47 protein-coding genes and 2 rRNA genes (1 of these 49 running past the window's edge) are annotated in these 57,671 nt (G+C 72.5%); 34 read left to right on the forward strand and 15 right to left on the reverse strand.

Annotated elements, in window-relative coordinates:
- Positions 1-97 (forward strand): 23S ribosomal RNA (locus tag AB0947_RS14165); the annotation flags it as partial.
- 110 nt (positions 98-207) lie between these two features.
- A 5S ribosomal RNA gene (gene rrf, locus AB0947_RS14170) occupies positions 208-324 on the forward strand.
- A gap of 30 nt (positions 325-354) precedes the next feature.
- On the opposite strand, the gene AB0947_RS14175 is transcribed toward rrf, so the two are convergent.
- Positions 355-1,296 carry a hypothetical protein gene (locus AB0947_RS14175; protein ID WP_366750931.1) on the reverse strand — a complete coding sequence of 314 codons (942 nt, stop codon included), beginning with the start codon at positions 1,294-1,296 and terminating at the stop codon, positions 355-357.
- 303 nt (positions 1,297-1,599) lie between these two features.
- Here AB0947_RS14175 and AB0947_RS14180 point away from each other — a divergent pair, with 303 nt between their 5' ends.
- A complete protein-coding gene (locus tag AB0947_RS14180) occupies positions 1,600-2,388 on the forward strand; it encodes a hypothetical protein (RefSeq protein WP_366750916.1) in 789 nt (262 codons plus the stop codon).
- Between the two features lie 88 nt (positions 2,389-2,476).
- On the opposite strand, the gene AB0947_RS14185 is transcribed toward AB0947_RS14180, so the two are convergent.
- Positions 2,477-3,760: a DUF1015 domain-containing protein gene (locus AB0947_RS14185; protein WP_366750618.1), complete on the reverse strand. Its 1,284-nt coding sequence runs from the start codon at positions 3,758-3,760 to the stop codon at positions 2,477-2,479.
- A 74-nt stretch (positions 3,761-3,834) separates the two neighbouring features.
- On the opposite strand from AB0947_RS14185, the gene AB0947_RS14190 reads away from it, so the two are divergent.
- From AB0947_RS14190 to AB0947_RS14205, 4 genes are all read left to right on the forward strand, one after another.
- Complete coding sequence (locus tag AB0947_RS14190; RefSeq protein WP_366750619.1) at positions 3,835-4,863, forward strand: HAD hydrolase-like protein; 1,029 nt, start codon at positions 3,835-3,837, stop codon at positions 4,861-4,863.
- Positions 4,864-4,989: 126 nt separating this feature from the next.
- Positions 4,990-6,033 carry an iron chelate uptake ABC transporter family permease subunit gene (locus AB0947_RS14195; RefSeq protein WP_366750620.1) on the forward strand — a complete coding sequence of 348 codons (1,044 nt, stop codon included), beginning with the start codon at positions 4,990-4,992 and terminating at the stop codon, positions 6,031-6,033.
- On the forward strand, positions 6,030-7,076 hold the full coding sequence (locus AB0947_RS14200; protein ID WP_366750621.1) for an iron chelate uptake ABC transporter family permease subunit: 1,047 nt from the start codon (positions 6,030-6,032) through the stop codon (positions 7,074-7,076). The genes AB0947_RS14195 and AB0947_RS14200 overlap by 4 nt, the downstream gene beginning before the upstream one ends.
- Positions 7,073-7,945 (forward strand): ABC transporter ATP-binding protein, encoded by an 873-nt coding sequence (locus AB0947_RS14205; protein ID WP_366750622.1) that lies wholly within the window; start codon positions 7,073-7,075, stop codon positions 7,943-7,945. The genes AB0947_RS14200 and AB0947_RS14205 overlap by 4 nt, the downstream gene beginning before the upstream one ends.
- 63 nt (positions 7,946-8,008) lie before the next feature.
- On the opposite strand, the gene AB0947_RS14210 is transcribed toward AB0947_RS14205, so the two are convergent.
- The gene (locus tag AB0947_RS14210; protein ID WP_366750623.1) at positions 8,009-8,356 is read right to left on the reverse strand and encodes a sterol-binding protein; all 348 of its coding nucleotides are present in this window, start codon (positions 8,354-8,356) and stop codon (positions 8,009-8,011) included.
- 42 nt (positions 8,357-8,398) lie between these two features.
- Between AB0947_RS14210 and AB0947_RS14215 the strand changes: the two genes are divergently transcribed.
- The 5 genes from AB0947_RS14215 (at position 8,399) to AB0947_RS14235 (ending at position 13,973) form a co-directional block, all read left to right on the forward strand.
- The gene (locus AB0947_RS14215; RefSeq protein WP_366750624.1) at positions 8,399-8,677 is read left to right on the forward strand and encodes a hypothetical protein; all 279 of its coding nucleotides are present in this window, start codon (positions 8,399-8,401) and stop codon (positions 8,675-8,677) included.
- 7 nt (positions 8,678-8,684) lie between these two features.
- Complete coding sequence (locus AB0947_RS14220; protein WP_366750625.1) at positions 8,685-9,500, forward strand: TlyA family RNA methyltransferase; 816 nt, start codon at positions 8,685-8,687, stop codon at positions 9,498-9,500.
- Complete coding sequence (locus AB0947_RS14225; RefSeq protein WP_014671839.1) at positions 9,497-10,414, forward strand: NAD kinase; 918 nt, start codon at positions 9,497-9,499, stop codon at positions 10,412-10,414. Before AB0947_RS14220 ends, AB0947_RS14225 begins: the two co-directional genes overlap by 4 nt.
- A gap of 39 nt (positions 10,415-10,453) precedes the next feature.
- Positions 10,454-12,196 (forward strand): DNA repair protein RecN, encoded by a 1,743-nt coding sequence (gene recN / locus AB0947_RS14230; RefSeq protein ID WP_366750626.1) that lies wholly within the window; start codon positions 10,454-10,456, stop codon positions 12,194-12,196.
- Positions 12,197-12,779: 583 nt separating this feature from the next.
- The gene (locus tag AB0947_RS14235; protein ID WP_366750627.1) at positions 12,780-13,973 is read left to right on the forward strand and encodes a glycosyltransferase family 4 protein; all 1,194 of its coding nucleotides are present in this window, start codon (positions 12,780-12,782) and stop codon (positions 13,971-13,973) included.
- Positions 13,974-13,979: 6 nt separating this feature from the next.
- Here the strand turns inward: AB0947_RS14235 and AB0947_RS14240 are convergent, their stop codons facing one another.
- From AB0947_RS14240 to AB0947_RS14250, 3 genes are all read right to left on the reverse strand, one after another.
- On the reverse strand, positions 13,980-15,626 hold the full coding sequence (locus tag AB0947_RS14240; RefSeq protein ID WP_366750628.1) for a PucR family transcriptional regulator: 1,647 nt from the start codon (positions 15,624-15,626) through the stop codon (positions 13,980-13,982).
- A gap of 50 nt (positions 15,627-15,676) precedes the next feature.
- Entirely contained in the window at positions 15,677-17,059 is a 1,383-nt protein-coding gene (locus AB0947_RS14245; protein WP_366750629.1) for an FAD-binding oxidoreductase, read from the reverse strand.
- 146 nt (positions 17,060-17,205) lie between these two features.
- A complete protein-coding gene (locus tag AB0947_RS14250) occupies positions 17,206-19,008 on the reverse strand; it encodes a glycoside hydrolase family 15 protein (protein ID WP_366750917.1) in 1,803 nt (600 codons plus the stop codon).
- Positions 19,009-19,551: 543 nt separating this feature from the next.
- Here AB0947_RS14250 and AB0947_RS14255 point away from each other — a divergent pair.
- From AB0947_RS14255 to AB0947_RS14305, 11 genes are all read left to right on the forward strand, one after another.
- Positions 19,552-21,201, forward strand: a complete 1,650-nt coding sequence (locus AB0947_RS14255; protein WP_366750630.1) for a CTP synthase — start codon at positions 19,552-19,554, stop codon at positions 21,199-21,201.
- Positions 21,202-21,302: 101 nt separating this feature from the next.
- Entirely contained in the window at positions 21,303-21,929 is a 627-nt protein-coding gene (locus tag AB0947_RS14260; protein ID WP_366750631.1) for an NUDIX hydrolase, read from the forward strand.
- A 658-nt stretch (positions 21,930-22,587) separates the two neighbouring features.
- Positions 22,588-24,648, forward strand: coding sequence for a tetratricopeptide repeat protein (locus AB0947_RS14265; protein ID WP_366750632.1), 2,061 nt, complete (start codon positions 22,588-22,590; stop codon positions 24,646-24,648).
- A gap of 146 nt (positions 24,649-24,794) precedes the next feature.
- A complete protein-coding gene (gene ald / locus AB0947_RS14270) occupies positions 24,795-25,910 on the forward strand; it encodes an alanine dehydrogenase (protein ID WP_366750918.1) in 1,116 nt (371 codons plus the stop codon).
- A gap of 379 nt (positions 25,911-26,289) precedes the next feature.
- A complete protein-coding gene (locus tag AB0947_RS14275; RefSeq protein WP_366750633.1) occupies positions 26,290-27,423 on the forward strand; it encodes a ParA family protein in 1,134 nt (377 codons plus the stop codon).
- Positions 27,408-27,953, forward strand: a complete 546-nt coding sequence (locus tag AB0947_RS14280) for a hypothetical protein (protein WP_366750634.1) — start codon at positions 27,408-27,410, stop codon at positions 27,951-27,953. The genes AB0947_RS14275 and AB0947_RS14280 overlap by 16 nt, the downstream gene beginning before the upstream one ends.
- An 18-nt stretch (positions 27,954-27,971) precedes the next feature.
- The gene (locus tag AB0947_RS14285) at positions 27,972-29,069 is read left to right on the forward strand and encodes a segregation/condensation protein A (protein ID WP_366750635.1); all 1,098 of its coding nucleotides are present in this window, start codon (positions 27,972-27,974) and stop codon (positions 29,067-29,069) included.
- A complete protein-coding gene (gene scpB / locus AB0947_RS14290; RefSeq protein WP_366750636.1) occupies positions 29,066-29,716 on the forward strand; it encodes an SMC-Scp complex subunit ScpB in 651 nt (216 codons plus the stop codon). Before AB0947_RS14285 ends, scpB begins: the two co-directional genes overlap by 4 nt.
- Positions 29,717-29,729: 13 nt before the next feature.
- Positions 29,730-30,791 (forward strand): pseudouridine synthase, encoded by a 1,062-nt coding sequence (locus AB0947_RS14295; protein ID WP_366750637.1) that lies wholly within the window; start codon positions 29,730-29,732, stop codon positions 30,789-30,791.
- Positions 30,792-30,855: 64 nt separating this feature from the next.
- Positions 30,856-31,863 (forward strand): ADP-ribosylglycohydrolase family protein, encoded by a 1,008-nt coding sequence (locus tag AB0947_RS14300; protein ID WP_366750638.1) that lies wholly within the window; start codon positions 30,856-30,858, stop codon positions 31,861-31,863.
- A gap of 3 nt (positions 31,864-31,866) precedes the next feature.
- Positions 31,867-32,616, forward strand: a complete 750-nt coding sequence (locus AB0947_RS14305; protein WP_366750639.1) for a nucleotidyltransferase domain-containing protein — start codon at positions 31,867-31,869, stop codon at positions 32,614-32,616.
- On the opposite strand, the gene AB0947_RS14310 is transcribed toward AB0947_RS14305, so the two are convergent.
- Both AB0947_RS14310 and AB0947_RS14315 read right to left on the reverse strand, forming a co-directional pair.
- Positions 32,542-33,285, reverse strand: coding sequence for a nucleotidyltransferase domain-containing protein (locus AB0947_RS14310; protein ID WP_366750640.1), 744 nt, complete (start codon positions 33,283-33,285; stop codon positions 32,542-32,544). The genes AB0947_RS14305 and AB0947_RS14310 overlap by 75 nt on opposite strands.
- A gap of 23 nt (positions 33,286-33,308) precedes the next feature.
- Entirely contained in the window at positions 33,309-33,767 is a 459-nt protein-coding gene (locus tag AB0947_RS14315) for a Rieske (2Fe-2S) protein (protein ID WP_366750641.1), read from the reverse strand.
- A gap of 147 nt (positions 33,768-33,914) precedes the next feature.
- On the opposite strand from AB0947_RS14315, the gene aroH reads away from it, so the two are divergent.
- From aroH to der, 5 genes are all read left to right on the forward strand, one after another.
- A complete protein-coding gene (gene aroH, locus AB0947_RS14320; protein ID WP_366750642.1) occupies positions 33,915-34,277 on the forward strand; it encodes a chorismate mutase in 363 nt (120 codons plus the stop codon).
- Positions 34,274-35,359 carry a prephenate dehydrogenase gene (locus AB0947_RS14325; RefSeq protein WP_366750643.1) on the forward strand — a complete coding sequence of 362 codons (1,086 nt, stop codon included), beginning with the start codon at positions 34,274-34,276 and terminating at the stop codon, positions 35,357-35,359. Before aroH ends, AB0947_RS14325 begins: the two co-directional genes overlap by 4 nt.
- A gap of 99 nt (positions 35,360-35,458) precedes the next feature.
- Positions 35,459-36,154 carry a (d)CMP kinase gene (cmk, locus tag AB0947_RS14330; protein WP_366750644.1) on the forward strand — a complete coding sequence of 232 codons (696 nt, stop codon included), beginning with the start codon at positions 35,459-35,461 and terminating at the stop codon, positions 36,152-36,154.
- Positions 36,155-36,216: 62 nt separating this feature from the next.
- Positions 36,217-36,819 (forward strand): lysophospholipid acyltransferase family protein, encoded by a 603-nt coding sequence (locus tag AB0947_RS14335; RefSeq protein ID WP_366750919.1) that lies wholly within the window; start codon positions 36,217-36,219, stop codon positions 36,817-36,819.
- A gap of 59 nt (positions 36,820-36,878) precedes the next feature.
- A complete protein-coding gene (gene der / locus AB0947_RS14340; RefSeq protein WP_366750645.1) occupies positions 36,879-38,372 on the forward strand; it encodes a ribosome biogenesis GTPase Der in 1,494 nt (497 codons plus the stop codon).
- 63 nt (positions 38,373-38,435) lie between these two features.
- On the opposite strand, the gene AB0947_RS14345 is transcribed toward der, so the two are convergent.
- Positions 38,436-38,834, reverse strand: coding sequence for a hypothetical protein (locus tag AB0947_RS14345; RefSeq protein WP_366750646.1), 399 nt, complete (start codon positions 38,832-38,834; stop codon positions 38,436-38,438).
- A 55-nt stretch (positions 38,835-38,889) separates the two neighbouring features.
- Entirely contained in the window at positions 38,890-39,681 is a 792-nt protein-coding gene (locus tag AB0947_RS14350) for a hypothetical protein (RefSeq protein WP_366750647.1), read from the reverse strand.
- A gap of 544 nt (positions 39,682-40,225) precedes the next feature.
- Between AB0947_RS14350 and AB0947_RS14355 the strand changes: the two genes are divergently transcribed.
- Together AB0947_RS14355 and AB0947_RS14360 are read left to right on the forward strand one after the other, a co-directional pair.
- Positions 40,226-40,921, forward strand: coding sequence for a transglycosylase family protein (locus tag AB0947_RS14355; RefSeq protein ID WP_366750648.1), 696 nt, complete (start codon positions 40,226-40,228; stop codon positions 40,919-40,921).
- Positions 40,922-40,998: 77 nt separating this feature from the next.
- Entirely contained in the window at positions 40,999-42,039 is a 1,041-nt protein-coding gene (locus AB0947_RS14360) for a YafY family protein (RefSeq protein ID WP_366750649.1), read from the forward strand.
- Here the strand turns inward: AB0947_RS14360 and ctaD are convergent.
- Complete coding sequence (ctaD, locus tag AB0947_RS14365) at positions 41,921-43,612, reverse strand: cytochrome c oxidase subunit I (protein WP_366750650.1); 1,692 nt, start codon at positions 43,610-43,612, stop codon at positions 41,921-41,923. The genes AB0947_RS14360 and ctaD overlap by 119 nt on opposite strands.
- A 460-nt stretch (positions 43,613-44,072) precedes the next feature.
- Here ctaD and AB0947_RS14370 point away from each other — a divergent pair, with 460 nt between their 5' ends.
- Positions 44,073-44,288, forward strand: a complete 216-nt coding sequence (locus AB0947_RS14370) for an I78 family peptidase inhibitor (RefSeq protein WP_366750651.1) — start codon at positions 44,073-44,075, stop codon at positions 44,286-44,288.
- A gap of 110 nt (positions 44,289-44,398) precedes the next feature.
- Here the strand turns inward: AB0947_RS14370 and AB0947_RS14375 are convergent, their stop codons facing one another.
- Both AB0947_RS14375 and AB0947_RS14380 read right to left on the reverse strand, forming a co-directional pair.
- On the reverse strand, positions 44,399-45,424 hold the full coding sequence (locus tag AB0947_RS14375) for a phosphatase PAP2 family protein (RefSeq protein WP_366750652.1): 1,026 nt from the start codon (positions 45,422-45,424) through the stop codon (positions 44,399-44,401).
- Positions 45,425-45,661: 237 nt separating this feature from the next.
- Positions 45,662-46,915, reverse strand: a complete 1,254-nt coding sequence (locus AB0947_RS14380; RefSeq protein WP_366750653.1) for a glycosyltransferase family 39 protein — start codon at positions 46,913-46,915, stop codon at positions 45,662-45,664.
- Positions 46,916-47,176: 261 nt separating this feature from the next.
- Here AB0947_RS14380 and AB0947_RS14385 point away from each other — a divergent pair, with 261 nt between their 5' ends.
- Positions 47,177-48,817 (forward strand): MFS transporter, encoded by a 1,641-nt coding sequence (locus AB0947_RS14385; RefSeq protein ID WP_366750654.1) that lies wholly within the window; start codon positions 47,177-47,179, stop codon positions 48,815-48,817.
- Positions 48,818-48,929: 112 nt separating this feature from the next.
- Positions 48,930-50,120, forward strand: coding sequence for an acyl-CoA dehydrogenase family protein (locus AB0947_RS14390; protein WP_366750655.1), 1,191 nt, complete (start codon positions 48,930-48,932; stop codon positions 50,118-50,120).
- Positions 50,121-50,158: 38 nt separating this feature from the next.
- On the opposite strand, the gene AB0947_RS14395 is transcribed toward AB0947_RS14390, so the two are convergent.
- Positions 50,159-50,596, reverse strand: coding sequence for a cell division protein SepF (locus AB0947_RS14395; protein ID WP_366750656.1), 438 nt, complete (start codon positions 50,594-50,596; stop codon positions 50,159-50,161).
- Between the two features lie 266 nt (positions 50,597-50,862).
- Between AB0947_RS14395 and AB0947_RS14400 the strand changes: the two genes are divergently transcribed.
- Positions 50,863-52,083: a DUF5685 family protein gene (locus tag AB0947_RS14400; protein ID WP_366750657.1), complete on the forward strand. Its 1,221-nt coding sequence runs from the start codon at positions 50,863-50,865 to the stop codon at positions 52,081-52,083.
- A gap of 337 nt (positions 52,084-52,420) precedes the next feature.
- On the opposite strand, the gene AB0947_RS14405 is transcribed toward AB0947_RS14400, so the two are convergent.
- Positions 52,421-57,671, reverse strand: partial view of a polymorphic toxin-type HINT domain-containing protein gene (locus tag AB0947_RS14405; protein WP_366750658.1) — the 3' portion only. 1,601 nt of this gene lie beyond the right edge of the window; only the last 5,251 of its 6,852 coding nucleotides appear in the window; its start codon lies off the right edge, out of view — the gene reads right to left on this strand; the stop codon is at positions 52,421-52,423.

The following is a 57,671-nucleotide window of genomic DNA, read 5'->3' on the forward strand; positions in this document are numbered from 1 at the left end:
GTAAGGCTCCCAGTAGACGACTGGGTTGATAGGCCAGATATGGAAGCCTGGTAACAGGTGGAGTTGACTGGTACTAATAGGCCGAGGGCTTGTCCATTGATGCTCGCGTCCACTGTGTATGTTCTGAGGCAACGAACGGTTGCCGGTTCAGAGCCGAACTGTGAACACAAGTGAAAAGTGTGCTTGTTCGCTCGAAACCATTAGGGTTTCGGTGGTCATAGCGTGAGGGAAACGCCCGGTTACATTTCGAACCCGGAAGCTAAGCCTCACAGCGCCGATGGTACTGCAGGGGGGACCCTGTGGGAGAGTAGGACGCCGCCGAACAATCTTTGGAGGACCCCTGGTCACCAGCGTTCAGCTGGGACCAGGGGTCCTTTTGTTTTTACAATGCTTGTGGTACCGAAGACAGGAGTCACCATGTCCACCAACTCTCCCGACGACCGACCGGAGCGCGACCAGCGGCGACGGGACAGTGGTGACCGGGGTGACGACCGCCGTGGTGGCGGCTTCCGCCGCGACAACGACCGCCGCGACAACGACCGGCGTGGTGGTGACCGTGGTGGTGACCGTGGTGGCTACGGCCGGCGCGACGATCGCCGTGATGACCGCCGTGATGACCGGCGTGATGATCGCCGTGGTGGTGGCGGGTTCCGCCGTGAGGGCGACCGGGGCACGCGTCCGGGTTTCCAGCGCGACGACCGCGACCGGGGTGACCGTGGCGGGTTCCGGCGCGACGACCGGCGTGACGACCGCCGCGACGACCGTGGGGACCGCCCCTCGTTCCGCCGTGACGACCGCGGTGACCGTGGGGACCGTCCCTCTTTCCGCCGCGACGACGACCGCGGCGGCTACGGCCGGCGCGACGACAACCGCGGTGGCTTCGGTCGCCGTGACGACCGTCGGGATGACCGCCGCGATGACCGCCGTGACGACCGCGACCGTGGTGAGCGCGGCGGCTTCCGGCGCGATGACCGCCGCGATGACCGGCGTGACGACCGCAGGGACGACAGCCGTGGCGGCGGGTTCCGCCGTGAGGGCGACCGGGGCACGCGTCCGGGTTTCCAGCGCGACGACCGCGACCGGGGTGACCGTGGCGGGTTCCGGCGCGACGACCGGCGTGACGACCGCCGCGACGACCGTGGGGACCGCCCCTCGTTCCGCCGTGACGACCGCGGTGACCGTGGGGACCGCCCCTCCTTCCGCCGCGACGACCGCGGTGACCGTGGGGACCGTCCCTCTTTCCGCCGCGACGACGACCGCGGTGGCTTCCGGCGCGATGACCGGCGTGACGACCACCGAGGTGGCTTCCGGCGCGACGACCGCAGGGACGACCGCCGTGACGACCGTCGCGACGACCGCGACCGTGGCGACCGCGGTGGCTTCCGGCGGGACGACAGCCGTGGTGAGCGTGGCGGGTTCCGTCGCGACGACCGGCGCGACGACCGTGGGGGCCGTGGGCCCCGCAGGGACGACCGTGGTGACCGCGGTGGCCGTCCCGGTGGGTTCCGGGGCCGTGACGGCCGGGACGGCCGGGACGACCGTCGTGGCGGGGGCCGGTTCCGCGACGACCGGGACCGGGACCGGGAGCCGATCAAGCGGCTGCCGATCCCGGAGGACGTCACCGGCGACGAGATCGACAGGGATGTCCGGCAGGAGCTGCAGAGCCTGCCCAAGACGCTCGCGGAGGACGTCGCCAAGAACCTGGTGATGGTCGCCCGGCTCATCGACGAGGACCCCGAGGGCGCCTACGGCTACTCCAAGGTGGCCCTGCGCCTGGCGTCCCGCGTGGCCGCCGTGCGCGAGGCCGCGGGCTTCGCCGCGTACGCGAACCAGAAGTACGGCGAGGCGCTCGCCGAGTTCCGGGCCGCCCGGCGGATGACCGGCACCGTGGACCTGTGGCCGGTGATGGCCGACTGCGAGCGCGGGCTCGGCCGGCCGGAGAAGGCGCTGGACATGGCCGGCGCCCCGGAGGTGCACAAGCTGGACAAGGCCGGCCAGGTCGAGATGCGGCTCGTCGCCGCCGGTGCCCGGCGTGACATGGGCCAGCTGGACGCGGCCATCGTGACCCTGCAGAGCCCGGAGCTGGCGTCCAACTCGGTGCAGCCGTGGACCGCTCGCCTGCGCTACGCGTACGCGGACGCCCTGCTGGCCGCCGGCCGGGAGCGCGAGGCGCGGGAGTGGTTCGCGAAGGCCGTCGAGGCCGACCGGGACGGCAGCACGGACGCCTCCGACCGGCTCGCCGAGCTGGACGGCGTGGAGTTCGTCGACGCCCTGTCCGAGGAGGACGAGGACGGCCAGGACGTCGAGGACGGCCAGGACGTCAAGGACGGCGAGGACGTCACCGGCGAGTCCGCCGACGCCTCCCCGGAGGACGGCGACAAGGACTGACGTCGGTCACACGCAAGAGGGCGGGCTCCATCGGGAGCCCGCCCTCTTGCGTGTTCCGGCGGGCCGTGCGCCTACGGCCGCCGTCGGCTCAGATCTCCAGGGCCCGCAGGACGAGTCCGGAGGCCGGTTTGGGGCCGAAGGACGTTGATTTGCGGGGCATGGTCACGCCCTGGCGGGCCAGGTCGCGTACGACCTCCTCGCGCACGGGGTGCATCAGGACCGCGGTACTGCCGTCGCGTTCGGCCTTCTCCACCGTGGCGGCCGTGTCGTGGATGTAGGCGATGTGGGCCGGGGAGTCCTCGGGGATGTGCCAGACGTGCTCCAGGAGCGTGGCGTGCAGGACGGTGGCGTCCAGGGCGCGCCAGGCGGGCGGGCGGTCGGCGGGGACGGTCCGGGCCAGGAGGTCGGGGTCCGGGCGGTCGAGGAGGTGGAAGGCGCCGTCGCCGGCGAGCAGGAAGGCGTTGCCGGCGCAGGCCGCGTCCGCCAGTGTCTCCAGGGCCTGGGCGAGGGGCTTGTCCAGGTGCCGTACCCGGAACAGGCCGTCGACCGCGGCCAGCGCGTCCGCGACGGGCAGGCCGTGCAGCAGCCGGTGGATGGCGCGGACGCGCAGCGGGTAGCGGGCGGTGTCGACCAGGAGGACCAGGCCGTAGTCCCAGGGGCTGGGGGAGGGGTGTTCCAGGCGCAGCCGGCGGTAGGTGGCCCAGCGGTGGTGGCCGTCGGCGATGAGGGCCTGGCGGCCGGCGAGGTCGCGTTGGACGCGGGCCAGTTCGCCGGGGTCGGTCAGGGACCACAGGCGGTGCCGGAAGCCGTCCTCGGTGGTCGTGGCCAGCAGGGGCGGGCGGTGGGCCGTGCGCTCGACGACCTCGGCGGCCGTGCCGTCGCCGCGGTAGGTCAGCAGCAGTGGTTCCAGGTTCGCGCGTGTGGCCCGCATCAGGGCCGCGCGGTCGGCGACCACCGGCGGCATGACGTCCTCGTGCGGGAGCACCACGCCCTCCGCGGGCTCGGTGACCCGCAGGGTGCCGATGATGCCGCGCTGGAGGATGCCGTCGTCGTGCCGCTGCTCGTACACGTACAGGCCCGGCTCGGCATCGGCGGTCAGGACGCCCTCGTCCAGCCAGCGGCGCAGGGTGTCGGCGGCCTGCTCGGTGCGGGCGCTGGGGGTGCCGGCCTGGGGCAGGATCAGCCGGACGATGTTGTACGGGTCGGCCGACTGGAGGTGGTGCAGGCCGTCGGGGCGCACGACGACGTCGTAGGGCGGGGAGGTGACGGAGGCGAGGCTGCCGACCCGGTCGGGGTCGTAGCGAAGGCCCCGGAACGGGGTGAGTTCCAGGCCTCGACGCGGTGTCGCCTCCCAGTGACCTGCTGTGTTCATCCCGGCATCGTACGTGTGTCGGCGGCATGCGGGATGATCGGGGGAAAGGCGAGTGAACGAGGAGCGATGTGGACATGAGCCAGGACGTCAGGACGAGGCCCGAGAGCAGTGGGCGGTCCCTGAGCGAGGCGTACGACACGGCGCTGCTCGATCTGGACGGGGTGGTGTACGCGGGCGGGAGCGCGATCGCGCACGCGGTCGACTCGCTGGCGGCGGCCCGGTCGGGCGGGATGCGTCTCGCGTACGTCACCAACAACGCGCTGCGGACCCCGGACGCGGTGGCCGGTCACCTGACGGAGCTGGGCATACCCACGGGCGCGGACGACGTCATCACCTCCGCGCAGGCCGTGGCGCGGCTGATCAGCGAGCAGGTTCCGGCCGGGGCGCGGGTGCTGGTGATCGGTGGTGAGGGGCTGCGGGTGGCGCTGCGCGAGCGGGGTCTGACGCCGGTGGAGTCGGCGGACGACGACCCGGCGGCGGTGGTGCAGGGCTACGGCGGGCCGGAGCTGCCCTGGGGGCGGTTCGCGGAGGCGTCGTACGCCGTTCGGCGGGGCGTGCCGTGGTTCGCCTCCAACACGGACCTGACGATTCCGAGCGGGCGGGGCATCGCACCGGGCAACGGGGCGGCCGTGGAGGTCGTGCGGATCGCGACGGGCGCCGAGCCGCAGGTCGCGGGCAAGCCGCTGCCCCCGATGCACCGGGAGACGATCATCCGGACCGGTGCCGAGCGGCCGCTGGTGGTCGGGGACCGGCTGGACACGGACATCGAGGGCGCGTTCAACGGCAAGGTGGACTCGCTGCTGGTGCTGACGGGGGTCACCGACGGGGCGCAGTTGCTCGCCGCGCCGCCGCAGCACCGGCCGACGTATGTGGACGCCGATCTGCGCGGGCTGCTCACCGGGCAGCCGGACATCACCCGGGAAGGTGACGGTTTCCGGTGCGGCGGGTGGACGGCGGCGGCCGGGACGGACCGGTTGGAGCTGACGGGCGACGGCGAGCCGCTGGACGGGCTGCGGGCGCTGTGCGCGGCGGCCTGGACGGCGGCGGGGGAGGGCACCTGCGCGCTGGACGGGGAGAAGGCGCTGGCCAGGCTGGGACTCTGACGGCTCTTCGGGTAGAGCCCGGGGGGTCCTGGGGCAACGGGACGACACCGGGCCTCGAAGGACCTCGGCGGACCTCGCAGCGGCCAGGGATCGAGATCGTATGCGAGGGTAGGCTAACCTAACCTCGTGTTGGTCGACAGTCCTCCGGAACAGCGCGCGGAGACCGCCCCCGCGCCCCCAACCCGCCGGGCGGCGCGGGCCCTTGGGCTCCTGCTCTCGGTCGCGCTCCTGGTGTGCGTCGCCCTGGCGAGCATCGCGATCGGGGCGAAAGCGCTGTCGCTGGACCAGGTCTGGCACGGCCTGTTCCACGACACGGGGACGTACGGCGACGTGGTCGTCGACGAGCGGCTCTCGCGCACCGCCCTCGGTCTGCTGGCCGGTGCCGCGCTCGGGCTGTCCGGCGCGGTGCTCCAGGCGCTGACCCGCAACCCGCTGGCCGAGCCCGGTCTGCTCGGCATGAACGCGGGCGCGTCCGCCGCCGTCGTCACGGCCATGACCTACTGCGGCGTCACCAGCCTCAGCGGCTATGTGTGGTTCGCGTTCCTCGGCGCGGCCGCCGTCGGCGCGCTGGTGTGGTTCCTCGGCGGCAGCCGGGGCGCCACCCCGGTACGGCTCGCGCTCGCCGGCACGGCGATCAGCGCGGCCCTGTACGGCTACCTCCAGGCCGTGATGATCACGGACGGCGCGGCCCTCGGCAAGATGCGCTTCTGGACGGTGGGTTCGCTGGTCTCGGCCACGAACGCGACCATCGTGCAGGTCCTGCCGTTCCTCGCGGTCGGCACGGTCCTCGCGCTCGCCCTGGCCCGGCCGCTGAACGCCGTGGAGATGGGTGACGACACCGCGCGCGCCCTCGGCGCGAACCTCAACCGCACCCGGGCGCTGGCCATGCTGGCCGCCGTGGTGCTGTGCGGTGCCGCGACCGCCGCCTGCGGCCCGATCGTCTTCGTCGGCCTGATGGTCCCGCACGTCGTGCGCTCCTTCACCGGTCCCGACCTGCGCTGGATCCTGCCGTACGCCACGGTCCTGGCGCCCGTGCTGCTGCTCGGCGCCGATGTCGTCGGCCGGGTCGTGGCCCGCCCCGCCGAGCTCCAGGTCGGCATCGTCACCGCGGTCATCGGCGGCCCGCTCTTCATCTTTCTCGTACGACGGCGGAGGACGGCCCAGCTGTGAAGACACACTCCAGGAGCCGTGCCGTGCGCACCCCCGGCGGGCTCTCGCTGTGCCTGGACCCGCGTGCGCTGATCGTCGTCGTGCTGCTGCTCGGCGCCGCCTGCGCCGCCGGTGTGGCGCTGATCGGCACCGGCGAGGCGAGGATCCCGGCGGCCGACGTGCTGCGGACGCTCGCCGGCCACGGCACCGCCTACCAGGACTTCATCGTCAACGAGCTGCGGCTGCCGCGGGTCCTGGTCGGCCTGCTGGTCGGTGCCTCGCTCGGTCTCGGCGGGGCGCTGTTCCAGTCGGTCTCCCGCAACCCGCTGGGCAGTCCGGACGTGCTCGGCCTGTCGCAGGGTTCGACGGCCGGCGCGCTCGTCGTGATCGTGCTGATGTCCGGCAGCGCCTCCCAGGTGACCGTGGGCGCGCTGGCCGGCGGCCTGGCGACCGGTGTCGCCATCTACGCGCTCGCCTGGAAGCGGGGCGTGCACGGGTACCGGCTGGTGCTCGTGGGCATCGGCGTCAACGCCGTCATGACGGCGGTGAACGGCTATCTGCTGACCAAGGCCGACCTGGTCGACGCGACCCGCGCGGTGGTGTGGATGACCGGCTCCCTGAACGGCCGGGACTGGGACCAGGTGTGGCCGCTGCTCGGGCTGTGCGCCGTCCTCGTCCCGCTGGTCCTGGCGAACGCGCGCGGCCTGCGGATGATGGAGATGGGCGACGACATCTCGAACGCGCTCGGCGTGCGCGTGCAGCGCGTCCGGCTCGTGCTCATGGTCTGCGCCGTCCTGCTCGTCGCCGCCGCCACGGCCGCCGCAGGACCCGTCAGCTTCGTCGCGCTGACCGCGCCGCAGCTCGCCCGCCGCCTCACCCGCTCGCCGGGACCGAACCTGGTGCCCTCCCTGTGCATGGGGGCGACCCTGCTGGTCGCCGCCGACTGGGCCTCGCAGCGCGCCTTCGGCGCCGACCAGCTGCCCGTCGGCGTGGTCACCGGCGTCCTCGGCGGCGCCTACCTGCTGTGGCTGCTGGTCACCGAGCGCCGGGCGGGCCGGATATGAACCGCGCGCAGGGCCCGGACGGAAGCGCCGCGCACCCGAACACCCCTAGGAGCACCGTGAACCGCCTCTCCGCCGACAACGTCACCCTCGCCTACGACCAGCGGGTCATCGCCGAGCAGCTGTCGGTGGAGATCCCCGACCACTCCTTCACGGTGATCGTCGGACCGAACGCGTGCGGCAAGTCGACGCTGCTGCGGGCGCTGTCGCGGATGCTCAGGCCCAGCGAAGGCCGGGTGCTGCTGGACGGGCAGGCCATCCAGTCGCTGCCCGCCAAGAAGGTCGCGCGGACCCTCGGCCTGCTGCCGCAGTCGTCCGTCGCGCCCGACGGCATCACCGTCGCCGACCTCGTCGGCCGCGGCCGCTACCCGCACCAGGGCCTGCTGCGCCAGTGGTCGGCGGAGGACGAGCGGGTCGTGCGGGAGTCGATGCGGCAGACCGGGGTGGCGGAGCTGGCCGAGCGGTACGTGGACGAGCTGTCCGGCGGGCAGCGGCAACGGGTGTGGATCGCCATGGCGCTCGCCCAGCAGACCCCGCTGCTGCTCCTGGACGAGCCGACCACCTACCTGGACATCCAGCACCAGATCGACGTCCTCGACCTGTGCGCCGAGCTGCACGAGGAGCAGGGCCGGACACTGGTGGCGGTGCTGCACGACCTCAACCACGCCGCCCGCTACGCCACCCACCTGATCGCCCTGCGCGGCGGCACGGTGATCGCCGAGGGCGCCCCGAACGACATCGTCACGGCCGAGCTGGTCGAGGAGGTCTTCGGGCTGCGCTGCCAGGTCATCGAGGACCCGGAGACGGGCACCCCGCTGGTGGTGCCGGCGGCGCGGAAGGCGCGCGCGGAGAAGGCCACGGCCGCCTCCTGACGGGCACGCGTCGGGCAGGGCCACGGCGGCCCCCCTGACGGCGTGCACGACGACGTGAACGCCCTACAGCAGCTTCCGCAGCCGGAACAGGTCCAGCAGGCTCGCCTCCAGCTTCACCCGGCCCGAGCCCCAGGCGGTCGCGAAGTTCAGCTCGCCGCCCACCAGGGCCACCAGGTCGTCCCCGGCCATGGCGAGCCTGATCTGCGCCTTCTCGCGCGGCGGGCCCGGATGCGTCTCGTCGACCTCGATCCGGCCGCCGGTCATCCGGCCCGCGAAGGTGACGTCGAGATCGGTGATGTGGCAGCTCACCGAGCGGTCGAGCGCGGCGGCTGCGCGGACGTCGCCCCCGGCCCCCCGCATGTTGTCCGAAAGCTTCCCCAGTGCGGCGCGGCACTCCTCGATCGTGGCCATCGCCCACGACGGTACCCCAGCGGTTCGCGGTAGCGTCTGGGCATGAGCGAGTCCGTGTCCGAGGCCGACATCGACACCGAGGCGGCGCCCGCGTACGACCCTGCGGCGCCCGCCCCCCTGAACGTCCCGCGCACCCCCACCGGCAACGCCGAGGTCGACGCCCGGCTCGACCGGCTGGCCGACGCCGACCACCTCGCCACCGACGGTCATGTCGAGGTGTACGAGGATGTACACCGGGGGCTGCGCGACGCGCTCACCGCGCTCGACGCCCGCCCGGGATTTGCGGCCCCCGCACCGTCGTACCACCAGAGCAGGAGCTGAACCGAACGTGGCAGGAGTCGCACGCCGCCGTCTCGACGCGGAGCTGGTCCGCCGGAAGCTCGCCCGTTCACGCGAGCACGCCAGCCAGCTGATCGCCGCCGGGCGGGTCACCGTCGGCAAGACCGTGGCGACCAAGCCGGCCACGCAGGTGGAGACCGCGGCGGCGATCGTGGTCCAGGCCGACGACAGCGATCCCGACTACGTCTCCCGGGGCGGGCACAAGCTCGCCGGCGCGCTGGCGGCCTTCGTGCCGCAGGGGCTCGTCGTCGAGGGCCGGCGGGCGCTGGACGCCGGCGCGTCCACCGGCGGCTTCACCGACGTCCTGCTGCGCGCGGGCGCCGCCCACGTCGTCGCGGTGGACGTCGGCTACGGCCAACTCGCCTGGTCGCTCCAGAAGGATGAACGCGTCACCGTCAAGGACCGTACGAACGTACGCGAGTTGACGCTTGAGGCGATCGATGGGAAACCTGTGGATCTTGTCGTGGGCGATCTGTCCTTCATCCCGCTCGGGCTGGTGCTGCCCGCCCTGAAGCGGTGCGTGACGCCGGACGCCGACCTGGTGATGATGGTCAAGCCGCAGTTCGAGGTCGGGAAGGAACGGCTCGGCAGCGGGGGTGTCGTACGGAGTCCGCAGCTGCGGGCGGAGGCCGTGCGCGCGGTGGCCGGGAAGGCGTGGGAGCTGGGGCTCGGGGTGCGGGGGGTCACCGCGAGTCCGCTGCCCGGGCCCTCCGGGAACGTGGAGTACTTTCTCTGGCTGCGGACGGGGGCACCCCAGGTGGACCCGGCCGACGTCGACCGTGCAGTGGCGGAGGGGCCGCATTGACACAGAACCTGGCGCGTACTGTTTTCCTGCTCGCCCACACCGGGCGGCCCGCGGCGATCCGCAGCGCGGAACTCGTCGTCAAGGGCCTGCTGCGGCATGGCATCGGGGTGCGGGTGCTGGAGGAGGAGGCGCGCGACCTGCCGCTCCCGGACGAGGTGGCCCTCGTCAAGGAGGCGACCCCGCAGTGCCTGGACGGCTGCGAGCTGCTGATCGTGCTGGGCGGCGACGGCACGCTGCTGCGCGGCGCCGAGTTCGCGCGGGCCTCCGGGGTGCCGATGCTCGGCGTCAACCTCGGCCGCGTCGGGTTCCTCGCGGAGGCCGAGCGCGACGACCTCGACCGGGTCGTGGACCGGGTGGTGGCGCGGTCGTACGAGGTCGAGGAGCGGATGACCGTCGACGTCGTGGTGCACCGCAACGGCGACATCGTGCACACCGACTGGGCGCTGAACGAGGCCGCCGTGCAGAAGGCCGGCGCCGAGAAGCTGCTGGAAGTCGTCCTGGAGATCGACGGGCGGCCGGTGACGGGCTTCGGGTGCGACGGCGTCGTGCTGTCCACGCCGACCGGGTCCACGGCGTACGCCTTCTCCGCCGGCGGACCCGTGGTGTGGCCGGAGGTGGAGGCCCTGCTGATGGTGCCGATCAGCGCGCACGCGCTGTTCGCCAAGCCGCTGGTCACCTCGCCGGACTCCGTGCTGGCGGTGGAGGTGCTGCCGCACATCCCGCCGGGGGTCCTGTGGTGCGACGGGCGGCGGACCGTGGAGCTGCCGCCGGGGGCGCGGGTCGAGGTGCGGCGGGGCGCCGTGCCGGTACGGCTGGCCCGGCTGCACCACTCGTCCTTCACCGACCGGCTCGTGGCGAAGTTCGCGCTTCCCACCACGGGATGGCGGGGCGCGCCCCACCACCCCTCGGAGTGACACGGGCGGGCCATGTGCGTTCCAGGCCCCGGACCTCGTATGGTCTGTTCCGTGTTGGAGGAGATGCGGATACGGTCGCTCGGGGTCATCGACGATGCCGTCGTCGAGCTGTCGCCGGGGTTCACCGCCGTCACCGGTGAGACGGGTGCGGGCAAGACCATGGTGGTCACCAGCCTGGGACTGCTGCTCGGCGGACGGGCCGACCCGGCGCTCGTGCGGATCGGGGCCGAGAAGGCGGTGGTGGAGGGGCGGGTCGCCGTACCCCCCGGCGCCGCCGCCGTCGTGCGGGCCGAGGAGGCCGGGGCCGAGCTGGACGACGGGGCCCTGCTGATCAGCCGGACCGTCTCCGCCGAGGGCCGCTCCCGGGCGCACCTGGGCGGGCGCAGCGTGCCCGTCGGGCTGCTCGCCGAGCTGGCCGACGACTTGGTGGCCGTGCACGGGCAGACCGACCAGCAGGGGCTGCTGAAGCTGTCCCGGCAGCGGCAGGCGCTCGACCGGTACGCGGGCGACGCCGTGTCCGTGCCGCTCGCCAAGTACGGCGAGGCGTACAAGCGGCTGCGGGCCGTCTCCGCCGAGCTGGAGGAGATCACCACGCGCGCGCGTGAGCGGGCGCAGGAAGCCGACATGCTGCGCTACGGGCTCGACGAGATCGCCGCCGTGGAGCCCCGGCCCGGCGAGGACGTGGAGCTGTCCGAGGAGGCCGAGCGGCTGGGGCACGCCGAGGCGCTGTCGTCCGCCGCGACGGCCGCCCACGCCGCTCTCGCGGGCAATCCGGAGGACCCCGAGGGGATCGACGCCTCCACCCTCGTCGCGGGCGCCCACCGGGCGCTGGAGGCCGTGCGGTCGCACGATCCGGCACTGTCCGCGCTCGCCGACCGGATCGGGGAGATCGGCATCCTGCTGGGTGACGTGGCGGGTGAGCTGGCGGGGTACGCCGACGATCTCGACGCCGACCCGCTGCGGCTGGCGGCGGTGGAGGAGCGCCGGGCCGCCCTGAACGCCCTGACCCGCAAGTACGGGGACGACGTCGCCGGCGTCCTGGCCTGGGCCGAGCGGAGCGCCGCGCGGCTCACCGAGCTGGACGGCGACGACGAGCGGATCGAGGAGCTGACGGCCGAGCGGGACGCGCTGCGCACCGAGCTGGGCGGGCTCGCGCAGGCGCTGACGGACGCGCGGGCCGAGGCCGCCGAGCGGTTCGCCGCCGCCGTGACCGCCGAGCTGGCCTCGCTGGCGATGCCCCACGCGCGCGTGTCCTTCGACATCCGCCAGACCGAGGACGCGGACGGCGTCGAGGCCGGCGGGCGGACGGTCGCCTACGGCCCCTCGGGCGTGGACGAGGTCGAGCTGCTGCTCGCCCCGCACCCGGGCGCCCCGCCGCGGCCCATCGCCAAGGGCGCGTCCGGCGGTGAGCTGTCCCGCGTGATGCTCGCTGTGGAGGTGGTGTTCGCGGGCACCGACCCGGTGCCGACGTACCTCTTCGACGAGGTCGACGCCGGTGTCGGCGGCAAGGCGGCGGTCGAGATCGGGCGGCGCCTGGCCAAGCTCGCCAGGAACGCGCAGGTCGTCGTGGTCACCCACCTGCCCCAGGTCGCCGCGTTCGCCGACCGCCAGCTGCTGGTGGAGAAGACCAACGACGGCTCCGTCACCCGCTCCGGCGTGAAGGTCCTGGAGGGCGAGGAGCGCGTCCGCGAGCTGTCCCGCATGCTGGCGGGCCAGGAGGACTCCGAAACGGCCCGCGCCCACGCGGAGGAACTCCTGGCGACGGCCAGGGCGGACCTGTAGGGCCGGGCCCCCGGGGCGCCGGGGCTCGTGGGGAAGGGACCCGGGGTGTCCGGCCGGTCGCCGGGCCCCGGGTGCCGCCGTGGCCGTGCCGCCCGACGGCCCCGGTGCGTGCGGAGTGCCCGGGGGCACGGGGTGCGCGCCCCCGATGCCGCACCGAGGGGCGGCCGTGGTGGTGGGAAACCGGCGCGCGGGAGTGCTCGCGCGCGCCCTCGCTCCGGTGGCCGCCGCACGGTACGGGGGCCGGGCCGGTGTCCGGGAACGGGTCTGTGAGGGGCTGACCTCGTCGTATGCCCTCGTGCACCGTTCCGCCGCGGCCGGCGCTTCCTCACCCGTGTGGGTGATGTGCTCCGGCGCATTGCCCCGGCCCGCCGCACGGTGCGCCCTGCCGGATGTCCCTGAACGGCCGTACGTCCTGGCATGCTTGACGGGGAAAGCGGGGCGAGCAGGGGGTACGGACGGTCCGCCCGGGAGGCGCGCGGGGTGCGTCCTTCCGCCCCCCTGAGCCCGCTACCTTCTGTACGTTTCCTCGTGACCACCCCACGCCGACCCGTGCCCGTCCCCGTGAACCAGGAGCCCCGGCCCCGTGAGCCCCCTGAGCAGCAACGCACCGCACGGCCAGTCGCCGCTGCGCACCGTGCAGGTGCTCGGCGGAGGCAACGCCGGCAGCAGCGCGCACGTGCGCTCCCTGGCCGAGGGGCTGGTGGCAAGGGGCGTGCGGGTCACCGTGTGCGCCCCCGCCGAGGCCGAACACGCCTACGACTTCCTCGGGGTCGGCGCCGACCACGTGCACGTGCCGCGCAGCAGCGACCCCGTCGCCGTGGCCGCGCTCCGCACGGCCTGCGCGAACGCCGACCTGGTGCACGCGCACGGCCTGCACGCCTCCTTCCGGACCGTGCTCGCGCTCAGCGGGCGCACCACCCCGCTCGTGGTCACCTGGCACAACCGGGCCCACGCCGAGGGCCCGCGGGCCCATCTGCTGCGGCTGCTGGAGCGGCGCGTGATGAGGACCGCGGCCGTGGTCCTCGGCACCAGCCCCGACCTGGTCGACCGGGCCCGGCGCAGCGGCGCGCGCGACGCCCGGCTCGCGGCCGTCGGCCTGCCGGGCCGGCACCGCGCCGGCGGCCTCCTCGACGCCGACGCCCCCGCCCCCGAAGGCTCGGACGCCGTCGACGGCCCCGACCGCGACGACCCCGACCGGCGGCGGCCCAAGACCCGGGCCGAACTCGGCGCCACCGGACGCCCGTTGCTCATCGCGGTCGGCTCCCTGGACCGGCACCGCGGCTACGACGTCCTGCTCGACGCCGCCCGCGCCTGGCGCGACCTGGAACCGGTGCCGCTGGTGGTCGTCGCGGGGGAGGGGCCACTGCGTCCGGTGCTGCAACGGCGGATCGAGGACGAGGAACTGCCGGTGCGGCTCATCGGGCACCGCGAGGACGTGCCCGAGCTGCTCGCCGCCGCCGACCTGGCCCTGCTGACCAGCAGTTGGGAGTCGCGGTCCGTCCTCGCCCAGGAGGCGCTGCACGCGCGCGTGCCGCTCGTCGCCACCCGCGTCGGCGGCATCCCGGACCTCGTCGGCGACGCGGCCGAACTCGTCCCGTACGGCGACCCGGAAGCCCTCGCCGGCACCGTCGTACGGCTCCTCGCGGACCCGGATCGCCGCGCGGTGCTGCGCGAACGCGGGACGCGGCAGGCCGCCACCTGGCCGACCGAGGACGAGACCGTCGCCCAAGTGCTCAGCGTGTACGACGAGTTGACCCAGCCGCGACCGCTGGCCTGAGCGGCCTCAGGGCACGTGCCGGCGCGCCCGCAGGGCCAGGCTCAACGCCAGTACCGTCTGCGGGTCGTCCAGGTCGGTGCCCAGCAACTCCTCGATCCGGGCGAGCCGGTTGTACAGCGTCTGCCGGTTGAGGTGCAGTTCGCGGGCCGTCTCCGCCTTGCGGCCGGCGTGCGCCAGATAGGTCTCCAGGGTCGGCAGCAGCGGCGGCCTGGAGCGGTGGTCGTGGTCGCGCAGCGGGCCGATCGCCCGGTCCACGAAGGACGCGAGATCCGGGTGGTCGCGCAGCCGCCACAGCAGCAGGTCGATGTCCAGGCGCCGGGCGTCGTACCAGGGCAGGTCGGTCAGGCCCTGGGCCGCGGTCGCGGTCTCCGCCGCGTGCCGCAGCCCCGCCGAGGCCGCCGCCCAGCCGCCCGCCACCCCGACCACCACCACCGGCGCCGGCGAGCCCGGCCGGCGCATCCCGGCCCGCTCCACCCCCGCCCGCAGCGCCGCCGCCACCCGGTCCGCGACCGCGGCCCGCTCCGACTCCGAGCGCAGCCCCAGCAGCACCAGCACCCGGCCCTCCACCGGCCGCACCCCCAGCAGCACCGGCACCCCCACCGCGGCCAGCTCCTCGGAGACCGCGCGGGCCAGCACCGCCCAGCCGCCGCCGGGGGAGAGAGTGTCCCCGATCCGCATCACCACGGGCAGCAGCGGGCTGTCGCCGGGCTTGAAGCCGAGCACCCGGGCCTGTGCCGGGGCGTCCTCCGCCGCGATCCGGCCCTCGGCGAGATCGGTGAGGAAGTCACCCCGCCCGCGCGCCGCCAGCTCCTCCTCCTGCCGCGCCTGCATCAGCACCACGGCCAGGAGCCCCGCGGCCCGCTCGGCGGCGATCCGGTGCACCGGGGCCAGCGGTGAGCGGACCGGCAGCAGCACCAGGCGGGCGCGCACGGCACCGGCGGTCCCGGGCCCGCCGCCGGGCACGTCCACCAGCACCGACCCGGCGGGCGGCGGGGCCTGCTTGTGCGGGCCGCGCAGCCCCTCCCACACCTGGAGCGGGTCCGCGCCCTCCGGCCCGGCACCGGCGGCGTACAGCAACCGGCCGTCGGCGGTCTCCAGGAACACCGGGTTGCCGCCGAAGCCGGCCAGGATGTCCAGCACCTGCGGCACCCCGCCCCCGCCCAGCAGGGCCTCGGTGCAGCGCCGGTGCACCTCCTCGGCACGCTGGAGCAGCGCGTAGTGGCCGTTGACGATCTCCGTGTGGATCTCCTCGGTCACCGCCACGAACGGCACCTCGCGGTGCAGCTGGACCAGCGGCAGCCCGGCCGCCCGCGCCGTGTCCACCAGGGCGGCGGGCAGCCGGGCGAAGCGCGGGCCCAGCTCCACCACGAGGGCGGCGATCCCGCGCTCGGCGAGGGTGCGCACGAACGCCCGCTGCTCGGCCGGCCGGGTGCCGAGGCCGTAGCCGGTGGTCAGCAGCAGCTCGCCGCCCTTGAGCAGCGACGCGATGTTCGGGACCTCCCCCGCGTGCACCCAGCGCACGGTGCGGCCGAGCCGGTCGGCGCCCGCCAGCACCTCCGGCAGCCCGCTGCGCAGCCCGGGCAGCTCCAGCGCCCGCTGCACGGTGATCCCGGCGCCCTGGTTGTCGGATCGATGGTCCGTACGGCTGTGCATGCGGCGACGCTACCTGCGAAAACGCCCTCAGGACAGCTCCCGCCCAGACCCTAGACCGGACGGATGTTGTGGTTGAAGCGGAAGACGTTGTCGGGGTCGTAGCGGCGCTTCACCTTCGCCAGGCGGAGGGTGTTCCCGGCGCCCAGGCCCGCGCGGACCCGTTCGGGGCCCTCGTCGCCGATGAGGTTGAGGTGCACCGCCCCCGTGCTCCACCGCCGCAGGCCGGCCCGCACGTCCCGCACCCAGCCGATCGCCCGCTCGTCGTCGGCCGGGTCCGGCCAGATCGCGAGCGGGTGCGCCGCCCAGGGCGCGTCCCGGCAGGGCACCGGGTACTCGTGCGGACCGGCCGCGACGGCCCCGCCCTGCGGGAAGAGCAGGTGCTGGGTGGGCGTCGGCACCGGCATGCCCTCCGCGCGGGCGCAGAAGGCGTCCACGGCCTCGTCCGGCAGCCCGGCCAGACACTCCGCCGACCAGTGGTCGCGCAGCCCCGCCGGCCGGTCGAGCATGCACTGCGCGTCGGCGTACGGCATGTCACCGGCCAGCTCCACCTCGTGCGGCAGCGCGAGCAGCGGCTCGGCGAGCTTGCGCAGTGCGTCCTCGCCGCCGGCGTAGGTCAGCAGGGCCGCGCACAGCGGCGCGCCCACCAGCTCCGGCGGTGTGAACCGGGCGGGCGGGCCGGTGAGGTACAGCACCGCGCCGCCCACCTCGTCCGGCCCGGTGCGGAAGACCTCGCGGAAGGTGCGGAGCACGTCCGGTCCGGCGTCCGGCAGGAACAGCAGCAGGACGACCGAGAACTCCGGCAGTTCGTGCAGCCGCAGGGTGAGCGCGGTGGCGACGCCGAAGTTGCCGCCCCCGCCGTGCAGCGCCCAGAACAGCTCGGGGTTCTCGTCGGCGCTCGCGTGCACCCGCTCGGCGTCGGCGGTCACCAGCTCCACGGCGATGAGGTTGTCCACGGCGAGGCCGAAGGCGCGGTCGAGCCAGCCGGTGCCCCCGCCGAGGACGTAACCGCCGACGCCGGTGGTGGAGGCCCGCCCGCCGGTGGTCGCGAGACCGTACGGCTGGGTGGCGCGGTCCAGATGGCTCATCGTGGCGCCGCCCTCGACCCGGACCGCCTCGGCCGCCGGATCGACGGTCACCCGGTGCATCCGGCGCAGGTCCACCACGAGCGCGCCGTCGCCCAGCGCCGTACCGGCCACGCCGTGGCCGCCGCCGCGCACCGCGATGTGCAGATCGAGGTCCCTGCCGAAGCGCACGGCCCGCACCACGTCGGTCGCGTCCGCGCACTGCGCGATCACCGCGGGCCGCCGGTCGACCATCGCGTTGAAGACCGCACGCGCCTCCTCGTAGCCCGGGTCCCCGGGGACGAGCACATCGCCGACCAGATCCTCGCGGAGCGCGGTGAGGGCCGCGCCCGCCTTCGAGAGGGAAGCCATGGCCGCCCCCTTCCGGAAGGGGCATCTGTCCGGTTCCAGGGTAGGCGGAGCGCACCCCCGAACGGGCACGGGGAACCGCGCGACCAGCCACGACGGGACCGCGGACGCGGGCGGGAAGCCCGCAGCCGCGTACCGCGAGGAACGTACTAGCCCCCGTAGGCGCCCGACGCCGTCAGCCGCAGGGCCGTGTCGATCAGCGGGACGTGGCTGAACGCCTGCGGGAAGTTGCCCACCTGACGCTTCAGGCGCGGGTCCCACTCCTCGGCGAGCAGACCGAGGTCGTTGCGCAGCGAGAGGAGCTTCTCGAACAGCTTGCGGGCCTCGTCCACCCGGCCGATCATCGCCAGGTCGTCCGCCATCCAGAACGAGCAGGCCAGGAACGCGCCCTCGTCACCCGGCAGGCCGTCGACGCCCTCGCGGTCGCCCTCCGTCGGGTAGCGCAGGATGAACCCGTCCGGGGTGGACAGCTCGCGCTGGATCGCCTCGATGGTGCCGATCACCCGCTTGTCGTCCGGCGGCAGGAAGCCCATCTGCGGGATGAGCAGCAGCGAGGCGTCCAGCTCCTGGGAGCCGTAGGACTGGGTGAAGGTGTTGCGCTCCTTGTCGTAGCCCTTCTCGCACACGTCCCGGTGAATGTCGTCGCGCAGTTCCTTCCAGCGCTCCAGCGGGCCGTCCGCGTCGCCGGACTCGATCAGCTTGATCGTGCGGTCGACGGCGACCCAGGCCATCACCTTGGAGTGCACGAAGTGCCGGCGCGGGCCGCGCACCTCCCAGATGCCCTCGTCCGGCTCCTGCCAGTGGTCCTCCAGGTAGCGGATCAGCTTCAGCTGGAGCAGGGAGGCGTAGTCGTTGCGGGCGAGACCGGTCATGTGACCCAGGTGCAGGGCCTCGGTGACCTCGCCGTACACGTCCAGCTGGAGCTGGTGCGCGGCGCCGTTGCCGACCCGGACCGGAGCGGACTTCTCGTAGCCCGGCAGCCAGTCCAGCTCCGCCTCGCCCAGCTCACGCTCACCGGCGATGCCGTACATGATCTGCAGGTTCTCCGGGTCGCCGGCGACCGCGCGCAGCAGCCACTCGCGCCAGGCGCGGGCCTCCTCGCGGTAGCCCGTGCGCAGCAGCGAGGACAGGGTGATCGCCGCGTCCCGCAGCCAGGTGTAGCGGTAGTCCCAGTTGCGCACGCCCCCGATGTCCTCGGGCAGGGAGGTCGTGGGGGCGGCGACGATGCCGCCCGTGGGGGCGTAGGTCAGCGCCTTGAGGGTGATCAGCGAGCGGATCACCGCCTCCCGGTACGGCCCGTGGTACGTACAGTGCTCGACCCACTCGCGCCAGAAGTCCTCCGTCGCCTCCAGCGAGGTCTCCGGCTCGGGCAGCGGCGGCGGCTGCTTGTGCGAGGGCTGCCAGGAGATGGTGAACGCGATCCGGTCACCGGGGGCGACCGTGAAGTCGGCGTACGTCGTGAGCGCCTTGCCGTAGGTCTCGGCCTCGGTGTCGAACCACACCGAGTCCGGTCCGGCGACGGCCACCGTGCGCCCCTCGTGCTTGTGCACCCACGGCACCACGCGGCCGTAGGAGAACCGCATCCGCAGGGCGGAGCGCATCGGGACCCGGCCGGTGACGCCCTCCACGATCCGGATCAGCTGCGGGGCGCCGTCACGCGGGGGCATGAAATCGGTCACACGGACCGTGCCGCGCGGGGTGTCCCACTCGGATTCCAGGATCAGCGAGTCGCCGCGGTAGCCGCGCCGGGCGGCCGTGGGCGGCTTGGCGTCGGCGGCGTGCGCCGGTCCGAGCCGCCAGAAACCGTGTTCCTCGGTGCCCAGCAGGCCGGCGAAGATGGCATGCGAGTCGAAGCGGGGCAGGCACAGCCAGTCCACCGTGCCATCCCGGCAGACCAGCGCCGCTGTCTGCATGTCTCCGATGAGTGCGTAGTCTTCGATGCGCCCGGCCACGTGCAACTCCAGTCGAACGGCCACGTCACACCCCCGCGCAGGGGGGCTGTCGCTAGTGCGGTCAAGGGATCGTTGTTAAGCGTCGTTGAGCGGTGAAGCAAAGCAGCCCGCCGAGCCCTGAGGCAACACGACAGTCTTTGCTCAACGAACTGCCGCGCTCTCGTTGTTCCGGGTGATGTTGGCGGGGGTGTGCCGTCGTTCCGGCCGGGCTCGGCAGCCAATGTCCGAGCAGGATACGACGCACGTAGATGATCTGCGTGCCGCTCCGGGCAACCTGTGTGGGCCGAACGAGTGAGCGCCGGGTGAGGACGGTGTGTCCGCGGTCGGTCCAGAGTGACACAGGTGACCTGTGTGGCGGCTGGCTGTGTCCGGGCGGGTACGAACGGTCGCCGGAAGCCATCCCGCCCAGGCGCTGATACGCTGGTAGCCCGTGGACCGGTGGGAGAAAACCCCCGAACCGCAGCGACGGCACCCCCGGAGAATCCCGGGAGGGTCGCCGTATCGCACCCCCCAGACCGCGACCACGGGAGCCCCCTCTTGGCCATGCCGCCCAACACCACGACGACCAAGCACATCTTCGTGACCGGGGGTGTCGCCTCCTCGCTCGGCAAGGGTCTGACCGCCTCCAGCCTGGGCATGCTGCTCAAGGCGCGGGGCCTGCGTGTCGTGATGCAGAAGCTCGACCCGTACCTGAACGTCGACCCGGGCACGATGAACCCCTTCCAGCACGGTGAGGTGTTCGTCACCAACGACGGCGCCGAGACCGACCTGGACATCGGCCACTACGAGCGGTTCCTCGACCGCGACCTGGACGGCAGCGCCAACGTCACCACCGGCCAGGTCTACTCCACGGTGATCGCCAAGGAGCGCCGCGGCGAGTACCTGGGCGACACGGTGCAGGTCATCCCGCATATCACCAACGAGATCAAGCACCGCATCCGGCGCATGGCCACCGACGCGGTCGACGTCGTGATCACCGAGGTCGGCGGCACGGTCGGCGACATCGAGTCGCTGCCGTTCCTGGAGACCGTCCGCCAGGTCCGCCACGAGGTCGGCCGGGACAACGTCTTCGTGGTGCACATCTCGCTGCTGCCCTACATCGGCCCGTCCGGTGAGCTGAAGACCAAGCCGACCCAGCACTCGGTGGCCGCGCTCAGGAACATCGGCATCCAGCCGGACGCGATCGTGCTGCGCTGCGACCGGGAGGTGCCGACCGCGATCAAGCGGAAGATCTCCCTGATGTGCGACGTCGACGAGGCCGCCGTCGTCGCCTGCCCCGACGCCCGCTCGATCTACGACATCCCGAAGGTCGTGCACTCCGAGGGCCTGGACGCCTACGTCGTCCGCAAGCTCGACCTGCCCTTCCGGGACGTGGACTGGACGACCTGGGACGACCTGCTCGACCGCGTCCACAACCCCGACCACGAGGTCACCCTGGCGCTGGTCGGCAAGTACATCGACCTGCCGGACGCCTACCTGTCGGTCACCGAGGCGCTGCGCGCGGGCGGCTTCGCCAACAAGGCCCGCGTGAAGATCAAGTGGGTGACCTCGGACGACTGCAAGACCCCGGCCGGCGCCAAGGCCCAGCTGGAGGACGTGGACGGCGTCTGCATCCCCGGCGGCTTCGGCGACCGCGGTGTGCTCGGCAAGGTCGGCGCGATCCGCTACGCCCGGGAGAACAAGATCCCGCTGCTCGGCCTCTGCCTGGGCCTGCAGTGCATCGTGATCGAGGCCGCCCGCAACCTGGCCGACATCCCGGACGCCAACTCCACCGAGTTCGACCCGGCCACCGCCCACCCGGTCATCTCCACCATGGCCGAGCAGCTCGACATCGTCGCCGGCGAGGGCGACATGGGCGGCACGATGCGGCTGGGCATGTACCCGGCCAAGCTGGCCGAGGGCTCGATCGTGCGCGAGGTCTACGACGGCAAGGAGTACGTCGAGGAGCGCCACCGGCACCGCTACGAGGTCAACAACGCCTACCGCGCGGAACTGGAGAAGAAGGCCGGCATCGTCTTCTCCGGGACCTCCCCCGACGGCAAGCTCGTGGAGTACGTGGAGTACCCGCGCGACGTCCACCCGTACCTGGTCGCCACGCAGGCGCACCCCGAGCTGCGCTCGCGGCCGACCCGCGCGAACCCGCTCTTCGCCGGCCTGGTGAAGGCCGCGGTCGAGCGGAAGAACTCGAAGTAACACACCGGTTGTACGGTGGCCGGGGTGCGAACCTTCACAGGTGAGCACCCCGGCTTTCTTTGTCGGCCGGTCGTCTCGCACAGCACGTGGAAGGACAGGGCATGACGATCAAGGACACCGCCGAGGAATGGGAGATCCGCGCCACGGAGACCCCCTTCGTGGGCAACAAGACCTCCGTCCGCACGGACGACGTGGTCATGCCCGACGGGTCGGTGGCCCGCCGCGACTACCAGGTCCACCCCGGCTCCGTCGCGGTCCTCGCCCTGGACGAGGAGGACCGGGTGCTGCTGATCAACCAGTACCGGCACCCGGTGCGGCACAAGCTGTGGGAGATCCCGGCGGGGCTGCTGGACGTGCCCGGCGAGAACCCGCTGCACGCCGCGCAGCGGGAGCTGTACGAGGAGGCGCACGTCAAGGCCGAGGACTGGCGGGTGCTGACCGACGTGTACACCACCCCGGGCGGCTGCGACGAGGCCGTGCGGATCTTCCTGGCCCGCGGCCTGTCCGACGCCGAGGGCGAGCGCTTCGCGGCGGAGCACGAGGAGACCGACATGCAGCACGCGCGCGTGCCGGTCGGGGAGCTGGTGCGCCGCGTGCTGGCCGGGGACCTGCACAACAACTGCCTCGTGGTGGGGGTGCTCTCCCTGGTCGCCGCCCGCGGCGGGGACGGCCTGGACGCCCTGCGCCCCGCCGACGCGCCCTGGCCGGCCCGCCCCTTCGAAAACTGACCCGACGTCCGGGGCACGGCTGGGCTCGTCTGGGGCCTGGCCCGGTTCCGTCCGGGGTGCGGCTCGGGTCGTCTGGGGCCCGGCTTGGCTCGTCTTGGGCCTGGCCCGGCTTGTCTGGGTGGGGTGTGGCCTGTTTGCGGGCCTGGCTTGGCTCGTCCGGGGTCTGGTCCGGCCTGTCCGGGGCCTGACCCCCGTCTGGGGCGCGGTCCGGTCTGTCTAGGACCTGCCCCGGCTTGTCCAGGGTGGCCCGGTCTGTCTGGGTTCCGACTCCGCCCGCCCCAGGGCCCGGCCCGCCCCCATCGGGACCTGACCCGGCCCGTCCGGGACCCGACCCGCCCCCGACCCGCCCCGGCTCCTACGGAACCCGACCCGTCCCCTGCGGAACCCGACGCGCCTCCCGACCCGGTCCCTACGGAACCCGACCCGCCTCCCGACCCGTCCCCTCCGGGACCGACCCGGCCCATCAAGGGCCCGGCCCGCCCCCTCCCGGACCCGGTCGGCCCCCTCAGGATGCCGGTGTGACGATCGCCTGATCCGATCGGGGGAACCCTCCGCCGCGCTCTTCCGGGAACGTCGCAGAGCGTGAACTAGGCTCTTCAACGCCCGTATCGGAAGACACCGGCGGGCTTGCGCGTGCGGTGGGACGGGAGTGTGGCCCGTGACGGATCAGGCGGTGGACCCAGACGGTGCGGAGCGGACCGCGCACCCGGCCAGGGAGGACCGATTCCTGGGCCGGGCGCGGGAGTTGAAGGAGCTGCGTGCCGACATCGAGCGCGCCGGACTGGACACCCTCTCCGGCCGCAAGGCCCCCCGCGCGCGCGTGCTCCTGATCGCCGGCCGCCCCGGTTCCGGCCGGACCAGCCTCGCCGAGGAACTCGTCCGGCAGGTCGCCGGCCGCTACCCCGACGGGGTGCTGCGGGCCCGGCTCAGCGAGCCCGGCGGCACCCCGGTGCCCGTCGAGCAGGCCGCCCGCGACCTGCTCGGCGCACTGGAGCTGCCCGCCCCCGCCGGAGCCGCCGAGGACGACCTGGCCGCGGCCCTGCGCACCGCCCTGGCCGGCCGGCGCATGCTGCTCCTGCTGGACGACGCGGCCGGCGCCGAGCAGGTCGACGCGCTGCTCCCGGACGCCCCTGACTGCCTGGTGGTGGCCGTCTCCGGGGGCCCGCTCACCGGCATCGCGGACGTCCGCCCCTGCACGCTCGGCGGCCTGGACACCAAGTCCGCGGTGGAACTGCTCACCGGCTACGCCGGCTCCGTCCGCGTCACCGTCGACCCGCGCTCGGCGGAGAGCCTGGTCGAGGCCTGCCAGGGCCATCCCGCCGCGCTGGTGCTGGCCGGCGGCTGGCTCGCCGCCCGCCCCCAGGCCGCCGTCTCCGACCTCACCAAGCGGCTGCACACCGACGCCGGCGCGGACGGCACCCCGCTGTCCCGCGTCTTCCGGCTCGTGTACGACCAGCTGCCCGGCCCGGCCGCCCGCATACTGCGACTGCTCTGCCTCGCCCCGGCCGGCCTGGCCGACCCGCACACCGCCTCCGCGCTCGCCGGCTGCTCGGTCGACGCCGCCCGCACCACCCTGGACGACCTCGTCGCCGTCGGTCTGCTGCGCGCGCTGCACACCCCGCTGCCCCAGTACGAGGTCCCCGGCTGTCTGCACCCGCTGCTGCGCGCCCTGGCCGAGACCCAGGAGCGGCCCGCCGAGTTGCAGCTGGCCCGGGCCCGGATGCTGGAGCGGACGGTACGGCTGCTGCAGTCCTGCCGGGCGATCACCGAGACCGACAGCCCGCAGGCGCGGGAGAAGCTGAGCGGCCTGCCCCCGGCGCTGCGCTTCCCGACCCCGCGGGCCGCCGCCGACTGGCTGCGCATCCGGCGGCCCGCCCTGCTGGCGTCCGCGCGCCTGGCGGTGGCCGACGGCGAGCTGGACACCCTCGCCCGGCGGCTGATGTCCCAGCTGGTCAGGGCCCTGGCCGCGCACGTCGGCACGCAGGCCGCCGCCCCCGACCTGTACGGCCTGCACGGCCTCGTCCTGGACGTCGCCGAGCGGCGCGGGCTGCCCCGGGAGAAGGCCGCGGCCCTGCTGAATCTCGGCGACCTGGACGCGCAGACCGGCCGGACCCGGGAGGCGCTGGTCCGCTACCGGGCCGCGCTGGACGCCGGACGCGAGGCGAACGACCCGTACGCGACCGGCCGCGCGATGGAATCCGTAGGCGGCGCGTACCAGGAGCTGGGGGACCACGACCGGGCCGCCGACTGGTTCGGCCGGGCGCTGGCCGAACGGCTGGCCCGGGGGGAGCACCCGGAGGCGGCCCGGCTGTACGGCCGCATCGGCACCGCCCACACCTACGCCGGCCGGTACGGGGAGGCGCTGCGGAACTGGCGGGCCGCCCTCGCCGGCTACCGCCGCAGCGGCGATGTCGCCGCCAGCGCGCGGGCGTTGAGCGAGATCGCCCGGGTGCAGGAGTACGCGGGGCGGCCCGAGGAGTCGCTGCGCACCTGCCAGGAAGCCGTGGAGTGGGCGCGGCGCGCGGAGGACGCGCGGTTGCAGGCCGCGCTCCAGCTCCGGCTCGCCGACACCCTGGACCGGCTGGGCGACCCCGCGTCGGCCCGCCTGCACCGCGCCGCGGCGGAGCGCATGCTGGATGAGGAGCCACCGGAAGAGGACGCAAGGCCGGAACACGACGCTAACGCCTGCGAAATCCGTAGTGTGCCCAGCGAAGATTGATGCAATGGAAGGCTAGACAGCCGGAACACCTTCATTAAACTGGCTCTGCCGCTCGTTCTCCTGCGGTGTCTCCCGGTATGCCCCCGCATGTCTGGGTACGTCTTCAATGCACCCCCATACCCTCTGAGCCAAGGACCGTGATCGACGTGAAGGTCGGCATCCCCCGCGAGGTCAAGAACAACGAGTTCCGGGTGGCCATCACCCCCGCCGGTGTGCACGAGCTGGTGCGCAACGGCCACCAGGTCGTCGTCGAGCGGGGCGCCGGCCTCGGCTCCTCCATCACGGACGAGGAGTACGCCTCCGCCGGTGCCGCCCTCCTCGACACGGCCGACGAGGTGTGGGCCGCCGCCGACCTGCTGCTGAAGGTCAAGGAGCCCATCGCCGAGGAGTACCACCGGCTGCGCAAGGACCAGATCCTCTTCACCTACCTGCACCTGGCCGCCTCCAAGGAGTGCACGGACGCGCTGATCGAGTCCGGCACCACGGCCATCGCCTACGAGACCGTCGAGCTGCCGAACCGCGCCCTGCCGCTGCTCGCCCCGATGTCCGAGGTCGCGGGCCGGCTGGCCCCGCAGGTCGGCGCCTACCACCTGATGCGCGCGGCCGGCGGCCGCGGCGTGCTGCCGGGCGGCGTCCCGGGCGTGACCCCGGCCAAGGCCGTGGTCATCGGCGGCGGCGTCTCCGGCTGGAACGCCACCCAGGTCGCCATCGGCATGGGCTTCGAGGTGATCCTGCTCGACCGCGACATCAACAAGCTGCGCGAGGCCGACCGGATCTTCGGCACGAAGGTCAAGGCGATCATGTCCAACGCCTTCGAGCTGGAGAAGGCCGTCCTCGACGCCGACCTGGTCATCGGCGCGGTCCTCATCCCGGGCGCCAAGGCCCCGAAGCTGGTGACCAACGAGATGGTGTCCCGCATGAAGCCGGGAAGTGTCCTTGTCGACATCGCGATCGACCAGGGCGGCTGCTTCGAGGACTCCCACCCCACCACGCACGCCGAGCCGACCTTCCGGGTCCACAACTCGGTCTTCTACTGCGTCGCCAACATGCCGGGCGCGGTGCCCAACACCTCCACCAACGCCCTCACCAACGCGACGCTGCCGTACATCGTCTCCCTGGCCAACAACGGCTGGGTGGAGGCGCTGCGCCGCGACCCCGCGCTCGCCAAGGGCCTCAACACCCATGACGGCAAGGTGGTTTACAAGGAGGTCGCCGAGGCCCACGGCCTGGACCACGTCGAGCTGGAGAGCCTTCTCGGCTGAGCCAAAAGGCGATTCGTCAACACGGCTCGTCAACAGCGCGCACCCGGCCGGACCTTGCCCGACAAGGTCCGGCCGGGTGTGTGTATGGTCACTTTGCGGCTCTCGGTCAACTCGCCTCGAACGTAACCCTTCGACCGATTCGCACACCGGTGAAACCTGCCGTGCGACGGCCGTACGCCCTTGACAGAGGGATGTTTCATTGCCGACACATCCTGCCGGGTCCGGCGGATTGTGTTGCTGCGGACGCCCGACACGCCATAGAGTCGCGAACCGTCGGCATGGTGCCACGCTGACCTTGTCTAGAAGTTTCCTGGTCACCAAGGAGGTAAGACGACTTGTGAATGAGTCGACATTTTCTCCCGGAGGTGGTCGACCAGGAATGCCCGCAGGGGGCCAGGGCCCCGCGGGATTCGAGGCTGTCGGCTCCGTAGCTGTGCGCACCTTCGCAGCCCACCAGAGTTCCGGTCCGCAGGCGGCCCGGACAGCACACCAGAGCATGGATGGCCATCACGTGAACGCCATGGCCGGCGACGGAAGTGGCGCGCCCCACAACCACTTCGCCGACTACGACGAACTGCCCGAGGGGCACTTCTACGACCCCGACGCCGAGTACGAGCCCGATCCCGAGTACGCGGCCACGCTCGCGCCCGACGCGGCCCGCCAGCGCCGTGAGCGCATCGGCCCGACCGGACGCCCGCTGCCGTACTTCCCGATCCCGGGCCCGCTGACCGACCACGGCCCCGCGACGATCATCGCGATGTGCAACCAGAAGGGCGGCGTCGGCAAGACGACGTCGACCATCAACCTGGGTGCCGCGCTCGCGGAGTACGGCCGGCGCGTGCTGCTCGTGGACTTCGACCCGCAGGGCGCGCTGTCGGTCGGTCTCGGCGTCAACCCGATGGAGCTGGACCTCACCGTCTACAACCTGCTCATGGAGCGGGGCATGTCCGCGGACGAGGTCCTGCTGAAGACGGCGGTCCCCAACATGGACCTGCTGCCGTCCAACATCGACCTGTCGGCCGCCGAGGTCCAGCTGGTCTCCGAGGTCGCGCGCGAGTCGACGCTCCAGCGCGCCCTGAAGCCGCTGCTGCCCGACTACGACTACATCGTCATCGACTGTCAGCCCTCGCTCGGCCTGCTCACCGTCAACGCGCTGACGGCCGCGCACAAGGTGATCGTGCCGCTGGAGTGCGAGTTCTTCGCCCTGCGCGGTGTGGCCCTGCTGACCGAGACCATCGAGAAGGTCCAGGAGCGGCTCAACCCCGAGCTGGAGCTCGACGGCATCCTGGCCACGATGTACGACTCGCGCACCGTGCACAGCCGTGAGGTGCTCGCGCGTGTCGTCGAGGCGTTCGACGACCACGTCTACCACACGGTCATCGGCCGCACGGTCCGCTTCCCGGAGACCACGGTCGCCGGTGAGCCGATCACCACGTACGCCTCCAACTCCGTCGGTGCCGCCGCCTACCGCCAGCTCGCCAGGGAGGTGCTCGCCCGGTGTCACGCCGAGTGAGTCTGCCCGGGGCCGACGAACTGTTCCGCACGACCGGGGGGATGGCGCTCCAGCCGTCCACGCCCCGCCGCGCGGCCAACGGCGAGGCCCGGGTGCCGGCTCCCGCGGGGGAGAGCGACGAGGTGGCCGCCGCCGAGGACGTACCGCAGTCGGTACCCGTCCGGAGCGGTGACGGAGAGGGCGCGGAGCACGTGGCGGCGGAGGCCGAGTCGGCCGAGGCCGGCGAGTCCCGCACCCGCCCGGCACGCCGGCAGGCGGAGCAGGAAGGTTCTGCCGCGCAGCCGCGCAAGCGCGGACGGGCGGCGGCCCGGCGGCCCAGCGGACGCGAGCGGCACGACGAGAAGATCACCGTCTACGTCTCCGCCGAGGAGCTGATGGACCTGGAGCACGCGCGGCTGGTGCTCCGCGGCGAGCACGGGCTCGCGGTGGACCGCGGCCGGATCGTCCGCGAGGCGGTGGCCGTGGTCCTGGCCGACCTGGAGTCCCGTGGGGACGCGAGCATCCTCGTGCGCCGGCTGCGCGGGCGGTAGCGGTAGCCTGCGGGGGCTATGACCTCGTATGGAGCCCCTGTCCCCGGCGCATCCGCCGGTCGTCGGCGTGCGCTGGGGCGAGGGCCGGGAACCGCGCCGGACGAGCCGGCCGCCGTACCCGCCGGGGCACCCGAACGGGAGCTGCCCGAGCCGGAGCCCGCCGGGCCGGAGCCGGAGCCCGAGCGACCCGCACCGGAGCCCGCCGAGCCGGAGCTGCCCGAGCCGGGACCCGCACCGGAGCCCGCCGAGCCGGCGGCCGTCGGATCCCGCGGCGAGTCCCGCCCCGCCGAGTCCGACCCCGCTTCCGACGGCGTCTTCACCGTGCGCCTCGCGAACTTCGAGGGCCCCTTCGACCTGCTCCTCCAGCTCATCTCCCGGCACAGGCTGGACGTCACCGAGGTCGCCCTGTCGAAGGTCACCGACGAGTTCATGGCGCACATCCGGGCCATGGGACCCGACTGGGACCTGGACCAGACCACGGAGTTCCTGGTCGTCGCGGCCACGCTGCTCGATCTGAAGGCCGCCCGGCTGCTGCCCGCCGCGGAGGTGGAGGACGAGGCCGACCTCGCCCTGCTGGAGGCCCGGGACCTGCTGTTCGCCCGGCTGCTCCAGTACCGCGCCTACAAGCAGATCGCCGACATCTTCGACCGGCGGCTCGACGACGAGGCCCGGCGCCGGCCCCGTACCGTCGGCCTCGAACCGCAGCACGCCGAGCTGCTGCCCGAGGTCGTCATCAGCATCGGCCCCGAGGGCTTCGCCAGGCTCGCCGTCAAGGCCATGCAGCCGAGGCCCAAGCCGCAGGTGTACGTCGACCACATCCACGCCCCGCTGGTCAGCGTGCAGGAGCAGGCCGGGATCGTGGTCGCCCGGCTGCGCGAGCTGGGCGAGGCCAGCTTCCGGGCGCTGATCGAGGACACCGACGACACGCTCACCGTCGTGGCGCGGTTCCTCGCCCTGCTGGAGCTGTACCGGGAGAAGGCCGTGGCCCTGGAGCAGGAGGCCGCGCTGGGGGAGCTGACCGTGCGCTGGACCGGCGGGGACACGGACGCGGCACCCAGGGTCACCGACGAGTTCGACCGGCCGCCCGAGCCGCCCAAGGAGGAGGAGAAGCCGTGAGTGAGCAGACCGCCGGGGTCCCGGCCGGGCTGCGGACCGTCGCCGACCTCGACCTCAAGCCCGCCCTGGAGGCGATGCTCATGGTCGTGGACGAGCCCGCGACCGAGGAGCACCTGGCGAAGATCCTGGAGCGCCCCAAGCGGCAGATCGCGGACGCCCTGCGCGAGCTGGCCGACGAGTACACCGTGCAGGGCCGCGGCTTCGAGCTGCGGTTCGTCGCCGGCGGCTGGCGCTTCTACACCCGGGCCGCCTACGCGCCCGCCGTCGAGCGGCTGGTCCTGGACGGCCAGACCGCCCGGCTCACCCAGGCCGCGCTGGAGACCCTGGCGGTCGTCGCCTACCGCCAGCCGGTCAGCCGCAGCCGCGTCTCCGCCGTGCGCGGGGTGAACTGCGACGGCGTGATGCGCACCCTCCTCCAGCGCGGTCTGGTCGAGGAGGCGGGCACGGAACCCGAAACAGGTGCGATCCTGTACAGGACGACGAACTACTTCCTGGAGCGGATGGGCCTGCGCGGCCTGGACGAACTCCCGGAACTCGCGCCCTTCCTCCCGGAGGCGGAGGCGATCGAGGCCGAGACCCAGGAGGGGGTGCCGTCGTTCGACCCGGACGCGCCCGACGCGCCCGGCGGTCAGGACGCAGACGACTAAGACGGAAACCTTGATGCGAAGCAGCGGCAGCGGCAAGAGCGGCGGGCGCGGTAACTACCGCGGCGCAGGCAACGACAGGGACCAGAAGCAGGGGCAGGACCGGCCCCGCAAGCCCCGCCCCGAGGAGCGCCGCTACGACGTGGGCCCGGGGGCCACCAAGGACGGCCCCAAGGCCGGGCGCGGCGGTGCCGCGCGAGGAGGGGCCAAGGGCGGCCCGAAGCGGTCCCCGCAGGGCGGCCGTACGGCCCCGTCGCGCTCCCGCGAGTACGAGACGCGGGTCGAGGAGCGCAACCGGGACCGGTACGCGGGCAAGAAGGACGTCAAGCTGCCCAAGACCTTCCCGGGCGCCGAGCAGGAGGGCGAGCGGCTGCAGAAGGTCCTCGCGCGCGCGGGCTACGGTTCCCGGCGGGCCTGCGAGGAGCTGATCGACCAGGCCCGCGTCGAGGTGAACGGCGAGATCGTCACCGAGCAGGGCAAGCGGGTCGACCCGGAGAAGGACGAGGTCAAGGTCGACGGCCTGACGGTCGCGACCCAGTCGTACCAGTTCTTCTCGCTGAACAAGCCCGCGGGCGTGGTCTCCACCATGGAGGACCCGGAGGGCCGGCAGTGCCTCGGTGACTACGTCACCAACCGCGAGACCCGGCTCTTCCACGTCGGCCGGCTGGACACCGAGACCGAGGGCGTCATCCTGCTCACCAACCACGGCGAGCTGGCCCACCGCCTCACGCACCCCAAGTACGGCGTGAAGAAGACCTACCTCGCGCACATCGTCGGCCCGATCCCGCGCGACCTGGGCAAGCGGCTGAAGGACGGCATCCAGCTGGAGGACGGCTACGCGCGCGCGGACCACTTCCGCGTGGTCGAGCAGACCGGCAAGAACTACCTGGTCGAGGTGACCCTGCACGAGGGCCGCAAGCACATCGTGCGCCGCATGCTGGCCGAGGCGGGCTTCCCGGTCGACAAGCTGGTGCGCACGGCCTTCGGCCCGATCACCCTGGGCGACCAGAAGTCGGGCTGGCTGCGCCGCCTGTCCAACACCGAGGTCGGCATGCTGATGAAGGAAGTCGACCTCTAAAGCGCCTTGCCGTGATCACCGTCCCCCTTTATTGTCATGGTGACGATAAAGGGGGACGACGCATATGCCCACACAGCCGGCGACCGGAGCACTCCTCGGCCTCGCCCTCGGGGACGCCCTCGGCTACCCGACCGAGTTCAAGACCGTGCCGCAGATCCTCTCGACGTTCGGGCCCTGGCGGGAGATGCGGCTGCCGGAGCGCGCCCGGGTCTCCGACGACACCCAGATGACCCTCGCCGTCGGCCGCGCGCTCGCCACCGCCCTGGAGCGCGGCCCCCTCGCGCCGAAGCGGCTGGAACGGCCCCTGCGCGAGGAGTTCGTCGACTGGTACCAGTCGCCCGAGAACAACAGGGCCCCGGGCCACACCTGCCTGGCCGCCTGCGCTCTGCTCAAGGCGGAGGGCCGTGCCTGGCAGGACGCCAGCCAGACCGGCTCCAAGGGCTGCGGCGCCAACATGCGCGTCGCCCCGATCGGGCTCGCGCCCGGCCTGAGCGGCGAACAGCGCGCCGGCGCCGCCCAGTTCCAGGCCGCGCTCACCCACGGCCACCCCACCGCGCTGGCCGCCTCCGACCTCACCGCCCACGCCGTCCACCTACTCGCCCGCGGCACCGACCCGGCCGGACTGGTCGGGCGACTGCGCTCCTACGCCCTTCGGAACCGCACCCGCTACCACCACACCTGGCTCGGCGACCTGTGGACCCGCGCGCAGGACCCCGGCCCGGAGCAGTTCATCGCGCGCGGCTGGGACGAGTGCCTGGAGATCCTCGGCCGGCTCCAGGAGGCCGTACGAACCGTCTCCCCGGAGACCGATCCGTGCCTGGCCACCGGTGAGGGCTGGATCGCCGAGGAGGCCCTCGCGACCGGACTGCTGTGCTTCCTGCTCTTCCCCGACGAGCCCGTCACCGCCCTGCGCCGCGCCGCCTGCACCGCCGGCGACTCCGACTCCATCGCCTGCCTCACCGGCGCCTTCGCGGGTGCCTGGCTGGGCGCCGGGGCCTGGCCCGCCGGCTGGGCGGAGCGGATCGAGTACCGGGGCGACCTGTTGGCCCTGGGAGCGCTCTGGGACGCTTGAGCCATGATCGACGATCTCGACATGGACCTGGCCCCGGTGATCGCGGAACAGCCCGACCCCCTGCTGTTCACCACCGTCTCCGGAGCCCACCTGTACGGCTTCCCCTCGCAGGACTCCGACATCGACCTGCGGGGCGTCCACCTGCTCCCCGCCGCCGACCTCGTCGGGCTGCGCGAGCCGGAGGAGACCCGCTCGCGGGCCTGGGTCCGCTACGGCGTCGAGCTGGACCTGGTCACCCACGACCTGCGCAAGTTCGTCCGGCTGATGCTCCGCCGCAACGGCTATGTGCTGGAGCAGCTGCTCTCGCCCCTGGTCGTGCACACCTCCGAGGCGCACCGGGAGCTGGCCGCCCTGGCCCCCGGGGTCCTCACCGGCCACCACGCCCACCACTACCGGGGGTTCGCGGTGACCCAGTGGCGGCTGTTCGAGAAGACCGGCGAGCTCAAGCCGCTGCTCTACACCTTCCGCGTGCTGCTCACCGGCATCCACCTCATGCGCAGCGGCGAGGTCCAGGCCCATCTGCCCACGCTGCTGGACGAGGTGGGCGGCCCCGGCTACCTGCCCGAGCTGATCGCCGCCAAGCGGGAGCGGGAGCACGGCAAGGCCGACGTCGACCACGCGCGCGTGGAGGCCGACGTGGAACGGCTGCACACCGTGCTGGACGAGGCGCAGGCCGGTTCAGTCCTGCCCGACGCGAGCGGTGCCCAGGACGCCCTGCACGACCTGGTGGTCCGGCTCCGCCTCCACGGCTGAGGCCCGGCGCACCCGGTGGAGGAACGCGGCCACGCGCGCGTGGTCCGGCTCCGGTGGCAGCGGGCTGCCCGCCAGCGCCTCCTCGGCCTCGCCCGCCAGCCGGACCATCCACGCCTCCACCCGCGCCCACGGCACCTCGCCGTGCTTCACCGCCAGCAGGCGCCCGCGCCGCTCACCGACGTCGATCCGCAGCTCGCCGGTGCGCAGCAGGTCCCGTGCGCTCATCAGCAGGCGCAGCAGGTGCATCGCGTGCTTCCAGCGCGGGGCGCCCGTCGTGCGGACGTCGGCGTCGAGCTTCCTGCGCTGGCCGAGGGCGTACCGGGTGAAGGTGCCGTACGCCTGCCGGGACAGGAAGGCGCCGCGCAGGGACAGCAGCTCGCGGCCGGTGCCGTCCGCGTACTCCACCAGCGGGGAGTGCAGGCACTCCAGGATGTTCGGGTTGCCGCGCAGCGCCAGCTCGCAGAACCGCTCCAGCTCCCAGGAGAACCGCTCCTCGCCGGGCCCCTCCACATGCGTCGGCGGCTTGTCGAACCGCCAGAACAGCGGGGTCGGGGCGAGGAACACCCCGCGCCGGTCGGTGTCGCTGGCGTCCGTCGCCAGGCCGAAGGCGCGGGAACCCATGACACAGGCGTAGACCGTGTGGTCGCGTACGAGATCCTCGGGCTGCATCCCCGGAGCGTACGCGGCGGCCCTCAGGCCAGGCGGATGGATGTCCCCTCCACCTTGATCGGCCGCTTGGGCAGCGGCCTGGTCGCGGGGCCGTGGGCCACCGAGCCGTCGGCGATGCGGAACCTGCTGCCGTGACAGGGACAGTCGATGGTGCCGTCCGCCACCGTGTTCACCGTGCAGCCCTGGTGCGTGCAGATCGCGGAGAAGGCCTTGAAGTCACCCTTCTTCGGCTGGGTGACCACCACCTTCTCCTCCTTGAACACCTTGCCGCCGCCTTCCGGGATGTCGCTCGTCGCCGCCAGCGCCTTCCCGCCGGCACCGGACTCCTGCGGGGACGACGCCGGCGCCGAAGCCGGGGCCGACGCCGACCCCGAGGCCGACGTGGTCCCGCCGCCCTCCTTGCCGCCGCACCCCACGCATCCCAGGGCGAGCGCACCGGCGCCCGTGGCGATGACTGTCCGCCGTGTCGCTGGCTGGGGCATGTCAGACCTCCGTACAGACGTGCGTATCGGTGGATACCGGAACTCTCGCATCGTCTCAGCGAGCGAGCGGCGCGCGCCCGTCGCGCGCGGGCTGACTACGCTGGACGGACCAAGAACGGAACACGCACGTCAGCGAGGAGCAGCGCCGTGGCGGTACGAGCGGTCCGGGGGGCCGTCCAACTGGAACAGGACGAGGCCGGTCACATGGAGGAGCGGGTCGGGGCCCTGCTCACCGCCGTCCTGGAGCGGAACGGGCTGACCGCCGACGACCTGATCAGCATCTGGTTCACGGCCACCCCCGACCTGCACAGCGACTTCCCGGCCGCCGCCGCCCGCAAGCTCGGCATCGTCGACGTCCCCCTCATCTGCGCGCAGGAACTGGACATCGAGGGCGCCATGCCCCGCGTCGTGCGGATCCTCGCGCACATCGAGTCGGACCGGCCCCGCGCCGACATCGCCCACGTCTACCTCGGCGCCGCCGCGGCCCTGCGCAAGGACATCGCCCAGTGAGAACCGCACTCGTCATCGGAACCGGCCTCATCGGCACCTCCGCCGCCCTGGCCCTCACCCAGCGGGGCGTCACCGTCCACCTCGCCGACCACGACCCCGAGCAGGCCCGCACGGCCGCCGCGCTGGGCGCCGGCACCGACCAGGCCCCCCAGGGCCCGGTCGACCTGGCGATCGTGGCGGCCCCGCCCGCCCACGTGGCCCGGGTCCTCGCCGACGCCATGCGCCGGGGCGTGGCCCGCGGCTACGTGGACGTCGCCAGCGTCAAGGGCGGCCCCCGCCGCGAACTGGAGGCGCTCGGCCTGGACCTCGCCGCGTACATCGGCACGCACCCCATGTCCGGCCGCGAGAAGTCCGGCCCGCTGGCCGCCACCGGCGACCTCTTCGAGGGCCGCCCCTGGGTGCTCACCCCGACCCGGGACACCGACACCGAGGTGCTCAACCTGGCCCTGGAGCTGGTCTCGCACTGCCGGGCCGTGCCGGTCGTCATGGACGCCGACGCCCACGACCGCGCCGTCGCCCTCGTCTCCCACATGCCCCACCTGGTGTCCAACATGGTCGCCGCGCGCCTGGAGCACGCCGAGGAGACCGCCGTACGGCTGTGCGGGCAGGGCATCCGGGACGTCACCCGGATCGCCGCCTCCGACCCGGGCATGTGGATCGACATCCTGTCCGCGAACCCGGGACCGGTCGCCGACCTGCTCTCCGACGTCGCCGCCGACCTGGACGAGACGGTCCGGGCACTGCGCGCCCTGCAGTCCTCCGACGAGGCCAAGCGCGGCGAGGGCACCGCCGGGATCGAGGACGTGCTGCGCCGCGGGAACGCGGGCCAGGTGCGGGTACCCGGCAAGCACGGCAGCGCCCCGCGCGCGTACGAGACCGTCGTCGTCCTCATCGACGACCAGCCCGGCCAGCTGGCCCGCATCTTCGCCGACGCGGGCCGGGCGGGGGTCAACATCGAGGACGTCCGGATCGAGCACGCGACCGGGCAGCAGGCCGGTCTGGTCCAGCTGAGCGTCGAACCGAAGGCGGTGCCCGTGCTGGAGGAGGCACTGCGCGAGCGGGGCTGGGCGCTGCGCCGGTAACACCCGGTGAGGGCGCCTCCCGCGAGCCAGTAACCTTGTGCGGGGCGCCCTCGCGCCCCGGACCCCGCTCCCCACCCTTCACCAGGAAGGTGCCCTCCCGTGGAAAACGGCGCCGCCCCGACCGCCAAGCCCGTGATCGTCGCGATCGACGGTCCCTCCGGCACGGGCAAGTCGAGCACGTCGAAGGCCGTGGCCGCGCAGCTCGGCCTCAGCTACCTGGACACCGGTGCCCAGTACCGGGCGATCACCTGGTGGATGGTGACCAACGGCATCGACCTGGAGGACCCGACCGCCATCGCGGCCGTCGCCGGCAAGCCCGAGATCGTCTCCGGCACCGACCCGGCCGCCCCGACCATCACGGTCGACGGCGTCGACGTGGCCGGCCCCATCCGCACCCAGGAGGTCACCTCCAAGGTCAGCGCGGTCAGCGCGGTGCCCGAGGTGCGCGCCCGCATCACCGAGCTCCAGCGTTCCCTGGCCGCCGGCGCGGCGAACGGCATCGTGGTCGAGGGCCGGGACATCGGTACGACCGTCCTGCCGGACGCCGACCTGAAGGTCTTCCTCACCGCCTCCCCGGAGGCCCGCGCGGCCCGCCGCAGCGGCGAGCTGAAGGGCGCCGACGTCGACGCCACCCGCGAGGCCCTGATCAAGCGGGACGCGGCCGACTCCAGCCGCAAGACCTCGCCGCTCGCCAAGGCCGGCGACGCCGTCGAGGTGGACACCACCGAGCTCACCCTCGCCCAGGTCATCGAGTGCGTCGTCACCCTGGTCGAGGAGAAGCGGGCCGGGAAGTGAGCCGTCCGCCGGTCGCGTCGGAGCGGGGCGCCGAGATCGGGCGGCGCATCGGCGTCGGCCTGATGTACGGGCTGTGGCGGCCGCGCGTGCTCGGCGCCTGGAGGGTGCCGGCCACCGGCCCGGTGATCCTCGCGGTGAACCACTCCCACAACATCGACGGCCCGATGGTCATGGGCGTGGCACCCCGGCCGACGCACTTCCTGATCAAGAAGGAAGCCTTCACCGGCCCGCTGGACCCCTTCCTGACCGGCATCGGCCAGCTGAAGGTGGACCGCGCCGCCGCCGACCGCACCGCGATCGGCCAGGCCCTCGACGTGCTGGCGGCCGGGGGAGTGCTGGGCATCTTCCCGGAGGGCACCCGGGGCGAAGGCGACTTCGCCGCGCTGCGGGCCGGGCTGGCCTACTTCGCGGTCCGCAGCGGGGCGCCGATCGTCCCCGTGGCCGTCCTGGGAAGCGCGGAGCGTCCCGGCCGGTTGATAAAGGCGCTGCCGCCGCTGCGCTCCCGCGTCGACGTCGTCTTCGGCGACCCGTTCCCGGCGGGCGACGGCAGCGGGCGGCGTACGCGCAAGGCGCTGGACGAGGCGACCGAGCGCATCCGCAAACAGCTCACCAGCCACCTGGAAAACGCCAGGCGCCTGACCGGGCGCCGAGCGACACTTGAGTAGTGGATCAGCCGCTGTACAGCGGTCCACCGATCACCACGAACGAACGAGGTACGGACTTCATGAACGACGACATCCAGCCCGACGGCTCGGACGTGTACGACAACGCGCACGAGTACGAGCACGGGGCTCTCGGCGACGCCGAGTACGCGGAGTTCATGGAGCTCGCCGCGGAAGAGGGCTTCGACATCGAGGACGTCGAGGGCGCCATCGAGGCGGCGGGCCACGGTCCGCTGCCCGTGCTCGCCGTCGTCGGCCGCCCCAATGTCGGCAAGTCGACCCTGGTGAACCGGATGATCGGCCGCCGTGAGGCGGTCGTGGAGGACCGGCCGGGCGTCACCCGCGACCGCGTCACCTACGAGGCCGAGTGGGCCGGCCGCCGCTTCAAGGTCGTCGACACCGGCGGCTGGGAGCAGGACGTCCTCGGCATCGACGCCTCCGTGGCCGCCCAGGCCGAGTACGCGATCGAGGCGGCCGACGCGGTCGTCTTCGTGGTCGACGCCAAGGTCGGCGCGACCGACACCGACGAGGCGGTCGTCCGGCTGCTGCGCAAGGCCGGCAAGCCGGTCGTGCTGTGCGCCAACAAGGTCGACGGCCCGAGCGGCGAGGCCGACGCGGCCTACCTGTGGAACCTGGGCCTCGGCGAGCCGCACCCGGTCTCGGCCCTGCACGGCCGCGGCACGGGCGACATGCTCGACGCCGTCCTCGAGGTGCTGCCGGACGCGCCCGAGCAGTCCTTCGGCACCGCGATCGGCGGCCCCCGCCGCGTGGCCCTGATCGGCCGCCCCAACGTCGGCAAGTCCTCGCTGCTGAACAAGGTGGCCGGCGAGGAGCGCGTCGTCGTCAACGAGCTGGCGGGCACCACCCGCGACCCGGTGGACGAGATCATCGAACTCGGCGGCAAGACCTGGAAGTTCGTGGACACCGCCGGTATCCGCAAGCGGGTCCACCTCCAGCAGGGCGCCGACTACTACGCCTCGCTGCGCACGGCCGCCGCCGTGGAGAAGGCCGAGGTCGCCGTCGTGCTGATCGACGCCTCGGAGTCCATCTCCGTGCAGGACCAGCGGATCATCAGCATGGCGGTCGAGGCGGGCCGCGCGATGGTCATCGCCTTCAACAAGTGGGACACGCTGGACGAGGAGCGCCGCTACTACCTGGAGCGGGAGATCGAGACCGAGCTGGGCCAGGTGGCCTGGGCGCCCCGGGTCAACGTCTCGGCGCGCACCGGCCGGCACATGGAGAAGCTGGTCCCGGGGATCGAGACGGCGCTGGCGGGCTGGGAGACGCGCGTGCCCACGGGCCGGCTGAACGCCTTCCTCGGCGAGCTGGTCTCGGCGCACCCGCACCCCGTCCGGGGCGGCAAGCAGCCGCGCATCCTGTTCGGCACCCAGGCCGGCACCAAGCCGCCGCGGTTCGTGCTCTTCGCCTCCGGCTTCATCGAGGCGGGCTACCGGCGCTTCATCGAGCGCCGCCTGCGCGAGGAGTTCGGCTTCGAGGGCACCCCGATCCACATCTCGGTGCGGGTGCGCGAGAAGCGCGGCGCGAAGAAGAAGTAACGGCGGTACGACGAGGAGGGCGGCCCTGGTGTTCCGGGGCCGCCCTCCTCGTCCGTGTGCCCGTCACGCGCTCCGGCGCGGCCCCGGCGGCAGGGCGGCCGCGGCCGGCACGTGCTGCATCCCCGTCTCGTGGTGCCGGCCCAGCGTGCCGACCCGCTGCCACTGCGACTGCTGGCGGGCGCTGTACGCCCCCGCGCTGTAGGCGCTGTAGGAGCTGCTGAACGACCCCGCCCGGTGCCCGCCGTACGTTCCCGAACCGTCCGGGAAGTCCCCGAAGGCACTGAACCCCAGGTCCTCCTCACCGCTGCGGTCCCCCGGCAGTGTGCGGAAGGTCCTGACCCACTCCGCGTAGAGCGAGTCGTAGATCGGCGTGGCCGAGGACCCGCCGGACGGCTCGTGCGCCGTCCGGGCGGACGGTACGGAGGAGAAGGACCGGCGGGGAGGAGTGTCGTATGCGTGCACGTATGTCCAAACGACCGTAACCGGAAAGAGATGCGGCCGGAGGGGGCGCCGGGGCTCAGGTGCCCGCGAGGGGGAGCGCGGCGGCGACCAGCCGGCCGCCCGCGGCGGCCTTGTCCAGCGCGTCCCGCAGCAGGTCCTCCCGGGGCTGGCGCCCGATGGACCCGACCGGAGCGGCGAACATCAGTACCTGCTGGTGCTTGTTCGCGGCGGCCCGCCAGCTGTCGGTCACCTGGAGCGGCTGGTGCGCCTGCCACCAGGCCACCGGCTGCCCGCCGGCCGCCGACGGCTGGAGCACCGCGTGCAGCTGGCCCACGGCCAGCAGGACGGACCAGCCGTGCAGCACCGGCGGGACGGACGCCAGCTCGGTCACCGGCATGAAGCCCTGCTCGATGAGCAGCGGCAGGAAGTCGTCGCCCATGCCGGTGGTGCCCGGACGGACGATCGGCGAGGTCGGCTCGACGACGAGCGCGGGGTGCAGTTCCCCGTCGACCAGGACGAGTCCGCTGGTCACGCCGAGCACCGCCTGCTCGGGCACGGAGGTGTGCGGTTCACCGCCGGCCGGGTCGCCGCCGACGGCGCCGATGGAGCGGACGGCGCCCTGGAGCTGCTCCTCCGTCACCTGGACGACCTGCGAGGGCAGACAGCTGGCGTGGGCGAAGGCGAGGACGGCGGTCTCGTCGCCGACGAACAGAACGGTGCTGGTGCGCTCCTGCTCGGAGTCGCCCGGGGTGCGACAGGACGTGCAGTCGTAACTGCCCGGGGCGTTCTCTCCGGCGAGCAGCCGGTCGGCTTCTTCGTCGCCGATCTCGGCGCGTACGGCGTCGCTGACGTCGAGCATGCGCGGCACGGGTGGCTCCCTCGGGATGCGGTGCTGGGTCGGCCGGGTGGCTCCCGGCCGATGAGCCCCGGGGTTCCCGGGCTCATGAAGAAGACAACGGGCGTCCTGTGGTGGTGGTCACGCCCCGGGGGCGACCGGTTCGCATCTTCCACCGCGTACGGTCACCTCGGGTGCGGAATCGAACACTCACCGTCAACTCCGTCCGCCGTCAAGGAACTTGAACGGGTGAAGTGGGTCACAGGCCGCGTCCGTCCGTGGTCGACAAGTCGGGAAATCAGCGGATGTAGTGGGTGACCGAAAATTACCGCTACCCGAGGTAACAGGCAAGTGGCCTGGAACGACGGCGAGTTGGTTGATTCCCCCCGCTCGACCTCCTTACATTCCTCCGCCGTGTGCAACGAGCACCGCTCGGGTACGTCCGCCGGCCGGCACCAGGCAGCGCAGCATCGCCGACACCGGTCACGGCGGGCGGGGCGGGCGCGAGGAACCGCGGTCCTACGCGGTGAGCCGCGCTCCGCCTTGGGGGAGCCCGGGTTCGTGGAGAGGGAACTACATGTCCGAGTGTGCCGATACCACCCGTAGCACCGCCCGCCCCGACGGCGCCCGTCCCGACGGCGCCCGCAAGGGCCGTACGACGGCCGCGCTCGCCGGAGCCGCCCTGCTGGCCCCGCTGGGACTGCTGGCCGCGACCGGCAACGCCGCCGCGGCGGACAACGGGGTGTGGGACCGCATCGCCCAGTGCGAGAGCGGCGGCAACTGGCACATCAACACCGGCAACGGCTACTACGGCGGCCTCCAGTTCTCCGCCGGCACCTGGCGCGCGTACGGCGGCACCGCCTACGCCCCGACGGCCGACCAGGCCTCCAGAAGCGCGCAGATCGCCGTCGCCACCAGGGTCCAGCAGGCCCAGGGCTGGGGCGCCTGGCCGGTCTGCTCGGGCCGGGCCGGAGCCTCCGGCGCCGCCCCGGCGGCGGCCCGCACCGGCTCCTCCGGCACGGCGGAGCGCACCAGCGGCGCGACGACGAAGTCCGCCCCCGCCCGGTCCACCCCGGCGCAGGCGCCGGAACACCCCGCGGCCACCACCCGCCGAGGTGCCCCGCACGGCGGCTACACCGTCCGCCAGGGCGACACACTGAGCATCATCGCGGCCCGGCACGGCACCACCTGGCAGCGGATCTACGCCGCCAACAGGGCCGTCATCGGCGACGACCCGAACCTGATCGTGCCCGGGCAGCGCCTCGCGCTCTGAGCCCGGCCCGCGAGGCGGACAGCCGCTGATCCCGTCGAGGACAGCGGCTGTCCGCGTGCCCTGGCAGACTCGGGCCCATGTTGGAGACCTCGGCACGCCTGCTGCGCCTGCTCTCGCTGCTCCAGGCCCACCGCGAGTGGTCAGGGCCGCAGCTGGCCGAACGGCTCGGTGTCACCCCGCGCACCGTCCGCCGGGACGTGGACCGGCTGCGCGAGCTGGGCTACCCGGTCCACGCCAGCCCCGGCACCGGCGGCGGCTACCAGCTGGGCGTCGGCGCCGAACTCCCGCCGCTGCTGCTGGACGACGACGAGGCCGTCGCCGTGGCCGTCGGCCTGCGCACCGCCGCCGGACAGGGCATCGAGGGCATCGGCGAGACCTCCGTACGGGCCCTCGCCAAGCTGGAGCAGGTGCTGCCGCACCGGCTGCGCCGCAGGGTGAGCGCCCTCAACGCCTTCACCGTGCCCATGCTGCGCGGCGGCCCGCCGGTGACCCCCGTCGACCCGGCCCTGCTCACCGAGCTCGCCCACCTGTGCCGGGACGCCGAGCGACTGCGGTTCGCGTACCGCACGCACGAGGGCGCCGACAGCCGCCGTACCGTCGAACCGCACCGGCTGGTGTGCACCGAGCGGCGCTGGTACCTGGTCGCCTGGGACGTCGACCGGGCGGACTGGCGGACCTTCCGGGTGGACCGGATCACCCCCAGACCGCCGCACGGGCCGCGCTTCACCCCGCGCGAGCCGCCCGCCGAGGACCTCGCCGCCTATGTGTCCCGGGGCGTCTCCACGCGCGCGTACCCCACGCACGCCACCGTCCGGCTGCTGGTGTCCGCGCAGGAGGCCGCCGAGCACGTCTCGCCGTCCTCCGGGACGCTGGAGCCGGACGGCGCGGACGCGTGCCTGCTGCGCTGCGGCGCGCCGAGCCTGGACGTGATGGTCGTTCACCTGCTGATGCTGGACCTGCCGTTCGAGGTGATCGAGCCGGCCGGGCTGACCGACGCCGTCAGGAGCCTTCGGGACCGGCTTGATGGCGCTCTGGCTCGGGCTGCGGGGCCTGGGCCGCGTACTGCGGGTGGTGCAGGTCGAACGCCGGGGACTCCGAGCGGACCCGGGGCAGGGTGACGAAGTTGTGCCGGGGCGGCGGGCAGGACGTGGCCCACTCCAGGGAACGGCCGTAGCCCCAGGGGTCGTCGGTGTCCACCTTCTCCCCGTACCTCGCGGTCTTCCAGACGTTGTAGAGGAACGGCAGCGTCGACAGGCCCAGCAGGAAGGAGCCGATGGTCGATACCGTGTTGAGCGTGGTGAACCCGTCGGCCGCCAGGTAGTCGGCGTACCGGCGGGGCATCCCCCCGGCGCCCAGCCAGTGCTGCACCAGGAACGTGGCGTGGAAGCCCACGAACAAGGTCCAGAACTGGATCTTCCCCAGCCGCTCGTCCAGCATCTTGCCCGTGAACTTCGGCCACCAGAAGTAGAAGCCGCCGAAGACCGCGAAGACGACCGTGCCGAAGACCACGTAGTGGAAGTGGGCGACGACGAAGTACGAGTCCGTCACGTGGAAGTCCATCGGCGGGGACGCCAGGATCACCCCGGTCAGCCCGCCGAGCAGGAACGTCGCCAGGAAGCCCATCGCCCACAGCATCGGCGTCTCGAAGGACAGCGAACCCTTGATCATCGTGCCGGTCCAGGTGAAGAACTTCACCCCCGTCGGCACCGCGATCAGGAACGACATGAAGGAGAAGAACGGCAGCAGCACCGCGCCCGTGGCGAACATGTGGTGCGCCCACACCACCATGGACAGCCCGGTGATCGCCATCGTCGCGCCGACCAGCGTCAGATAGCCGAAGACCGGCTTCCGGCTGAACACCGGGATGATCTCGGTGATGATCCCGAAGAACGGCAGCGCGATGATGTACACCTCGGGGTGCCCGAAGAACCAGAACAGGTGCTGCCACAGCAGCGCCCCGCCGTTCGGCGCCTGGAACACCTGCGAGCCGAACCGCCGGTCCGACTCCAGTACCAGCAGCGCCGCCGCCAGCACCGGGAACGCCATGAGGATCATGATCGACGTGAAGAGCGTGTTCCAGGTGAAGATCGGCAGCCGGAACATCGTCATGCCCGGAGCGCGCATCCCGATGATGGTGGCGAGGAAGTTGACCGCGCCGAGGATCGTCCCGAAGCCGGCCAGCGCCAGGCCCATGATCCACAGGTCCGGTCCGACGCCGGGGGAGTGCCGGGCGTCGTTGAGCGGCGCGTAGGCGAACCAGCCGAAGGCGGCCGGCCCGGTGGGCACCAGCAGCGAGCCGAGCACGATCAGCCCGCCGAACGCGAAGAGCCAGTACGACAGCATGTTCAGCCGGGGGAAGGCCACGTCCGGGGAGCCGATCTGCAACGGCATCAGCTCGTTGGCGAAGCCCGCGAAGCTGGGGGTCGCGAACAGCAGCAGCATGATGGTGCCGTGCAGCGTGAACAACTGGTTGTACTGGTTGTTGCCCATGAGCTGGAGCCCCGGCCGGGCGAGTTCCGCGCGCATCAGCAGCGCCATGACCCCGGCTGCCAGGAAGAACCCGAAGCCCGTGATCAGGTACAGGTGGCCGATCTTCTTGTGGTCGGTGGTCGTGAGCCAGTCCACCACCAGCCGGCCGGCCCCGGCCCGGCGCACCGGCCGCGCCGGCGCCCCTGCGGTCTCGGTCCCCATCGCTCGCTCGCCCCTTCGCATCGTCGCGCCCGTGCCCGCGGCACCCGCGGCGCGCGCACCCGCGAGCTGCCGCCCTGGGGCTCGCCGGGCGCGCGCTCGGGCAGGGCGCGTCCGGCGGTTGTGTGCTGAATCCGTGAATTTCCCATGTGGTGTCAGCTGCCGCGGCACCACTGCGGATTGCGCGGGGAATCGCGGCCCGGGCCCGCCCCGATCCCCACTGCGGCACTTTCCGCCGGGTAATTCGGAGCGGCCCTCCGACACGCGTGAATTCTGTTCGATTACCCCGGTGGGCCGAACGGAAACCCCCGTTCGTGTGACACCCGCCGTCGCAGCCGATGATCTGACCGCGGCCGAAACGGGATCGCGGTGGCTGTGACAGAAGTGTGACGACAGCCGGATACGGCTCTTACCCGTCCGTGCCCGGCTTCCGTCACCGCCGGTCGCGGCCTAGCGTGGCCGTATGGCACCGATTCCCACTCCGTCAGCGGAGCCCCAGGACAGCCCGGACGGGTACGTCGGCCTCGAAGCGGCGCACGCCGAACGGCTCGCGCGGCAGCGCGGCTGGTCCACGGTGCGGTCGCTGCCACCGGGCGCGATCATCACCATGGAGTACCGGGCCGGACGGCTGAACTTCGAGGTGCGGGACGGCCGGGTGGCCCGCGCCTGGAAGGGCTGACGACCCGTTCCCGACCCCGGTACGCCACAGGGCCCCGCTCCAGGCAGGAGCGGGGCCCTCGTCGTGGCGCGGGGCGGTGGTGCGTACCGGACCCCGCGCCGGCCCGGCCGTCAGCCGCCGGTGAGCGGCCGGGCCGGCTGGGACGTACCGCGCGGGAGGCGGTCGGCGTGCGGCGGGCGGCGGCTGCCCGCCGGGGTGACCGGGGTGCGTTCCGAACGGGCCGTGTGCGGTCCCGGCGCGAGGTGCGCCAGGCCCCGCGAGGACCGGGTGGAGGCCACCGGCTCGCGGGCCGGCACCGGCTGCTCGGCCGGCAGGCCGCGCGGCTTGAGCGGCACCGGCGCGACCGGCACGGCCGGTTCGGGCGCGGGCAGTCCGCGGCGGGCACGCCAGCGGTCGCGCAGGTCGAAGAGGCCCAGCTCGGCCTTGGCGATCAGCGGCTCGAACCAGGGCAGGGCGAGCAGGATCAGCAGACCGGCGGCCCAGCCCAGCAGCACGTCGCTCAGCCAGTGCGTACCGAGGTAGACGGTGGTGAGGCCGACGCCGAGCGAGGTGACCGCGGAGAGGGCCGACAGCCAGCGGCGCGCCGTCGGGGTGGAGGCCAGATACGCCAGGATTCCCCAGGTCACGACCGCGTTGGCGGTGTGGCCGCTGGGGAATATATCGCCGCCCAGGCCCATCTCGTTCGAGCCGATCACGGTCGCGTAGTGCGGACCGAGCCGCCCCATGCCGAGCTTGGCGGCGCCGACCGTGATGTTCAGCAGGAGCAGCGAGGTGGCCAGGGTGAGCAGCGGGCGCAGGGTGTGCTGCCGCCAGGAGCGCCAGCCGAGCCAGGCCGCGACCATCACGGCGGTCGGGCCGCGCTGGCCCAGCACCACGTAGTAGTCGAGGAACGCGTGGATCTCGGGCCACTGCTGGTACGGCCGGAAGAACATGACCTGCCAGTCCAGCCGGACCAGCCAGGAGGTCGTCACCACGGCCCACACGATCGCCAGGTAGAAAGCCAGGGTCGCGGAGAACAGAACGACCCGGTGCCGGCTCATCCTCGGCACATCGATGTGGGCCGGTCGTTCCGGCTCACGGTCCAGTCTGGCGAACACCCGGTCCAGACGCCGGGTGAGGTTTCGTTCGGTACGCACCCAATCGACGTTACAGCGAGTGAGCGGTGTTCCCGGTCGAAACAGCGTCTTTGTGATGACGATGTGATGTGGGAAACCTCTCAAGGGCGGTCCGAATTCTCGGGATTCCGCAATCCTGTGAGTCCGATCGGGCCAATTCCTTTGATCATGCCGGGTGTTGTTTATATGGCGCTTATGAATGTGTTAACCCGGTCCTGGCACGCAATTCTCCGGGACGTCATCGGGCGGCCCGGCCGGTCACGGGGGGCCGGAGCCGTTCAGCCAGAAGGCCCCGTAGACCGCCGCCGCGACCGCCAACCCCGCCATGAGCAGGGCCGATCGGGACGTACGCGGCCGGGCCAGGGCACGGGCGAGCGGCAGCAGCAGCGGGAAGGCGGGCATCAGCAGCCGCGGCTTGGAGCCGAAGTAGCTCGAAGCGCACAGGGCGAGGGCGAGCACGACGCCCGTGTAGACCAGCAGTTCGACCGGCTGGCGCGCGCGGACCCCGGTGACGTACAGCCAGATCAGCAGGGCCACCCCGGCGATCAGGCCGGAACCGGCGAGAGCGGACGGAACTGACGTGAACTTGTCGGCCACGAAGCGGGCGAAGGCGTAGCCGCCGTCGAACCCGTTGCGCCATCCGGCCTGCACGTCCAGATAGCCGAGGGGGCCCTTGCCGGTGCGGTGGCCGACCCAGAGGACGTAGCCGGCGGCCCCGAGCGGAGCGAGCAGCATGCCGAGCGCGCGCCGCCGGCCGGGGGCGTACGGGGCGACGGACGCGCCGGGTCGGGGCGCGGGCGCGTGTTCGTCATCGCGTGCGCCCGGCGCGTGCCGCGTGCCGCGCTCTCGCCCGAAAGAGACCGACGCGTCGCGCCCCCGTCGGACCGAGACCGCGCCCGCCACCCACACGGCGGCGACGACCGCCGCCCCCACCGGCCGGGTCAGACCGGCCAGGGCCGCCAGAGTGCCCGCGCCCACCCAGCGCCCGGTCAGCACCGCGTACAGCGACCAGGCCGCCAGCGCCGTGAACAGCGACTCGCTGTACGCCATCGACTGCACGATCCCGACCGGCAGCACCGCCCACAGCAGCACCGCGCACACCCCGGCCCGGGGGCCGTACACCCGGTCCGCGACCGCGAAGATCCCGGCCGCGGCGGCGAGCGAGGCCACCAGGCTCACCACGAACCCGGCCCCCGCGTACGACAGCGGGGCGACCGCGTGCAGCAGCCGCTCCAGCCAGGGCAGCAGCGGGAAGAACGCGAGGCTGGAGTGGACGTCCCCGTTCGGCAGCCGCACCTCGTAGCCGTACCCCAGCTCGGCGACCCGCGTGTACCAGAGCGAGTCCCAGCGCGCGGTCAGCAAGGTGAACGCGTTCTTGCCGCGCGCGGCGCTCCACACCGCCAGCACCACCAGCCCCAGCGCGCGGACCGCCGCGTAGCCCAGGAGGGCCGGAGCGGCCCGGCGCAGGAGGGGGGCGCGGGTCGGAGCCACGCGCGTCGCGAGATCGGTCACGGGCTCGATTATCGACCGCGCGCTCCACCGGACCTCTCGCCGGGGTCGGGGTCAAGAGGGGCTGACGTGGCGTACGCCACACGGGTTCCCTCCGGTGGGTGAGAGGTCCGCCACGTGAGCGCGCGGCGGACTCGCGTACTGTGACGAGTCACCCGCGTGGGTTCGCGCGGGCCGGAGACACCGCTCCTCTCCGGCCGTACGACAGGGGGTCCCCGCCCCGTCGGTCCGCCCCGCACGAGGGAGCATCTGGGAGGTACGTACATGTCCGGGACGACCACGGCTGCCGCACGGCCGCGCCGTCGGGCGCCCGGGGCAGGTGCCAACCGCTGGGTCGTCCTCGTCGTGCTCTGCGTCAGCCTGCTGCTCGTCGCGCTCGACGCGACCGTGCTGCACGTGGCGGTCCCCGCCGTCACCGAGGACCTCAAGCCCGGCGCCATCGAACTGCTCTGGATCGTCGACGTCTATCCGCTGGTCTGCGCCTCGCTGCTGATCCTCTTCGGCACCCTCGGCGACCGGGTCGGCCGCAGACGCGTCCTGCTGCTCGGCTACGCCCTGTTCGGGGTCGCCTCCGCCGTGGCCGCGTTCGCGCCGACCGCCGAGACGCTCATCGCCGCCCGCGCGCTGCTCGGCGTCGGCGGCGCCATGATCATGCCGGCCACCCTGTCGATCCTGCGCCAGGTCTTCCCCGACCGGCGCGAGCGCGCCCTGGCCATCGGCGTCTGGAGCGCGGTCGCCGCGGTCGGCGCGGCGGTCGGACCGCTGCTCGGCGGCTTCCTGCTGGAGCACTTCTGGTGGGGCGCGGTCTTCCTGGTCAACATCCCGCTGATGCTGGTGAGCCTGCCGGTGGGCCGGGTGCTGCTGCCGGAGTCCCGGGGCGAAGGCGAGGGTCCCTGGGACGTGACCGGCGCGCTGATGGCGGCGGCCGGGCTGTTCGGCGTGGTCTTCGGTGTGAAGCGGCTCGGCGGCGGCGAGGCGGTCGCGAGTCCCCTCACCGTGCTGCCGCTGCTGACCGGCGCCGCTCTCCTCGTCCTCTTCGTACGGCGCCAGCGGCGGCTCGCGCATCCGCTGGTGGACCTGCGCATGTTCCGCCGGCCCGCGTTCAGCACCTCGGTGGGCTGCATCGTGCTGGCCATGCTCGCGCTGGTCGGCCTGGAGCTGATCGCCGCCCAGTACCTGCAACTGGTGCTCGGCCTGTCCCCGCTGCAGACCGGCCTGCGACTGCTGCCCCTCACGCTCGCCGCGATGGCGGCCGGCCTCGCGGGCGCGCGCATGCTGCGCCGCTTCGGCCCGCGCCGCATGGTGTGCTTCGGCTTCTGCCTGACGGCCGCGGCGGTGCTGACGCTGACGGGCATGGGCGGCACCGACGACCCGACGCTGCTGCTGGCCGGTTTCGTGCTCCTGGGCTTCGGCCTGGAGACCACGCTCTTCGGGGCCTACGAGTCGATGCTCAGCGAGGCCCCGGCCGACCAGGCCGGCGGCGCGGCGGCGATCGGCGAGACGTCGTACCAGCTCGGGGCCGGTATCGGCATCGCGCTGCTGGGCAGTGTGATGAACGCGGCCTACGCGCCGGGGCTGCGGTCGGTGCCGGGCGTACCCCGGCCCGCCTCGGCCGCGGCGGGCCACTCGCTCGCCGAGGCGTACGAGGTCGCCGGACGGCTCGGCGGCCCGGCCGGGGGCGCGCTGCGCCGCGCCGCGCGGGACTCCTTCGTGCACGGGCTGCACATGACGCTGCTGGTGAGCGCCGGTCTGTTGCTGCTGGGCGCGGTGATGGCACTGCGGCTGCCGTGGCTCATGCAGTGCGGCGAGGAGCCGGCGGGCGTCGAACCGGCGGGCGGCGAGCGCGCGCTGCCGTCGCCGCGCGAGGCCGAGGCGGCGGCCGGGAAGCCGCGGGTCAGCGCCTGACCTCCTCTGGACGTGCGGGACACTGCACCGTAACGTCGGCCGGAGAGCCGTAACTAGCGTTGCTAGTTTTGCCGACGTCCCGTGTGGCGTCCCGTGTTCCGGAGGGTGTTCCATGTCCGCGTCCGCGAAGCTGCCCCCGTTCGATGCCGCCGACCCGCTCGGGATCGACGACCTGCTGGAGCCGGAGGACCTGGCCGTCCGGGACACCGTCCGCACCTGGGCGGCCGACCGTGTGCTGCCGTACGTCGCCGACTGGTACGAGAAGGGCGAACTGCCCGGCATCCGGGACCTCGCCCGCGAACTCGGCTCGATCGGCGCCCTCGGCATGTCCCTCACCGGCTACGGCTGCGCCGGCGCGAGCGCTGTCCAGTACGGCCTGGCCTGCCTCGAACTGGAGGCCGCCGACTCGGGCATCCGGTCGCTGGTCTCCGTGCAGGGCTCCCTCGCGATGTACGCCATCCACCGGTTCGGCAGCGAGGAGCAGAAGCTCCAGTGGCTGCCGCGCATGGCGGCCGGCGAGGTGATCGGCTGCTTCGGGCTGACCGAGCCCGACCACGGCTCCGACCCCGCCTCGATGCGCACCCGCGCCAAGCGGGACGGCGAGGACTGGGTGCTCAACGGCCGCAAGATGTGGATCACCAACGGTTCGGTCGCCGGGGTGGCCGTCGTCTGGGCGCAGACCGAGGAGGGCATCCGCGGCTTCGTCGTCCCCACCGACAGCCCCGGCTTCTCGGCACCGGAGATCAAGCACAAGTGGTCCCTGCGCGCCTCCGTCACCAGCGAGCTCGTCCTGGACGACGTACGGCTGCCCGCCACGGCCGTGCTGCCGGAGGTCACCGGGCTGCGCGGGCCGCTCAGCTGTCTGTCGCACGCCCGCTACGGCATCGTCTGGGGCGCGATGGGCGCCGCCCGCAGCAGCTTCGAGGCGGCCCTCGACTACGCACGGTCACGGGAGCAGTTCGGGCGGCCCATCGGCGGCTTCCAGCTCACCCAGGCCAAGCTCGCCGACATGGCCGTGGAACTGCACAAGGGAATTCTGCTCGCCCACCATCTGGGGCGGCGGATGGACGCCGGCCGCCTGCGTCCCGAGCAGGTCAGCTTCGGCAAGCTCAACAACGTCCGCGAGGCCATCGAGATCTGCCGTACGGCGCGGACGATCCTCGGTGCCAACGGGATCTCCCTGGAGTACCCGGTGATGCGGCACGCGACCAACCTGGAGTCGGTGCTCACCTACGAGGGCACCGTCGAGATGCACCAGCTCGTGCTGGGCAAGGCGCTCACCGGGCTCGACGCCTTCCGGTGAGCACCGGGGCGGGGCGGGGCCGGTGCGGCGGCCCCGCCTCAGCTCTGGTTGAAGAAGCCGTCCGAGCGGTGGGCGGACGCCTCACCGCTGATGATCTCGGTGTCGGCCGGGGTGAGCAGGAACACCCGGTTCGAGACGCGGTCGATCGAGCCGCGCAGACCGAAGATGAGCCCCGCCGCGAAGTCCACGACGCGCTTGGCGTCGCCGGGCTCCATGTTGGTGAGGTTCATGATGACCGGGACGCCGTCCCGGAACAGCTCGCCGATGGCGCGGGCGTCCCGGAAGCTGTCCGGGGTCACCGTGCCGATCCGGCGGCCCTTGTCCTCGCCCGTGTCCGTGGCCACCTTCACCCGGGGGTCGGTGACCCAGGCGTCCCCGGACTCGGTGCCCTCGGAGTAGTCGTCGTCGTAGTAGCGCTCGTCATCGTTGTCGTCGACGAGGCCGAGCCACGCACTCGCCTTGCGTACCGATCCCATGGACGCCTCCTCTCACAGCGGTCTCTCTTGCTTTCCGCATCCCTATGGTCATCCATGATGCGGACGCCTCGCCAAGTGGATAGACGCCGCGCGGGGGGTTTGTGACGGTACTGGTGCACAGCGGATCCGTCGAGAGTCCTTGTGCCCCAAGGGGCGAGACTCATACGGCTGCTGACTGAGAGTGAAATATGATTGTCTGCGGCGGACGGGTGATGCACGGTGCGTACGGGTGAACCCCAACGTCGTATCACAGTACGGGGGATGTCGTGTTCGGAATCGTCAGGCCCTGCGCCCACCGGCTCGGTGAGCGGTTCAGGGCCGACTGGACGGCGCACTTGTGCGGGCTGTGCCTGGCCCTGCGCCGCGACCACGGTCAGCTCGCGCGGATCGTGACGAATTACGACGGGCTCCTCGTATCGGTCCTGACGGAAGCTCAGACGGGCCCGCTGGGCGGCACCCGCCGCACGGCCGGACCGTGCGCGCTGCGCGGCATGCGGACCGCGTCCGTCACACAGGGTGAGGGCGCCCGGCTCGCCGCCGCCGTCTCCCTCGTACTCGCCTCCGCGAAGGTGCGCGACCATGTCGCCGACCGGGACGGGCTGCTGGCCCGCGCGCCGGTCGCCGCCGCCGCGCGCCGGATCGCGGCGAACTGGGGCCGGGCCGGGGAGCGCGGCGGGGCGGCGGTCGGCTTCGACACCGGCGTCCTCGTCGACGCCGTCGGCCGGCAGCCCGGCGTCGAGGCCCTCGCCGGTCCCGGCACTCCGGTCCTCACGGTCACCGAGCCGACCGAGACCGCGACCGCCGCGGCCTTCGCGCACACCGCGCTGCTGGCCGGGCGGCCGGAGAACGCGGGGCCCCTGGCCGAGGCCGGACGCCTCTTCGGCCGGCTCGCCCACCTGCTGGACGCGGTGGAGGACCGGGAGGCTGACGCCCTGTCGGGTGCCTGGAACCCGCTCACCGCCACCGGCACGCCCCTCACCGAGGCGCGCCGGCTCGCCGACGACGCCCTGCACGGCATCCGGCTCGCCCTCCGGGAGACCGGGTTCCATGACGGCCGGCTCGTCCACCTCCTCCTCGTCCACGAACTGCGCCGCTCGGTGGACCGCGCCTTCGGGGCGGCACCGGGGTGTGCGGCCGGGCGGCACGGGGGGCCGCGGGGGTCCTACGACGCGGGGACGCAGCGGGGGCCGTACGGCGCCGGCGCCCCCCTCCCGGGCAATCCGTACGCCGGCGGCGGTTCTCCCGGCGGGGGCGGCGGCCTCGGGGGTGGCTTCGGTCCGCCGCCCGAGCCGGTCAAGGGCCGACGCGGTTTCTGGGCGGGCTGCGGGATGTTCTTCGCTCTGTGCTGCACGTGCAGGATGTGCTGCGCGGAGGAATACGAGGGGCCGTGGTCCCGGAAGAAGCGGGAGGGTTGCTGCCGGAACTGCGACTGTCCTTGCGACGGCTGTGACGGTTGCGACTGCTGCTGCCCTTGCGACGGTTGCTGAGACCAGTGCCGTCATGAAATGACTGACGCCCCGCCGGAATTGCTCCGGCGGGGCCTCAGTCATTTGACGCCTATTCCCTTCTCAGGGCTCTCTCAGCGCTCTTGCGAGCTGACTTTCCGGATCCCACCCCGCTGGCTTCGCCCGGGGGTCCGACCAGGTGTAACCGCGCGCAGCCCATCGAGCGCGAGCCCTGAAGACGCCGGCGTCGGTGGCGTCCTCATAGCCGAACTCCGCACCGCAGCACGCGCAGATCTCGAAGGTGGGGGAATCGCCGTCGTCTCCCCACGGAGGCGCAGCCTGGACCAGGCCGCACACGAAGCAGGAGGTTCCCGTCCGGCTACTGCGCATCGAAGTAGTCCTGATTCGTCGCATAGCCGTGAACCCGCGGATCCGGCTTGTAGTACGTCCGAATGCTTCCATCGGGTGTCATGATGCCGAAATCCTCGGTGACTCGGTTGTACCGGACGATGTCGCCATTCGCCCGGACTTTGGTCTGGATCCAGGGGTCCTGGCTTCTCATGAATCGCTGGGCTTCCTCCACGTACTGCTTGGCGTTCTGGAGATGGGGATAGTCACCCTTGTGCTTCTTCCAGTGCCCCAGGGCGTTCTGCATCGGGCCCTTGGTCGCTGTCCCCGTCCAGCACGAGGAGTTGTGAACAAGAACCGGAGTGGAGCCCGCCAGCACATAGTACGTGTGGACGTTCTCGACCGTGAGGTTGTACGTGCGGGCGTGCGTCGTGAACGGGCGGTTGGCGGTGATGACGACCGTGTGGCCGTCGTCGGTGCGCAGGGTCATGCCCGGCTTCAGGTCGCCGGCCTGGACCCAGTCGTGTTGTGACGGGGACCAGAAGGGGTGTTCGTGGGTCGCCGTCAGTTTCTCGATGCCGTCCTCGGTCGCGACGGACAGCTCGTTGAAGTGCTTGTCGGTGTCGGTGACGATGCGGCGGGTCACCCGTTGCGCGGTCGTCTTGCCGGTCTGCGGATCGGTGGTGAGGACCCTGTCGCCGACCTTGACGTCCTCGATGTCCTTGGTCGTCTTGCCGTCGCCCATCAGGACGTCCGTGCCGGCGAGGAAGCAGTTGCACCCCTTGGTGAGTTTGGCGACCCACTCCTCGGCGGCCTTGGCGCCCTTCTTCAGCACGGAGTCGGGCACCAGCTTCATCGCCTTGCCCCAGGGCAGGTCCGTGCCGGCGATGAGGCAGCTGGAGACGCCCGAACCCGACAGGCAGTCCTTCCACGCCTTGGGGTCGGGCAGGAAGGTCGAGGCGAGCGCCTTGATGACCGTCACCTGGACGCTGATGTCCAGGGGCTTGAACACGATCTTCTTGCCGAGCGGGGGCAGGTCGCTGCCCGTCTTGACGACGCTGTGCAGCTCCCCCTGTCCGTTGTAGACGTAGTGGGAGTACTCGTAGTGGTACGACCAGGTGCCGTCACCGTTCGGGGACATCCAGTCCCGGTAGCTGTCGTCGCCGCTGCCGCAACCGTATTCACAATCCGTGATGGGCCTCAGCCCGTCGGGGTCGCTGTAGGTGACGGGGTTGTTGAGGGAGTACGAGTAGGCGTTGAGGTACTGCGGGTCGTACGGCGAGTTCAGCGGGTCGGGACTGAGGAACCGGCCCAGTTTCGGGTCGTACATGCGGGCGCCCAGGATCGACAGCCCCGTCGCGTCGTCCTCGGTCTTGCCGAGGAAGCCCCGGTCCGAGCCGGACGGCAGGGCGGTGCCGCCGTTCTGGGCGCCGAAGGGCAGGTAGCGCCGGCGCTGCGCGGTGCCCGTGCCCGCGTCGATGGTCAGCTGGGTCGACGCCTGGGTGTCGGACATGATCCAGCTGAGCTTGCTGCTGGTCTTGTCCACCGCGGTGCGCATCGCCACGGTCGTCGTGCCGTCGCTGTAGTAGCGGGTGGCCTTCGCGGTGGCGCCGGGTGCCTTGTGGACCTCCTGGCCCGTGAGGTACAGGACGGTCTCGTCGGTGGACTTCCGCTCCAGCAGGTCACCGGAGGCGGCGTAGACGTAGCCGGTGGTGGCGGCGCCGGAGGCGGACGTCACCTGGTGCAGCTCGTTCCAGACGAGGGTGGTCTGCTTCCCGCCGACGGTGCGGCTCTTCAGCTGGCCGTCGTCGTCGTAGTCGTAGAGGTCGGTGCCCGTCGGGGTCTTCACCGAGGTCACGGCGTGCGGGTGGGCGGCGCCTGCGGTGTAGGCCGACTGGTCGGCGGAGTAGCCGGGGTAGACGTAGTCGTTGACCTGGGCGCCGGTGGCGGTGGTGTTGGTGACCTTCTGGAGGTTGCCGATGCCGTCGTAGGTGTAGTCGAGCTGGTAGGGGTCCTTGCCGGTGGCCAGGTCGGGGGAGAAGGGACCGGCGCAGCCGGTGCTCGCCCCGGTGGTCCAGGCACGGCTGAGGCGGTTCAGCTCGTCATACGTGTAGCACTGGTGCTGTCCGGTGGTCCTGTCGGCCAGGTCGGTGGTCTGGCCGGCGTTGTCGTAGAGGTAGTCGTCGTTCTGGACGGTGCCCTTCGTGCTGCTCGTGGTGGTGACGTTCTTCAGCCAGCCGGTGCCGTCGGCGTCGTCATAGGTGTACGAGCGGCGGGCCGTGGTGCCGGTCGTGGCCGTGGTGCCGTAGGTGCGGTCGCTCAGCCGGCCCACGCTGTCGAAGCCGGTGGAGTCGACGTAGACCGTGTTGTTCAGGTCGCTGGTGACCTTCTCCGGGTTGCCGAAGCCGTCGTACTGCGTGGTGACGGTCTCCTGCGGCAGGTCGCCGACGGCCGGGTAGGTGACGCTGGTCTGCTGGCCCAGCACGTTGTAGCCGGACTTCGTGACGTAGGTGTTCTCGAAGCCCGCTCCGTCGGCCGGGACGGTCGTCTGTGTCTCGGTGGCGTTGCCGTCGGCGTCGTAGGTGTTGACCTTGTCGGTGTAGGCGTAACCGCCCGCGTACGACGTCGAGGTGGCCGGCTTGCCGATGCCGCCGGTGGCCGTGTCGTAGGTGGTGCGGGTCAGCACCTTGGTGCCGTTCTGCACGGTCAGCGGACGGCCGAGGTGGTCGTAGGTGTAGGTCAGGACCGTGCCGCCCGCGTCCTTGACCGTCTCGACGTTGCCGTTGTCGTCGTAGGTGATGGCACCCGTGCCGTTGAGGTCCGCGTCGGGGTCCTTGCCGCCGGTGCGTTCGCCGAGCCAGTTGTAGGTGTAGGTGGTGAGGTTCCCTTTGGTGTCGGTGATCTTGGAGAGCTGGCCGCTGCGGTTGTACTCGTAGTACGTCGTGTACGTGGACGGACCGAACTCGACGACCTTGCTCACCTGCCCGAACACGTCGGTGTAGGTGTTGGTGCGCTCTCCGGTGGGAGGCATCGTGGTGGTGTAGTCACCGTGGTAGTTGGTGATCGTCTGGCCCTGGGTCTGCGGATCGCCGTTCGCCATGATCCGGGACTCGGTGGTGCGGCCGGCGTAGTCGACGACGAGGTCGGTGTAGGACGGCAGCGTGTCCACGGTGGGCAGGACCATGCCCGAGCCGGCGGTGCCGGAGTTGTAGAACGCCGCGCTGGTGCCGGTGACGTTGCCCGAGGTGTCGTACCGGGTCGAGATCACGGTGCGTCCGGTGCCGGTGGCCGCCGGGACCTGGGTCTCACGGGCACGGCCGAGGCCGTCCAGGTAGTCGTAGCTGGTCAGGACCTTCCCGGCCGACTGAAGCGTGGTCGTGGTGACCTTGGGCGGGACGGTGGAGACCAGGTCCGGGACGCCCTCGCTGTTGTCCGAGGTCGTGAGGTCGTAGCGATAGGCGATCGAGGGCGTGCCGTCGGGGTAGGCGGAGATCTGCGAGGGCTTGAACACCTTCGAGACGCGGCCCACGGAGTCCAGGACGATACGCGTGGTCTGGTTGTTCGGGTCCTGGATGCGGTAGGGCACCCCCCACAGGCGCGAGTACCAGGTGGTGGTGGTCTGCGGTGTGGCCGGGCCGTCGCTGCCGTCGGGGTCGGGCGTGGTCACCTTGACGCCGTCGACCGGCCACGAGGTGTTCGGCTGGTACGTCGTCGTGGTGGTGTTCTGCTTGCCGTCGGTCGTGGAGGTCTGCCGGCCGGCCTGGTCGAACTTGGCGGTCGTCGTGCGGTAGTGCGTGGCGTCCGTGTAGGCGCGCACGGTGGTGGGGTGCCCGTCGGTGGGCTTGTCGGTGTCCACCGAGGTCGCGTCGTCGTACAGGGTGACGGCGTAGGCGTCCTGGTTGGCCGAGGACCTGGCCGCGCAGTCGGCGGCGTAGTGCCGGGTCTCGTCGGGCAGCACCATCCAGCGCTGGACCTGCGAGCCGGGGAAGTAGTCGGTGTTGTAGGCGCGGCCGAACGTGGTGCACCGGTTGTCGTCCGTGTCCGACAGGCCCCAGTCGTTGGTGCGCATCGGCAGGCCGTACTTGGTGCTGGCCGGCTCGGTGTCGTCGTACTCGTTCTTGACGGTGTGCTCGCGCCAGCCGCTGGAGGTCAGCTCGTCCGTGGTGGTCTGGGAGTCGCGGACGAAGCGGGCGTCGGGCAGGCCGTCGTACTGCGCGGTGTCGTGCACCCAGTAGGTGTGCCAGACCCGCTTGTGGGACTGGCCGGAACCGTCGCGGTTGCTCGACTCCAGCACCTTGCCGCTGAGCCAGGGGGAGTCGGTCACCGCCGGGCGGCCGCTGTCACCGTCGTCCACGGTCACGCTGCGGGTGGCGGAGGGGTCGGTCTTGGAGGTGCGGTCGCCGTCCATGCCGCGGTACAGCCAGTAGTAGGTGGAGGCCGCGTTGGACTTGGTGCCGGTGTGGACCTCGACCTGCTGGTAGCCGCGCCAGTCGGTCCAGGACTCGTCCTTGTCCTTGGTCAGCGGGTCGTTGGGGAACGCCCACGCGGGCTTGCCGACGTAGTCGTAGGTGGTGGTCATCACCGGGTCGCCGTCGTTGCCCGAGCCCGAGCCGGGGCCGGGGTCGACACTGACCTTGGCGACGACGTACTTCTTGAACCAGCCCGTCTTCTCGTCCGTGGCGCCCTCGGGCACCCAGCGCTGCTTGAAGCAGGCCTGGGTGTTGTTCGACTCGCTGGGCGGGTTGTTGATGTCGCAGGCGTCCTGCGCGTCGTAGTCGCGGTAGGTGACGTTGACGAACGAGCCGAGGTCCTGGTGGATCTGGGTGACCCGGCGGAAGTTCAGCACGCCGCTGCCGAGCTGGTTGTCCCGCCACTCACCGTTGATGTTGATGGTGGGCAGGGTGATGTCGGTGCCGTCGCCGTAGCCCTTGCGCTGGATGTAGTCCAGCCACAGGGTGTTGTCGATGGTGCCTTCGGGGTTGGGCAGCCCGTACTTCATCTGGTACTGCATCGCCGGGTCCCACGCGGAGCTGTCGTTGTCCCGCACGTAGGTCTTGACGTCCCACAGCATCTTCGTGGCGAAGAACGTGGGCGAGTACGTCTCACCCTTGATCGTCTTGCAGCCGTCGTCGGCACTCGTGCCGTCGCACATCAGGTCCGTCGGCACGTCCGGATAGGAATCCGGATGATCGGAGATGCCGGGACAGTCCGCCGGCTCGCTGGCCAGCGGATCCTTGTCCGCCATCCGCTCCACACAGCGCCCCACATAGCGCAGGTCCACC

Origin of the sequence: Streptomyces sp. NPDC047841, from assembly GCF_040704085.1 — a bacterium.
Taxonomy (GTDB): Bacteria; Actinomycetota; Actinomycetes; order Streptomycetales; family Streptomycetaceae; genus Streptomyces; species Streptomyces argyrophylli.

Bases quoted from the DNA above. Each gene is read 5' to 3' on its own strand.
- AB0947_RS14305 (WP_366750639.1), top strand. From the start codon at position 31,867: ATGATCGACGATCTCGACATGGACCTGGCCCCGGTGATCGCGGAACAG.
- AB0947_RS14255 (WP_366750630.1), top strand. From the start codon at position 19,552: ATGCCGCCCAACACCACGACGACCAAGCACATCTTCGTGACCGGGGGT.
- AB0947_RS14190 (WP_366750619.1), top strand. From the start codon at position 3,835: ATGAGCCAGGACGTCAGGACGAGGCCCGAGAGCAGTGGGCGGTCCCTG.
- AB0947_RS14335 (WP_366750919.1), top strand. From the start codon at position 36,217: ATGTACGGGCTGTGGCGGCCGCGCGTGCTCGGCGCCTGGAGGGTGCCG.
- AB0947_RS14300 (WP_366750638.1), top strand. From the start codon at position 30,856: ATGCCCACACAGCCGGCGACCGGAGCACTCCTCGGCCTCGCCCTCGGG.
- AB0947_RS14210 (WP_366750623.1), bottom strand. From the start codon at position 8,356: ATGGCCACGATCGAGGAGTGCCGCGCCGCACTGGGGAAGCTTTCGGAC.
- AB0947_RS14185 (WP_366750618.1), bottom strand. From the start codon at position 3,760: ATGAACACAGCAGGTCACTGGGAGGCGACACCGCGTCGAGGCCTGGAA.
- AB0947_RS14370 (WP_366750651.1), top strand. From the start codon at position 44,073: ATGGCACCGATTCCCACTCCGTCAGCGGAGCCCCAGGACAGCCCGGAC.
- AB0947_RS14260 (WP_366750631.1), top strand. From the start codon at position 21,303: ATGACGATCAAGGACACCGCCGAGGAATGGGAGATCCGCGCCACGGAG.
- AB0947_RS14240 (WP_366750628.1), bottom strand. From the start codon at position 15,626: ATGCACAGCCGTACGGACCATCGATCCGACAACCAGGGCGCCGGGATC.
- AB0947_RS14395 (WP_366750656.1), bottom strand. From the start codon at position 50,596: ATGGGATCGGTACGCAAGGCGAGTGCGTGGCTCGGCCTCGTCGACGAC.
- AB0947_RS14275 (WP_366750633.1), top strand. From the start codon at position 26,290: ATGCCCGCAGGGGGCCAGGGCCCCGCGGGATTCGAGGCTGTCGGCTCC.
- AB0947_RS14245 (WP_366750629.1), bottom strand. From the start codon at position 17,059: ATGGCTTCCCTCTCGAAGGCGGGCGCGGCCCTCACCGCGCTCCGCGAG.
- AB0947_RS14205 (WP_366750622.1), top strand. From the start codon at position 7,073: ATGAACCGCGCGCAGGGCCCGGACGGAAGCGCCGCGCACCCGAACACC.
- der (WP_366750645.1), top strand. From the start codon at position 36,879: ATGAACGACGACATCCAGCCCGACGGCTCGGACGTGTACGACAACGCG.
- ctaD (WP_366750650.1), bottom strand. From the start codon at position 43,612: ATGGGGACCGAGACCGCAGGGGCGCCGGCGCGGCCGGTGCGCCGGGCC.
- recN (WP_366750626.1), top strand. From the start codon at position 10,454: ATGGTCTGTTCCGTGTTGGAGGAGATGCGGATACGGTCGCTCGGGGTC.
- AB0947_RS14315 (WP_366750641.1), bottom strand. From the start codon at position 33,767: ATGCCCCAGCCAGCGACACGGCGGACAGTCATCGCCACGGGCGCCGGT.
- AB0947_RS14390 (WP_366750655.1), top strand. From the start codon at position 48,930: ATGTCCGCGTCCGCGAAGCTGCCCCCGTTCGATGCCGCCGACCCGCTC.
- AB0947_RS14310 (WP_366750640.1), bottom strand. From the start codon at position 33,285: ATGCAGCCCGAGGATCTCGTACGCGACCACACGGTCTACGCCTGTGTC.
- AB0947_RS14285 (WP_366750635.1), top strand. From the start codon at position 27,972: ATGACCTCGTATGGAGCCCCTGTCCCCGGCGCATCCGCCGGTCGTCGG.
- AB0947_RS14385 (WP_366750654.1), top strand. From the start codon at position 47,177: ATGTCCGGGACGACCACGGCTGCCGCACGGCCGCGCCGTCGGGCGCCC.
- AB0947_RS14295 (WP_366750637.1), top strand. From the start codon at position 29,730: ATGCGAAGCAGCGGCAGCGGCAAGAGCGGCGGGCGCGGTAACTACCGC.
- AB0947_RS14215 (WP_366750624.1), top strand. From the start codon at position 8,399: ATGAGCGAGTCCGTGTCCGAGGCCGACATCGACACCGAGGCGGCGCCC.
- AB0947_RS14355 (WP_366750648.1), top strand. From the start codon at position 40,226: ATGTCCGAGTGTGCCGATACCACCCGTAGCACCGCCCGCCCCGACGGC.
- AB0947_RS14360 (WP_366750649.1), top strand. From the start codon at position 40,999: ATGTTGGAGACCTCGGCACGCCTGCTGCGCCTGCTCTCGCTGCTCCAG.